Genomic DNA, 56,147 nt, shown 5'->3' with positions numbered 1-56,147 from the left:
CACAGCGTTGTTCTTGCTGCGCTGTGGCAGAAACGCTAGAGAGAATATCAGACCTAGAGAATTGAGGTTTATAATCATCGGATTTCTGCTGTACGTAGTTCCAGAGGATATCTCGAATCAAAGCTTGATATCCCTGATGACCTGCAAGTTCTTTGAGTTCTTCCTTCAGTTCTCTCTCCAAGCGTATGCTGGTGACTTCCATTTCAGTGGTTGAGGTACGAGGTAGGGTACGCATGATTTTTTCTCCTAAAATTTGTGGACAGATTAGTAATACAAGTGTAGTATATTGAAAGCCAGATTCAAGTTAAACCGTTCAAGAAGCCTTCCTGTGACACATATACCTGCTTTCTCCATCTCAGCCAGCCATTCCGACTCCTTAACGAGTTGGGAATCGGTCGGTGCGGGCGTGGAGTTTCTTTTTATGGCTGGATATGATTGCCAGGAGCGAGGTTGGTCAATTGATAAAAATTTGGATCGCAATAATAGTGGGAGTCTGCGGATTGCAGAACCCAAACTAAACAAACAAAGCGGGAGGTACAGGCTAAAAGTAGCCGTACCAACATAGGACGAGAAGACTTAAAAAGTTTTTCCAACCCCCGCTTCTATTTACCAGAGGCGGGGGTTAATTGTATGAGGAGCCAAGTCGTGACAAGCGCAACTGACGTGTTAGGTAGGTCGGTAGTCGTATTTTCCCAGAACTACTTGCCCATGAGCCGGGTCAATATTAAGCGAGCGATCGCTCTGTTGATCGGTGGTAAAGCCGAACCTTTGCAGTTTAGCGATGCACCGGGGTGGCAAGTGCGATCGCCCAGCGTGGTGATCGAGGTGCCAGAACAAATTCGCCTCACTGTCACGAGTGCAGAGCGAGTTTGGAAAGTTCCCCCGGTGAACCGTCGAGAATTGCTACGGAGAGACCATCACACCTGCCAATACTGCGGCAACACGAAACAGTTGACGATTGATCACGTCCTACCCTTATCAAAGGGCGGAAAACATACCTGGGACAACGTAGTTATTGCCTGCGAAAGGTGCAACCAGCGCAAGGGCGATCGCACCCCGACTCAAGCAGGAATGCCCCTTCGCACGCAGCCTAAAGCCCCTATGCACCCTGCTGTTGCCTTTGCCGAACAGTTCTGGCGCGAACAGCACGATCACCTGGATTTGTAAGGAGACACCAAGCAATGCTGAAACTAACTTACACCGAAAACGGCTTTTACTTGGAGTGTCTGGCTCAATCTCTAGAAGAGTGGGTGACACGGCGGGTGGTTTTGGCGCTGCGAGTGGGTACTCCCATTTCCGTCGAACCTAGCACCGCTTCCTTCTTGCTTCCTGCTAGCTTGCCAGAAATCGGACGGTTGGTAGAGGAAGCGCAGCAGGAAGGTTCTGAAATTATTGGCTTGTGTGCTTGCGATGCCGAGTACGTCGAAGTCTGCCTGCACGGTAGCTGGGTGGACGGAGGCTCGAAAAATGGAGAGGGTGTTTTTGTGACTGCAATGAGCGATCGCGCTGAATTCTTCCTCTACAAGCTTTGGCAAGATGCACAAGCTTGTACCTCCTCCTTGAGGTAGTCAAATCACTTTTGGGGTGGGTCGAAAAACCCACCCTTTTTCTTAGTATTTGTGTGGACATTTGCCGGATAATACATCAAACTATTGGTATGTCATAGCGGAATACCAACACTGAGATTGATTAAACATTAGTTATGTCAGCCAGCAGCAATACCAAAGAAAGCAGAATTGATTTGAGACTGAGCCAAGAGCAAAAAAAGACGCTTGAAAAGGCAGCTGCACTGATGGGACTCAGTGTAAGTTCTTATGTGCTTTGCCACTCACTTGATGCTGCCAGAAAGGACATTGCCTTTCATGAAACACTGGTTTTGTCAGATAGAGATCGGGATCTCTTTTTGTCGATACTAGAGAATCCGCCTGAACCGAACGAAGCTTTAAAATCGGCGATGTGTGAATATCAGGAGTACGAAAAGTAATACTTTGTGGAATGGATTTTTCACCCTCTCGATAGCAGTGTAAGGAAGGATGCTTTCGACTGCGGAGTTCCAAAGTTAAACGATTACCTAAAGCAATACGCTGGACAAAACGATAGAAAAGGCATTGCCAAAACCTTTGTTGCTATTCCCAAAGAAGATGGTAATGAAGTTGTTGGCTATTACACCATCAGTATGTCTAGCATTACGTTTGACTCGCTTCCAGAGCAGCTAAGAAAAAGATTACCCCGCTATCCTGTTCCCGCTATGTTAATCGGACAACTTGCCGTTGACACCTCAATGCAAGGGAGAGGATTGGGAAAAAGATTACTAATGGATGCTCTTAGTAAAGCAGTTCGCCTTGCAGATGAAGTAGGGATTTTTGCAGTTAGAGTTGATGCTCTGGATGATGAGTCAAAGCAATTTTATCTGAAATACGGTTTCGTTCCCTTAATTGATTATGAATTCTCGCTTTTCCTACCAATGGCAACAATATTAAAGAGTCGTAAATAGCAGGTAGTTTCGTCGCTGTGGTCAAGCAGATTTATTGTTAAATGGCGAACTAGGAGCTTCACCCACTTGATTCTTCCTCTTCAAGCTTTGGCAAGATGTACAAGCTTGTACCCTCTCCTTGAACTAACTGTAGGGGCGCACGGCTGTGCGCCCTTTCCTTGAGAAAAAGGGTTATGTCTTCTACTACCTGCATAGAACAGCGAACAGATAGTCTGGATCTATTCGGTTCTCCAGGTTAGGATTCTTACTCAAGATAAATGCTCCTCCTTCAAACACGATTAAAGGAGGTTTATTTCCACGAGGATTATAAGCACCAATAGTGGAATAAGAGCTACCATACTTGCCGTATTCATTCCATACACTTGTTGAAGAATAGGGGCTGCCATATTTTCCGTACTGGTTGCAAATTGACTCAGTGGCATACTGGTCGCTTGAAACCACACCAAGCTCCTGTTTATCTGCGCCTAAAATATATGCGTTTCCATCTAGATCGCGAATTATATCTTCAATACTGGCTTGAGCTACAAGCTGCTGTTGCAACGGAACTGTTGCTTGCGACTGTAAGGATAAAAAAATTCCACTTGTTAAAATTGCAATTGTAGACAAAACAGTTGTTTGAAGGGATTTCATGATTATTTTCCGTAAATAACCTATCAAACTAAGTATTCCCATTAGCAACTGAGTTCTAACGTTTGTAATTGTTAAATAGCAGCCTTGGCGATTAGAAATCGCGGCTATACAAACGAAGTCCGCCTGCGCGGACTTTTGAAACCTGCCTCCGCAGGTTTTGTGTGTTTAGGCGCGAATTCTATTCGCCAACTTCACTAGAACACCTGCCAAACGATGCAGTCAAATAAGAACGATCGTTAGCCTTGAATGAATTTAAGTGCAGCACCATTCATACAGTAGCGCTTGCCAGTCGGACGTGGCCCATCGTTAAATACATGACCTAAATGCCCACCACAACGATGGCAATGCACTTCAATTCTAGTCATAAAAAGCGACTTGTCTTCTGACGTGCCAATTCCTCCTTCAATGGGAGCATAAAAACTAGGCCAACCAGTATGGCTGTCGAATTTCGTTTCAGAGGTAAAAAGCGGTAAGTCACACGCCGCACACGCATAAATTCCTTTACCGTATTGCTTATCAAGCGGGCTAGTTCCAGCACGTTCGGTACCGTGTTTACGCAGGACATTGAACTGTTCGGGCGTCAAAACTTGACGCCATTCTTCCTCGGTTTTGTTGATTTCAAAATTGTTGTTTGAAACTGCCATAACTTCCGATTTCCCAATTAAATTGCGTGATAACCATGCCGCGCCTACAATTACTGCGCCAGCCTTTAAAAGATAACGTTTTTTCATGCTGCATCATTCAGTTGTCGGTGTAAACCAGCCAGTTCAACCTTGAGAAAGTTTATTTGGCTCTATCTCTAGGATGCGCGATTGCACTGAATTAAGTCTGATAGCCTGCTTAAAATTCCCTAAGAAGCTTGGATTCAGATAAAAAGGCATCGGCTCAAATTTGCTTGAGATAGAACTCAAACCGTTCCCGGAATTGTTCAACTGTCAGATTTTGAGTCCAATATTCCACTAAAGCGTGACCAAATGCCCAGGCGTTGCGTTCTGGTGAAGCGGGGTTTTCCAACAGCAGAGGCCAAAGGGATAGCAAGTCAAAGTTTATCGGGTTTTCGCCCGGATTCAAGAGGGAGAACAAATCATACGCCATCTGAAGTTTGCCAATGACAACTGGCAATTGTTCCACGGGAATTTGGTCTGCCAGCACATATGCTAGATTTGGGCGTCCGGTTGTCAGTGTCGCAATGAACTGGAGAACAGGACTTTTGAGTAGTGCAGCCAGTCCCTGTGTTGTTGTCATCTGAAAGGTGTAGCGGTCAATGATTTTGGCAGCAGCGACAGTGCGGGCATCCAAATTCCGCAAAAAACGGGCAAGGCGGAGTTGCTTGGTAGGCGCGATCGCATCCACGAGTGCCAATGAGAGTGCGTCCACTCCCCACGCAGTTCGACCCGTTTTTGTGTCACCTGTGACGACAGGTAGAACCAGATTGCAGAAATTCCCCAGAAGCTTCGCCCGATACTCGGTCGCTTCCCGAATCGCCTTTTCCTTTGGGCGATCGCCTGCTTGCCAGTTGTAGGGAGGTTCCCACTCGCGGATGGGACGCAGACGATCCACTTGAGTGACAATGGCGATCGCGCTCAAGTCTGCCACTTCCGCCTTCATATCTTTGAGAAAGTCTACATCCATTTGTAGTGCCGGATCGAGGGCTGGAGTCACTAAGAGCAGCAAATCTGCATTGGTGGCATAATCCAGCACAAGCTCTCGTAAATCCGCCCGGTTCACTTGTTCGTAACCCGGAGTATCCCAAAGCGTCAGGGTTTCCCCCAATTGGCTCTGCCAGCGGTAATTCTGAATCTTATCAGTGCTGGGCAACACATCCACGGCGGCTCGATCTGCTTGAAATAGTGTATTAATCAAGCTGCTTTTTCCAGATCCGGTTCGTCCCACCAGTAGAATATTGACGGGTTTTTGCTCAACCGCTGCGACGGGTTCTGCTTGCGCCAGGATGTCTCGGAGGGTTTGCGTCTTTGCCTTGGGTAGCGTCGGTGTGGAAGCTGAGGATTCTGACTTTGGCAGTGTAGTCGTTCCTCCATAGAGAGCGATCGCTTGCCGACATAAGTTCCTAAGAGCCGCTTCCCGCAACATCTGGCTCAAATTCCCCAGTAGTTCCTGAGTTGCCTGGTTGCTGGAACGCTTGCTGGCTACTCTTGCCACCGCCACCGCCGGATTTAAAAGCCACTGCGCCCAGTTCCAGACTTGCCCAAGTTTCCGAGCCGATGGCTCCAGCTTGCGGTAAACTCCGTATGCCTCGTAGGCTTGCCCAATCGTGACTTGAGCGAGGGCAGGAGATAACTGTTGTATCCATCGATCTAGATCGTTGACCGTTCCCCGAATCAGTCCGAAAGCTTGAGGAACGTAAATGTTCAGTAGGGGATACTTCACTTCCGGATTATAGACATGAGCGATCGCACTGACCAGATCCTGGCATCGCTGCCAAAAAGTTTGCCAGTCTTCCCAAATCGGGCGATCGCTCTGTGCTGCTTTTAGGATTTCTTGATAGGCGACTTCTGCTTGATTTACGGCATTATTTCCTGCTGGTAGCCCTACCGTGTCGCCTGCACCAGATTCTAGTTCGGCGCTGACCTCCGCCATAACAGATTCTATTTGCGCGATCGCGGGTCGAGTCCACTTCACCAGCAACCAACGCCAACCCACGAATACCAGGGTAAATACAGCCCAGATCCAATTAATCCGCCACTCGTGAATCTGCAACCCTGCCGATATCAGCAAGAAACCAACGATCGTTGCGATCGGCGTTGCCAACACCACCCACTGCCACACCTTTAATTGCACCATTGTTCCAAACCTGTCTCGATTCGACTTCTTATACCGTTATTGTCCCTAACCACTCCACCGTTAGTAGCTAGAACGTTGGTTCAGTAATCCAAGCGGCATTCACCTCACATGTAGAAGCGATAGTGCGTTTCAAGCGAATCGTTCTTTCCCAAATATTTCAAAATGCTGCCAACCTGACGTGCTGCCCGGATAGTAATTGGTTCTCCACGATCAAACTGCGTATTGTTCCAATTCATCTTAGTCAGTGCCAAAATCTCTTGAGCTAGAGCTTTTGGTGTTCCCTCTACACTCTCACACCGGAACTTGAGAGGACGGGGCACATACATTCCTGGGTAGGTTGAGAAAAAATCGATACTGCCCCTTGTGTACAAAACATGAGTGCGATCATCCAAAGTTAGTAACGTTCCCCGCAACGGTGGGTATTTGCCATACCGAAACAAACGGGTTCCACTTATGCGATCAAAACTAATAAATTCTGCGGAATTAATATCATGTTTGTCCAGCGCATCTTGAAAGCCTTCTAACTCCTCTGGAATAAATCGAGAACTCTTGTGCAATACAACTCTTGCAGGTAGGTTATGATGCTCTCGACGGTATAGAGCTAAAGCATTAGAAAGCAACTCAGCCGCATCCGCTGCTGGAAGGTAAGGTTGGCGGTCGTCTTTTGTCTGTTCTGCTTGACCTCCACGTAAAATAACCCCCTCCCCCCTCTCATTAAAAATTTGAGCAGTGCTGGTATAGACCTTGGAGCGATCGAGAGTTTTGTAGAAACTGATACCGATATAACAGGTGGTTAAATCCCGCGCATCTCGTACCAATCGCCACGGAGTTCCTAAAGCTTTGTAGTAAAGTGCGGTATAAAGATTCCAAGCACGAGTTGCTTCATCCTGAATAGAATGAGCTTTCTGCTTTCGAGGGCTTGCTTTTAGCTTCTTACCCGCGTTGTAAGTTTCTGGTAAAATAATTTGTGTTGGCTTCCGCAATACCATTGCTTTTGCCTTAAGCAAGTCATGGAAATCTAAATCTACTTCTGATTGACTATTGTGATTAGAAGATTGCTGGCTGGGATTCTCATTGTATTCTTCATCGATAAATATTCGTTCTAGTAAAGCTTCAGGTAATGCACAGATTAAAACATCTGGGCTTGTTTTTTTCATCGATGTATCGTAACTCTTCAATAAAGAACTTAACTGATTCTCGAAGGAATGTATTGGGGTCTTTGTTTTCTAGAAGAGTTTCAATATCCTTCTTTGAAATGGTTACATTTCTTCTGTCATCCAAGCTAATACCAGTAGGTAGGTTATCTTCTTCCCCAAAGCCTGGAAAGTCAGGAAAAAGATATTGTTGATTGCTTTTCTTTGCCTCAATTCCCTGCTTACATTTTTCCAGCCAAGCGGCTAATCTTTCGATCGTTTCCGAAGAGCCAATGATCCCCGCTTTAATTTCCTTAGGAGCAGAAGTGCTATCATAATCTAGCGGTTTATAATGCATCATTCCAAAACGAATGTCAATATGCCGTCCGCCATTGCCAAACTCTAGTTCAGGTTCTTGTAAAAATTCAATTTTCATTTTTTAATCGAAACAAAGGTAAATCATTCAGATTATCTTCGAGGATTTCAGTAGTTTCTTTATCCTCAGTCCCTAGCCAAATAGAGTCATTGATACCAACGTCGATTTCAAACTCTTCTAACCGATCAAACTCTAGAAATTGGTAAATAGGAGTGAATAATTCACCTTGGGCAGGCGTACTTAAATACTCAGCCCACATTACAAGTTGACCAAACACAGCAGAATTTTTCTCAAGACGTTTGATTCCTGAGAGCTTTTCCTGTTCAAATTTGTCTCTTGTATAGCCGTCTCTACTAAAGAAGTATGTTGGTGTAATTTCGAGAAACCAATTAGACTCGATTCGTAGAAATTGCCCTTGAAAAGCGGAGTGCCGATAGTAAGCAACTTCCTCAGAGTTTTTCTTTAAGTAGCGCTGAAAAACATCTCGATGAGTTTTCTTTGCAAGACTTCGGTAATCGTATTGACGTGCTGATTTATCAGCAGTTGGCTTAAAGTAGTAACACTTTTTCTTTGGGTCGAACGATAAATCAATTTTGACTTTTTCTCGAAGTGCCTTGTTCAGTAACCATACAAATTCCTGCTGCCGTTCAAGCCTGCTTGATAAAGACCATTCTTCTACGTCATGTTCCTCGATAGTTCCTGGATCGCAAATCTCTGTCCAAGGTGGTTCACGTAGGTTATGAAAACTCAGCACAAAATTTTCTTTCAACAACCACTCTTGTCCTAAATCTCGACCAATCTTCTGGAGTATTGAATATGCCTTAGATTCATCCTCTGTAATGGTGTAAGCCGTGTAGAGATGTTCTGCAAGCCGCGAAACTCGTAACAAATTGGAGTACAGCTTCTCTTGCTTTGGACGTGGTGCCAGATACAGTCCTGAATTTCGAGGGATAGCCAGATGCATTAAGGATAATCTGGCACCCACATCAAAGCGGTCACGTACTTTATCAAAAAGAACCTTTTTGGATTGCCGTCGCTTGAGGTCGCGGAAATAGTCTTTGGTAGAAACCCAGAAAGCTTCTTTGGTAGAGATTTTAATAATAATTAAAATGACCGGAGCATTGCCTTGCAGCCAGTAGTCAATATCTCTCTCGTCGCATCGATACTCGAAGCTAGTTTCAGTTTCTGCCTGAAGTTGAGTCTTTTGCCTAGCTTTGCTTTGAACCTGAATAATGCAGTTTGTAACCTCGCCAGTTTCAGAATCGCGGATTTCAATGACACCATCGATACCTGCTTCTACACCCCCAGACGGATACCAGAGAAAGCCCATTTCAAGGACGATCTCTTCAATAATGTTGATACCTTGTTGTCCGATAATATCGGAATGACTAATCTTCTTAGGCACAGAAGCAGTTAACTACATGTACAGAGAATACATATGTACTGTATTGTAGCTAAACGTATGAGCAAGCTAACACTTCATTGCTCCAGACAGAGAAAACCCCCTTTTGTAAATTCTGCGATATCTGCTGCTGTGAGTTAAGCCGTTAGCAGTCCAAGCTACGCGATCGCCAGCCAAAAAGCCAATAGCGATCGCGCTTTAACACCACGCTGCACTGGAAGCCCGCGATCGCGTAGCGTGCTGAAAGCATTTACTATTCATCGCCAGTCTTCATCGAGATAAAAATAGTGTTGCTCAACTTGCACAGCTAACTCAAAGTTTTTTTAAGATTTCAGGTAACGATTGCTATTTCGCATCTATCGCGGGGAATAATAGTAATTAGTAGATGACGCTACGTTTTTCTTTATGTAATGAGGAATTAGTTTTAGCCGAAGATGGAACTTCGAGAAGCTAGGTCGCTAAGGCTTGTGGATATGGAAATGACGATTGGACGATAGTCGTTAATGATTCAACGGTTGCAGGATGAGTGAAGGTTGTACAGCTTCATTCTTTACCTGCTGATTAAGCAACTCGGTCACAGTTTCATCTACAAAGTTCAGGAGATTCCATAAGCGCGAAACGTGGAACTTAGTGAACGATTGAACACCTGGTTAAGCAGTAATTACACGGAAGGTTTTGGGAGCAGCCAACCCGCTTCCTGAAACACTTTGCTCTTGTAAAGATAGATTTTACTTCAACTCTAACGCCCTGAATTGGAGCAGGAACAGCAACATGATTCAAACTACAGATACAGCTAAATTTACGACGACTGACCTAAATCGCTTTGCTGAAGAACTCAATCGAGATGGAATTTGTGTAATCCGGGGTCTATTTGACAGAGGATTGATCGAAGAGTGGGGAGATGCTTTTAATGAATTATTCCAAAAGCGCCAAAATCAACCGGGTGGTCTGGCACCTCGCGAACAAGCCCGCTTCTATCTAACCTTCCCTTGGGTTGCTCCCTTTGCCAATGTAGATGTGTTTGCGAATCCAGTAATTTTGGGGATTCTCAATCGCGTATTCTACCAAGAATATAAGATGGTGCAATTGGGGGCTGATATTCCAGTACAGGGTTCGGATTACCAAGAAATTCACCGGGACTTTCGCCCACTTTTCTCAGATCAGATAGTAACGCCACTCTACGCGCTAGCGGTTAACTTTCCGCTGGTAGAAGTAACGGCGGACAATGGGCCGTTTCAAATGGCGCGGGGAACTCATATCTTGCCTCGTGAGGAAGGGTTAGTGAAGGTCGCTGCTGGGGAAATTCCGATGGAGTCTTTTTATATGCAGCCGGGTGATGTGATGATTCGCTCGCCGTTGGCGCTACATCGAGGCTCACCGAACCGGACAAACACTCCCAGACCGATGGTTGTGATGGGCTATGTGATGCATTGGCTGCATACCGCGAAAGTGGACTTGACTGTGCAACGAGACTATTATGAAAGTCTGCCAGAGGAAATAAGGGAATTGCTGCGGTGCCAGGTGGTGGAGCAGTTGCCAGAGAACAAAGTTGAAACCTACGTGAATTTCAAGTATTAGGACGCTAATGTCTCAATTTGAGCCGACGCCTGAAGAATTCTCTAGCAAGCGCACCTACACTAATCCGGTGTACAACGGCTATTTTGCCGATCCGTTTGTTTGGGAACACGAGGGAGTATATTACGCAATCGGCACGGGTGCAGCAGAAGCAGAGGGAGAGGTGGACGAAATCGGCAAACAGCGCGTCTTTCCCCTCTTGCGCTCTGAGGACTTTGCAAACTGGGAGTTTGCGGGTAATGCACTGCTGCGCCCAGATGCTGCTCTGGGAGATAACTATTGGGCACCCGAAGTTGCTTATTGCGATCGCAAGTTCTATCTCTACTACTCCGTAGGACACGAAGACAAGCGGCATCAGTTACGGGTTGCAACGAGCGATCGCCCGTTGGGGCCTTATCAAGACATCGGTGAACCCCTCATAGACCCTGAATCGTGTCCTTTCGCCATCGATCCTCATGCCTTTCGGGATGACGATGGGCAATGGTATCTGTTCTACGCCCGCGATTTCTTGGATACAGAAGGTGGGGTAAGGGCTGGAACAGCGCTGATGGTAGACCGATTGATAGGGATGACAAAACTGGCTGGCGAGGGGAAAGTTGTTTTACGTGCCCGCTCTGACTGGCAGCGGTTTTTGGCAAACCGTTTGATGTATGGCGATCGCTATGATTGGCATACCTTAGAAGGTCCCAGTGTCCGCAAACATGGCGATCGCTACTACTGCTTTTACAGCGGTGGGCGCTGGGAAACGGAAAACTACGGCGTTGATTATGGCGTTGCAGATAGCGTCATGGGTCCCTACTCGGATGCAGGGAATGAAGCCGGACCCCGCGTCTTGAAAACTGTTGTCGATCGGGTTCTCGGTCCTGGTCATAACTCAATCGTTGTCGGGCCGGATGGTAAAACTGATTACATCGCTTACCATGCTTGGGATACGGGCAGGTCGGCGCGGCGGATGTGCTTAGATAAATTGATTTGGACGGCAGATGGCCCACGTTGCGAGGGTCCTACCTGGACATCGCAAACTATATAACAGTGCATAGCGATCGCGCTTGCCGAAACCGAAGCAATTCCAGCGACTGCTTGCGGCAAGATGTCAAGTGCGATCGCTGTTGAGGAGTGTCATGTATACGGGCAATTTTCTGGAAAGGTTTTTAGCCTAGAATCCAGGTTACAGAAATTGGCAAACGTCCTTCTTTTCACCAAAATCAGCAAAGAACCTTAGCCACTATGCCACCTGATCGGGAACTTTGGGTAACTTGATGATAAAGCTTGTTCCCTTGCCTTCAGCGCTTTCAACCTCAATCGTCCCTTGATGGGCTTCAGTAATACTCTTTACCAAAAATAATCCTAATCCCCATCCCGTTTGCTCCTCAGCAGAGATAGTTCGACGAAATTGTTGAAATAGGATTGATTGAGCGTCTCGGTCAATCGGATCTCCTTCATTATGGATAGTAAGGCTGATCTGCATTTCAGTTTGCTGAAGCGTGAGTGTAATCGGCGTGCCAGACGCACCATATTTCACAGCGTTAATTGCTAAATTTTCAATCACCCGCCGTATTTCTTTACGACTGCAATAACTCCTGATAGCAGAATCACAAACCACAACAAATCGCTCTCCATAAGCGAAGCTCAAATCCTCCACTACCTCCTGCACCAGGCTCTCTAAATCGCATTCTTCAAATTCAATCTTTAAGCTCTGCCCTGTCCGCAGCCGACTTGCATCGAGCAGATTTTGAATCATCGAATCCAGCCGATTGACCGCATTGATCATCCTCACCGCTACATCCACGTGGGTATCTCCTCGCTCCAGCCGACGCAGAGTCAGTTGAGTTCCCATTTTTACAACATTCAGGGGGCCTCTGAGGTCGTGAGTTAGCGTCACCATAAATAGCTCCTGAATATCTCGCAGCGTCTCGGAGAACTGAGTAGCAGCGTCATTAACGGCTTGCTCAATGGAGCCGATAATGATGTCTCGTTCCCTCACGTCTAAAGGCGCTTCTTCCTCTAAAACTTGAAAGATGACTTGACGAAGAATGTGGTACTCGAAAATGAGTTGACTCATGGAGTAGTCAGCATAGCCCGCCCGCTCATGCCCATGCTTCTTGCCAATTCGCGTGCTTTCTACCTCGTCGGATGCGATTCGGGCAGGTGTCCTGTCAATTCTGTTTGAGAGTTCATCTACCAGTTGGTTTAAGTACAGAGGTAGCGAATTTTGTAAGACAAGAGAAACCTGATGCATTGATGCTTTGACTTCATCACGCGCCCGCTTCTCCCACAGATGCATAATTCTTTCAACATTTTGCTGAAGGCGGTCAGAAGCTTGATTAGACATCGTTCTTGATTCTCTGCATGAGTGGAGGTAAGGGAAAGTTTCTAAGATGTGGGTTTGAGCGGGTTCAAGCAGGTTCGAGCAGCAAGCAACAGAAGTTGTAATGCATCTGTACACCCGGTCAAGTAGGAAACAAGGTTAAATTACCAAAGATTGTAAATAGTTTGGAAAAGCAGCAAAAAGATGTAATTGTAGCAAACTGCAAACCCAAACGCTTTAATCCGCCTTTTAAAACATAATTGAAACTACATTAAATTGCAAATAAAAGGTTAGTCTAAACCCCAATAGCTGCAAATAAAATTACGTTATCTGTAAACCAACTGCAAACATCATTTTGAAGCCACATCATCTGCCAATAGCTTTGGGGTAAGCGAAAAAAACTGCTCAAGGATTATTTTTAACCACTACAGTCCGATTTCTACCACTTCAGTCGATGCATATATGTCTGGTCAATAAGTCCTTTTAATTGGGATACTTTTGGTAATGTATTCTAAAAACTAGCGTTGGTCAATCAAACTGTTACTTGATGAAGAGGAAAGGCTTCATGCAAAAAAGAAACCAAGAAGGCAATTCTCTGATGGCTTTAGGGTGTATGTCGCAGGGTAAAATTATGTCAGTTTTGCTTTCTGACGATGAGATTTAACACGTCACTGCACTAAACGGCTGGATGAAGCGCTTTACCTATCAGAGTTGATAATTCTTAATAGGTCTCGGTCGTCATGGGTATACGAGCGATCGCTCTAGCCCAAAAACAGATTCCTGAATTCGGCTGTCATCCTCATCGCTAAGCCTAAACGTATCGCGAAATGGCATCCACTCCTCCATTTCCTGGAGAGGTACTGCGATTCTCACTACAATTCGCCCATAATCGGCGCTGTTGTTGCAGTAGCGACTTCATTTCTTGTCAAACCCAGCTCCCGGCTGATTTCGGTAGTTAGAAAGGTTTTATTTATACTTGGTATAAAAATTTCCTATATCTTTTTAGCGGCTCAATTGCCATACAGTGGTTCTACGCAACATCTGATGCGTAGAACCACTGTGTCACTTCAGTCATGATTAAAACCTTTTTCAAATTCTTGGTTATCCAGGATGGGGAGTAGATATGGATACAAGCCTGATCGTTTCTAATATCCTGAATCCACCAATCCTATTCTTCTTTCTAGGTATGCTGGCAGTTTTTGTTAAATCGGATCTTGAAATTCCGGCTCCTTTCCCCAAGTTACTGTCACTTTATCTGCTATTTTCTATTGGCTTTAAGGGAGGCGTAGAACTCATCAAAAGCGGCTTGACCCAGGAAGTCCTATTGACCATGCTGGCAGCCATAGTGATGGCGTGTGCTGTCCCGATCTATACCTTTTTTATCCTGAAGCTGAGGCTAGATACCTATGATGCCGCAGCGATCGCTGCGACTTATGGCTCCATCAGTGCCGTAACTTTTATCACGGCAGGGGCTTTTTTGACCGAGTTGGGGATTGATTATGATGGTTATATGGTTGCAGCCCTAGCGCTTATGGAATCTCCGGCTATCATCGTCGGGCTGATTCTGGTCAATCTATTCACAGCCAACCAGGGGGATCGAGATTTTTCTTGGTCAGAAGTGCTGCAAGAAGCCTTCCTGAATAGCTCCGTATTTCTGCTGGTTGGTAGCCTGATAATCGGAGTCCTAACTGGAGAACGCGGTTGGCACACTTTGGAACCCTTTACTCAGGGATTGTTCTACGGTATCCTGACCTTCTTTTTGCTCGACATGGGGTTGGTTGCGGCTAGAAGAATTAAGGACTTGCAAAAAACGGGCGTTTTTCTCATTTCTTTTGCAATACTAATCCCAATCCTCAATGCAGGTATTGGCCTTTTCATTGCAAAATTTATCGGAATGCCGAAGGGAGACGCACTTTTATTTGCGGTGCTTTGTGCAAGTGCTTCTTATATTGCTGTTCCCGCCGCTATGCGTTTAACGGTTCCTGAAGCGAACCCTAGCTTGTACGTTTCTACCGCGCTAGCTGTAACGTTTCCTTTCAACATCATTGTGGGAATTCCTTTATATCTGTACGGCATTGAGATGCTTTGGAGATAACATCATGCATTCAGTTAAACGAATAGAAATCATCGCAAATTCAGTTGAACTTGGCAAAATTTTAGACAGCTTGAAAAAATCAGGTGTAACGGGGCACCTAGTCATCCGAAATGTTGCCGGACAAGGGCTTAGAGGCGGTTCTGAGGATTTAGACATGACGATGCTGGATAATGTCTATGTCATCGCGTTTTGTGCGCCAGAAAAGCTTAAAGGTGCGGTGGAAATCATTCGACCAATTCTCAACAAGTTTGGAGGCAGCTGTTACATTTCTGATGCGATGGAAATTCGCTCGACGAGATGCGTTGCTTCGTTGTAGGGCGGCTAATTTTGCCTTTTGTGAAATCTGAAGAAACTAAAAAACAAAAGTAAAGTCTAGCTTCAGCTTTAAACTTTGAATCGTTTATTCTGCAACTTTTACTTCTTCAAAAGCGATGAATGAAAACAATGGGTTGATGGGGCGACGCAATTTCTTGAACTTAACGGGAACTGGCGGAATAGCGCTGATGGCTGCTGTGACAGGAAGTGCATTTTGGGGCGTGCAAGCAAATCGAGCGATCGCAGCGACCGTTGATCCTCCCAGCCCTGATGCCGCCCTAAAACGTTTGATGGAGGGCAATCAACGGTTTGTGCAACACAAGGCTAATCATCCCGATCAAACAGAGGCACGCATTAAAGAAATTGCCCAAGCACAACACCCGTTTGCAACTCTGCTAACCTGCGCGGATTCGCGGGTGTCTGGGGAAATTTTGTTTGACGAAGGACTCGGAGATTTATTTGATATCCGGGTTGCCGGAAATATCGTGACTCCGGAGGTGCTTGGCAGTCTGGAATATGCTGTAGCTATCCTCAGCACTCCTGTGATTATGGTTTTAGGTCACGAACGCTGTGGTGCTGTCACCGCCGCAGTCCAGGGGGAACGTCTCCCTGGAAGCATGAATTCTTTTGTCAAAGCGATTAAACCTGCGATCGCTAAGACAAAAGATGAATCGGGCGATCCGGTTGATAATGCTGTGATTGCAAATGTCCGGTATCAAATTGAGAAATTGAAGCAAAATTCAACGATCGTTTCCGAACGATTGCTGGATGACAAACTCAAAATTGTTGGAGGTCGTTACGATCTTGATACGGGAAAAGTCACGTTGATTTAGGATTGCGTACAACAGGCATCTCAATTTCCGTCAACGCTGATGCCATTGCCGCGAACATTCGCTCTGCTGACGGTGATACTAGATAAATATCGCCCCTACTGTCTCTGCTGAATTATGGTTGCAATAGATAGGTAGGGGCGAACTGCCTATCCAAATATGCAGACTTTGCCGACAGGCAGCACGAAGGGCTACAGGGTTAGGGCGATCGCGCTTACAAAAAGAGCGATCGCATCTTTTAAGATAGAGTTTGTGCCAGCATCACTTATTGTTAGAATTTTCTCAATCGCTAGGAAAGGTTTTGCTCTGATAATGTCATCAGATTGCAGAGCTTATAAACTGCTCTAGCCCCAACGTTACCATCCCACTCACTATTCCCCACTTCGCATACATCAAACCCAATAATCTGTCTGCCGCTATTGACAACTTCGCGGAACAAGAAAAAGGTTTGCTCTAGTTCTAGACCTCCAGGAACCGGAGTTCCTGTATTCGGGCACAGTTTGGGGTCTAATCCATCGACATCGAAACTGATGTAAACATTCTGTGGTAATTCTGCAACGATTTGTTTGCAAATTTCCAACCAGGAAATTCCAGCATAAAGCTTTTGTTTTAACTGAGGATCGTAGTAAGCAGAAACTCGCCCTCCTGACTGTTGAATCAGATTAACTTCATCTTGAGAAATATCGCGAATACCCACTTGAACTAACTTCGATATTTCGGGCAGTTTCAGCGCATTAAACATAATTGAGGCATGAGAAAACTCGAAACCCTCGTAAGCATCGCGTAAATCCGCGTGAGCATCAATGTGTAAAATTCCGAATTCCGGGTAACTTTCTGCCAATGCCTGAATAGCTCCCAGAGGTACGCTGTGATCTCCTCCGATTGCTGCAACTTTTTTACCCTGTTTTATAGCAGCTTGAGCCTGTTCAAACAGGCATTGATTGACAGCTTCACACTCTTGATTAACCGTTTTTAAGACTTGCGTGAGGTCGGGATCGTCTTCGACACGCTTCCCTTGTTCCATATGCTCAATAATTCGAGCCGCATCCTGCCTCAAAACCTCGTTTTTCTGCTGAATACCTTTGGGAATTTCTACCATGAAAATACCTTTTTTCCAGCCTTCTGGATTGTCAAAGTCATACAAATCCAGTTGACGAGAGGATTCTAAAACTGCATTTGGTCCAAAAGCTGTGCCGGAGCCATAGGAAACAGTCACTTCCCAGGGAATGCCAAACACAATAATATTGGCAGAGTCGTAATCAAATGGAAGTCCTAAGAGATTACCGTTATCGACACCAATACCGCTAGGATCAAAGTTTAGGAGGATTTCTTCTCTGGTAGCCATTGAGTATGTCCTGTATCAAAGTGGGTTAGCAAAAAGTGGCTTGATAAATGTTAGCGTTGATATTGCAAGTTTCGGGATGAGCCAAGCTGAGTCGGTTGCTATCCCAGTCTATCTTCCACAAGGACTTGTTAACATAACAAATTAGCGATCGCTGATGCCAAATAACATCAAGACAACTTGGAGTGGTTATCATGCCGATAAGGACAATCTGAGGGCTGATATTTGGTCTTTGCTGAAGCAGCAGGGGGTAGCCATCGGAGATCCGCAAGGTCACATTCCTAACTTTGTCGGTTCCCAAAAAGCAGCTGAACAGTTAGCAGATTTACCAATTTGGCAACAAGCAAAATTAATTAAGTGCAATCCGGATTCACCGCAAATTCCGGTGCGATCGCGTGCTTTAAAAGATGCGAAACGCTTATACATGGCTGTACCCCGTTTAACGAATACTCGCTGCTTTGTTGAATTGACGGCTGAGGATTTGCAGCAGCGCAACATCCCGCTTGAAGAAGCTGCGATCGCTAAAGCAAAAGATGAATCGGGCGATCCGGTTGATAATGCTGTGATTGCCAATGTTCGGTATCAAATTGAGAAATTGAAGCAAAATTCAACGATCGTTTCGGAACGATTGCTGGATGAAAAGCTCAAAATTGTCGGAGGTCGTTACGATCTTGATACTGGAAAAGTCACGTTGATTTAGGATCTGGCGATCGCTTCTATTGCCATTATTGCCACTTCTCCAATCTAGGAGTTGTTAGCAATAGAGCGATCGCTACTCCGTTTTCCCTTTACTCTCCTGAACATTCGCATTCGTTATACTTTGAATTAACTGTGCTGTATACGGAGCCATTGGAGAGGGTTGAGAACATTCTCCAAAGAGTAGATTATCTCCCCAAATTAGTAAGGTACTTTGCTGTTTTCCATAAAAATTGTTGTGTATCGATACAATCCGATTTTTCCCCACACGCTTGAATGAAGAAAGGTTGCCGCAAAGAGTTTTTTCGTCAGCTAGGCTGGGGAAAAGTTCGTTAGTTGGACGAGGTTCATAACCTGTCAATATTACCTCATCAATAACTTTCAGGCTATCTAAATTAACAATAAGAAGTCTACCATTCTCTGATTTGATGATGGCTCGTTCGTCAGACAGGTAACACATATAATATTGAAAATAATCTTCCTCCAGCTCTAATGTCGCAGTTCCCATCAAGTGACAATCAGGAAAACGATAGCAACGCAAATCAGATAAGTTGTCAACAACTAAAAACTCGCCTCCAGCGGGATGAAACTCAGGAGGGATTTTATTTTCAAGTTCTGGAATTTCAAGAACTTTAATTTCTCCCTTATCTTCCCATATCCAGTGTACCCACGATCCATCTTGACCTGCTGCTTCCCAGGCAGCTAAAACTTTGTTTTCTGGGTGAGGAATGAAGGAAAAATAACTAAATGAATCACCACTTTGTAAAACGGTACTTTTTAAAACGTTCCATTTTTCGGTTTCACGGTACTGGACTTGGACTTGGTAATTTTCAACTTCAACAATATTCCAAAGCTGAGTACCATCGTTTGAAAATAAACATCCATTACAGTACATTTTCGATCCAGTTGGATGTATTTCTTCAAACAGAACCTTCCCATCAATTTGAATAACTAAAAGCTGACCTTCTTCATTTGTAATTGCCAGCATTTGACCGTTAGGACTAATTGTTAAATTATCAATTGGATATCCGATATCATATTCAAATAAAGTCATTAGATTTTCATCAAGCACTAAAACTTTACTTTGTGAAGCAACTACGATTCGCTGTCCGTCAGGTGTTGCTACAAGAAGACTATTTCGATGTGATAGTTGTAACTCTGCTAATGGTGTAATCAACATATTTTTCCCACCACAATAACCTATTATTCCATCATTTCATCCGTCAGGTTCACCTGGATAGAAGTGATCGCTTATCCTGTCAGCTAGCAACCAGGGAATAACGGCTGTGAGTGAAGATGCTTCCGAGTGCTAGGGTTGGATGAAGCGATCTGCTCGTGCAGTAGGCGTGTCTATTAACTGAGTTTAGTAAAGCCGTATTGAACTAGACTAACTAACGATTTGTCAGCTGGTTCGCGGTGTCACTTTATTTGTCGCCTTCTCCAATAGTCTGGTCTGCGCTTACCGTGCGCTATTGCAACAATCCAGATGAACTCCTCCAACTCTGCATAGAAAATGAGAAAGGGAAAACGCTGCATGACATAACGACGCAACCCCGAAACTTTGTACAGCGCTCCCAGATTTGGATTTTGCTGGATTTTGCCAAGCTCTTGCTCTACTTCAGTTAGGAAGTCAAGACCAAACCCTACCTTGCGCTCTTCATAGTAGGCGATCGCACTATCTAGCTCGGCTCTGGCTTCACTATGAATAATTAACGGTTTCACGAATACTTCTCTCGCAACTCCGCAAACACCTTACTAGATGGTTCACTCGAAGCAGTGCCGTTGGTAATTCCCTGCATTCTTCGCTCCAACTCAGCGGCCCAGAGAATTTCCGCATCATCATCTACATCTTCATCCAGGGAATGGATTAAGAAGTAGGCAAGCTCTGCACGATCCTGCATGGAGAGCCGGGAAAGCTCAATCTTAAGTTTTTCGGCTGTTTCAGTCATGTTTGCATCTCCTTGCAGGTCATGCTTCGTCTTAAGCTTGATTATTAGTACGAATGTAACAGAAACAAGGAAAGCAACGTTGTAGTAGTTAGACAGTCAGAGGGCGATCGCTTGTCCTGTCAGCCAGCATTTTCTTTGCCAATTCGAGAGTGGCGCTCGCCTGCTCGTGGCTGACACCTGCTGTATGGCAGATAAAGTTAGGAGCTTGGCAATCGTTTGCTAAGAGCATTGCGAATTAAAATTATCAGAATTCCTAAACCTGTAAACACTAACGCCGCAATGTTACTTTTTGGCTCGGCGAAAGCAATGAGAAACAGGTTGGAGAACAGCGCTAAAGCCGGAATCGCAGAAGGAACCTGAAACCCTTCGGTTCGAGGTTCTCGGCGTTTGATGACTAGCAATGATATGTTGACAAGAGAGAACATTGCCAGAATCAATGTTGAGGTTGTTCCAGCCAAGAATGCAAGCGGAAATGCCAGCGCGAGAAAAATGACGAGCGGCAGAATGACAAGCAGCGTTCGATAGGGAGTTGCTCGGCGTGGATGTAATTTTCCTAACCAAGCTGGAAGCAATCCTTCGCGGGACATTCCGTAAAGCAGACGCGATGCCGTGACAAAATTCAGCAAAGCAGTATTTAGAACGGCGAATAAGGCGATGAGTGAAAAGACGACTGCTGGAAAATTTGGCTGCGATCGCTGAACGACATCGAGAAGAGGAGCGTTCGAGGCGGCAAGTTCCGCCGAACTGAGTACCTGAACGGCAAGCCAGGAGACGAGAACATAAACGACACCTGCAATTCCTAGGGAAAGCAGAATCGCTCTCGGAACATTGCGCTGGGGATTTTTTACTTCCTCGGAAACATTGACAATATCCTCAAATCCAATGAAGGCGTAGAAGGCGAGTGCGGCTCCCTGAACGACCGCTATCCAACCAGTCGATGATGCGTTGGGGACGGGAACGGGAACCGGATTCGCCGCGCCTGCTGGGTTCCCGATAAGGAAAAGAGTGGCGACAAATATAACAATCAGAAGACCTGAAACTTCAAGAGATGTGCAAAAAATATTTAAGGCTGAGGACTCCTGCATTCCCCTAAAATTGACAAATGCAAGACCCGCAAATAGCGCCAGGATAATCAACCAATATGGAATCGCTGGAGCAAAAGCGTTGAGATAGCCTGCAAACGCTTTTGAGAGAGTCGCCATCGAAACTAGGCAGGTACAAAACATCAACCAGCCTACCAAGATTGACAGCCAATCCTTGCGAAACGCTCTGTGGATGAAACTGGCGACTCCTCCGCTATGCGGAATTCGGTTGCCAAGTTCCGCATAGCTTAAAGCGGTAAGTGCAGCAACAGTCATGGATACCAGGAAAGAAACCCAAACCAAAGAGCCGGAAAGTCCGGCAATTTTTCCAACCACTGCATATATTCCGGCACCGAGAATATCACCAACCCCATAAATCACCAGCGTCGGCAATCCAAACACTCGCTTGAGTGAATCCGCTTCTGCATTCGGTTCCATAGAATTTTTCTTATCCTTGTATTTACCCAATCTTGCAATCTTTCTGCTCGTCAGTATAGGGGGTAGGGGGTGGAAGCGCGATCGTTAACCGAAAAGTATTTTGTACATAAAGTACATAAAGGTTTTACAACCGCTTGCGCGATCGCTTTGGCAACAAATCCTAGCGAGTTTACAATCCGGCGAGCGATCGCACTATCCGCTTCAACGACGAGCAAAAAGTAACGCTCTGGCTGGATGAACGGCACTATCGGAGATCGCAACCTAATCTCTGGAACATCGATTAATTAGCTTAGACCGTCAGGGATGTATATCCAGAGTGTCAAAACTCGATTCAGCTGTGTGAAGTTCATGCCCCGATTCTCTGAGTTCCTAATAGAAGGGTTTGAGCGTTGGATTCTGCGTGTACTTATTGTTACATTTTCTGCAACGAAGATAGCAATCGGCTAAATTTAGCTGAGATTAGCAGAAAATACTCGTTTACAAGGAAATTAGAAAAACTATGCAGAAACTAACTCGAATTTTATTCGCTACAGCCCTAACCTTGAGCATTTTGTGTTTTCCCACTAAAGCTTTTGCTAAAGCTAAAATTCAAATTGCCATCCTTTTAGATTCTAGTAATAGCATGGATGGACTCATAGATCAAACTCGTACTCAACTTTGGCAAATCGTCAACTCTTTAACTAAAGTAACCAAAGATGGCGAAGTCCCAGAATTAGAAGTTGCTTTATACCATTATGGGAATGATAGTTTACCCTCCGAAGAAGGTTATGTCAGACTTTTAACTGGATTTACTCCAGAATTAGATTTAGTTTCAGAAAAGTTATTTAGTATCCAAACCAACGGCGGTCAAGAATATGCTGGCTGGGTAATCCGCTCAGCTGTAAAAGAATTAAACTGGAGTAAAAATAAAGAAGATTTTCGGGTTATTTTTATTGCGGGTAATGAATCCTTCGATCAAGGCCCGATAGTTTGGAGGGAATCGGTCGATCTCGCTGCTAAGGGAAACACTTTAGTGAATACTATCTACTGTGGTTTATCAGAAGATCGGGAGCGACAACTTTGGGCTTCAGGAGCTGATTTAGCACAAGGTAGCCACTTCAATATTAATCAAGACGAAAAAACTGAATTTATTAAGTCTCCTTACGATGAGAAAATAGCTACTTGGAATGATAAGCTCAATCAAACTTACATTCCCTATGGTGCAGAAGGAGAAGTCGGACAACAACGTCAGACGATTGAAGATAGTAACTCCGGCATGAATTTGGCGATGCGCGGTAACTCCAAAGCTTCTGCCTATTACAACAATGCTTCTTGGGATTTGATTGATGCTCTCGATAAGGGAATCGTTAGCCTTGAGAAATTACCAAATAATGCTTTGCCGAAAGCTATGCAAGGGATGACTTTAGCTCAAAAGCAAGAATATGTAGTAACTAAGAAAGCCGAAAGAGAGACAATTCAAAAAACGATCCGCGACTTATATCAAAAACGTAGTGAATATGTTGAAAAACAGCGCCAAGTTAGTGATAGTGGAAGTAAAAATACTCTTGATTCTGTAATTATTCAAAGTCTTCGCAAGCAATTAGCAGCTAAAGGATTTAAACTTCAATAGTTCCTAGAGTACCCTAGAGTTAATTGAAACTTGGTATGAAACATACAGGACTTACGTGGAGTATCTGTAATTGGTTGGTGCGTAAGTCCTGTTGTATTAGCGATAGGGCGAGAGCGGGATACAATTTTCCTGTCCCAAAAACAGCTTGTAGGCGGGATTCTTGCTTTCATCCCAATAGCGATAGCCGAGGGTATCAAGAAATGCCTGCCACTCTTCCATCTCGCGGGGAGGCACTTGCATCCCTACGACAATTCGCCCGTAGTCTGCGCCATTGTTGCGATAGTGGAACATACTAATATTCCAGTTGGGACTCATAGAACCGACAAACTTCATTAATGCGCCGGGACGTTCGGGAAACTCGAAGCGATAAAGCAATTCATCGCAAGCGAGGGGAGAACGTCCGCCAACCATGTGACGTAAGTGCAATTTGGTCAGTTCGTCATCGGTTAAGTCAAGGGTTTTGAACCCGCAAGCTTCAAAACTTTCTGCCATCTTTGCAGCATCAGCACGGTTTTGAATTTGCACGCCGACAAAAATCTGAGCTTCTTTTTCATCGGCAATGCGATAGCTAAATTCAGTAAGATTGCGTCTGCCAAGACATTCGCAAAACTTACGGAGACTGCCCGGTTGTTCGGGAATTGTAACAGCATAAATGGCTTCGCGGCGTTCGCCAAACTCGGCGCGTTCTGCGACAAAGCGGAGGCGATCGAAGTTCATGTTAGCACCGCAGGCAACAGCAACTAGCGTTTGTCCTTCGATTTGCTCCCGTTCGGCGTAGGCTTTCGCACCTGCGATCGCTAATGCACCCGCTGGTTCTAGAATCGATCGCGTATCCTCAAATACATCTTTAATTGCAGCACAAGTGTCATCTGTACCCACCAGAATGATTTCATCGACATACTCTTGACACAGCCGGAAGGTTTCTTCCCCGACTTCCCGCACTGCAACCCCATCGGCAAATAAACCCACATTCGACAAGCGCACCCGTTTCCCGGCTTTCAAGGATTGATGCATCGCATCGGCATCGACGGGTTCAACGCCAATAATCTTAATATCGGGACGTAACCGTTTCACATACGCCGCAATCCCAGAAATCAATCCCCCTCCCCCAATCGCCACAAAAATAGCATGAATGGGTTGCTGACATTGCCGCAGAATTTCCATCCCAATTGTCCCCTGTCCGGCAATTACGTGCGGATCGTCAAAGGGGTGAATAAAAGTTAAGCCTTTTTCGGCTTCCATCTGACGGGCAAAAGCATAAGCATCGTCGTAGGTATCGCCATGCAATACAACTTCTCCCCCTCGCGCTTTAACGGCATCTACCTTGACTTGCGGCGTGGTGACAGGCATGACGATAAGCGATCGCGTTCCCAACTGACGTGCAGCTAGGGCGACGCCTTGGGCATGGTTCCCGGCGGATGCAGCAATCACACCCTGTGCCAGCATATCCGGCGACAGGTGCGCCATTTTGTTATAAGCACCCCGCAGCTTGAAGGAAAACACTGATTGCATATCCTCCCGCTTGAGCAGAAGTTTGTTATTCAGTCGTGTGGAGAGGTTTGGGGCGTATTCGAGGGGCGTTTCTTGGGCGACATCGTAGACACGAGCCGTCAGGATTTGTACCAGGTAGTCGCAAAGCATGGGGTGAAGGGGGTTGCAGATGGCGGATGGAAGACAATTTTACTTCACTGGCTTTACCATAATTACAATACAGACAGCCTTAGACTGCAAAAGCATGGAATAAATATGTAGAACATTACAATCTGGGTATGGAGTTTGAATGGGACGAAACCAAGGCAGCGATCAACTGCAAGAAGCATGGTGTGAGCTTTGAAGAAGCAAAGACAGTTTTTGACAATCCACTTGCCCTAATCTTTGATGATGAGAAACATTCAGTAGATGAGCATCGGGAAATTATCATTGGTCACTCTCGGAACAATCAATTGCTGCTAGTCAGCTATACTGAACGTCCAAATGCAATCCGTATCATTAGTGCCCGTCTCGTCACTCGCAGAGAGCGTGAAGATTATGAACAAAACGCCTTTTGATCAACCTTCAAAATCTGAAGATGAACTTTTGCCGGAGTACCAGTTTGATTATAAAAATGCAAAATATAACCGTTTTGCAAGTCGCATTGGGATGCAAATGTCTTCATCAGATCACGTCTCAGAATTGAGTATTGAATGGGCAAACATATCATCAGAGGATGAACTTCGCAAACTCAAAGACGTACTTGGTTCCTTTCAAGCTATAAAGCAAAAACTTTCAGAAGACTTAGACATCAAAATTAGAGCTAATGGATACAGCGAATTTTTTAAGATTCTTAAAAAAATTCAGATTGTTTTTGGGAGTAGCCATAAGAAAGAACATGGTGGCGATGAAAACACTAATTCTGGTGTTATATCAACTCGTCAACCTCTTCATGAAGATGCCCTGTTTTTTTCGTCAGAACAGCATCGCTTAATATATGCTCTTATTCGCCTTCAGGGCGCTCAGCGAATGGATATGTTAGGCATAACAGAGCAACACTGGAAAGATTTAGGATTAATCAAGCGATGGTTTAGAGCGTTATCAAAAATGATTCATCCTGACTGCAACAAAATACGGGGAGCCGATGTAGCGTGGCAGAATTTAGAAAAAATCAAAAATGATCTAGAGAAGCACGCAGAGAAATTTGGGCAACGTAATAAATAGAGGAATTGAGAGTTTTTATGGAAATTTATTACTGTTAAGAGCTTAATAGAACTATGAGTCAAGATTACACCGATCAGAGTAATTTAGTTCCCTCAGAATATTATCACTCACTCGATAGCCTTAAGGTTACACGCGAAAGTATCTGTATAAACGGTAAAACTATTGGATGGATTGAGACAAAGTTAAATCCACGCACCTTGGCTGAGATCGAGAATGCATGGATAAAAGGGATTAGAATCAATATAAATGACGGTAAAATATGGCTAGATTCGGAACGTGTACATTCAGTGCTGAGAACGGATAAGGCCTCTGCTAGTAAATGGGTTATTTTGCTACCCGATCACTTTAAGGTAGAGATTGAAAAACGCGAATATGTTAACGCAGTAGCTCTTGCAGCTAGCCTTCAACATAAAATGCCGTTATCACGAGATGATTACCATCGAGCTTATAGAGAAGTTTCTTGGGAGATGTTAACAGCTCTGCGTAGGGCACCTCAAGTAGAGAAAATTTATGGATTATTACGTCGAGACTTGGATAAAGCACTATCTAAGCTCAAAAACAAACGAATAAAAGACTATAAAATTGTTTGTGATGAATTAACAGGTGAAACTCTTAGAAAATACGCTGAGTTTTCTCATATTCGTTCTAAGGATATTTATCCTGAATATGCCTTGTTTATCTGGAATGGACTTGTTGTTAATAAGACTACGCATGGAATTATCACAGCGAATAATATAACGAATGAAGATGACTTGCTTGAACTGTGTGATCAGAATGGCTGGGACACTTCATGGCATCGAGAATTTATCTTTTACCTCGAAAACTGTAAAATTAATTATGATGGATTTTTTAAGGATTTTATGCTTTAACTATCCAAATACCTATTGCTAGACTCCTCTAGCAATAGTGAACTCGCCCCAGCGCAGTAAATTGAGTTTACGAAGCAAACCCAGCTATCATTATTCACTACCAACACAACCATCCGCATACAGTGGAGATGATCGGGTAAAACAGCGATCGCACTTTACCACTACCCGAAGGGCGATCGCATCATAGACAAAACCCTGTCCGCTATCTTTGAGGTATACTGCCAACTCTTTCATTTAAGTTGCTCAGCATGGACATCACAGCTAGGTTAAATGAAATTGCAGCCCTGAGCATTGAAGATAGAATTCTTCTTGTGCAAGCAATCTGGGACAGTATTGCAGCCGAGCAAGCTTACCCTGATTTGACAGCACCACAAAACCAGGAACTTGATGCTCGGATCAATGACTATGAAACGAATCCTGGCAATGTACTGATTTGGGAAGAAATCAAAGCATCGATTAAGAGACAGCAATAAAATAATGGTCTTATAGTATTTTCTGCAACAATGCAACGACTATAACCAAGGTACTTCAACAGGCGATCGCAAGAGTCATGCAGCTTCCTGAAACACAACAAGATGCGATTGCAGCATTTATCCTTGAAGAGCTTGAAGATGAAGCCTTGTCTTTGCTTCAAGCAAGTTCATCCCACACTTCGTCTAGATTTTGCTCGTGTTAGTAAAAGTTATCGTCCTGTCGGCGTGAGAAACGAGAATGGTGTTGTGTGGTTTTAGATTGGTACGCATACAGACTACGACAAGTTGCTTTCTCAGTTATAGCGATCGCTCACATTAATTTTGGCTGTATGTAGAAGTGCGATCGCCTTTGGTACGCTACGCGATCGCTTTTCATAAGTGAACACTCAACCTCCCATCTTATTGCCTAGTAAAGGCTGTAGGCGATATATCTGAGATATGTAGTGCAGGACACGATGAGTTTTAACCAAGACTGAACCATCTTTACTCTTGCCAGGTCTAAGGTAATACAACAATCAAATGCGTTGTTGCTGCACACTAACAACCTGGAATTCTCACACTTATGAAGATGAAACCTTTGTTCTTCTTGCCAGGAGCGATCGCGTTGATGCTTGCCGCTTCCCCAATGATTCCCGCTTTCACCAATGTTGCCTTTGCTGGTCCTGGTCGCGCTGGTGGCGCAGGAATGAAGTATAACCAGCTGAATTTGACTGATGCTCAAAAAGCCCAAATGCAGCAAATTAAAGAGTCTACGCGGCAGCAAATGGATGCTATTTTCACCGCAGAGCAAAAGGAACAAATGCGCCTTGCTAAAGAGCAACGGCAAAGACCGAATCTAAACCTGACTGAAGACCAAAAAACAAGACTTAAAGCGGTTCGCCAGAGTAGCAAGAGCCAAATGGAAGCAGTGTTGACTGCTGAGCAAAAACAACAACTTGAGCAATTGCGCCAGCAATGGCGTCAACGCCGTCAACAACCACAGTTTTAACGGGAGCATTGCGATTGCTTTGTAAGAAAATGTAGCTCGAAAAGAGTTTACCTAGCAAGTACATAGCATCAAGAGGGCATGGGAATAATCACTTCCCATGCCCTCTTATTTTCATCAAACACAGACTGCTTTTGATCAAGCAAAAAATCTGTTTCGATTTCCAAGAATATTGAACAATAATTTTATAAATATTCTTTCATAGCTATTAATTATAGGCTTGCTTTGCCTCTAAAAGTTAATTGCTCCAAAAGAGTTATGAAATATAAATAAATCCAAGGCTCAAAATTTTATCGAGTACAATTCAAAAAAAACCTTAGTTTTCAAGGAAGCAACGTATGGAAAAATCAATTATTCAGTTGGTTGATGAGCTACCAACTGATAATATCACGGTTAAAGTTTTAAAGGCTCTTGACTATGTAGTGCCAAGTCAGTGGAATAACTTAGTAGGGTTTGATAATAGTATCCGTAGTATTACTGGAGAAACTGATGCCAAGGTAATTCAAAAAATCCGCGATCGCGCTGTTGCTTTATATCACGATCCTCAACAAGGCTATCAGACCGCAATCAAACTTTATCAAACAATTGATAAAGCAGACACAGCGATGGCAGCAGCGGCTTTAGCTAATAAAGTTAGTGAAAAAATAAGCTTTCTCTCTTTTTTGGGCAACATCACTCCCAAAGCAGACGTAACTCAAAGTATTGACCTTGTTCTAAAAATCGCTATCGAAATTATCGCCTTCTGTAAACTGAATGGCATTCCCCAACCGAATCCACAAGAATTTTCTAATTCTCTCGCTAACAACTATAAAGATGCATCCCTAACGCGGATGATGGCTTTAGTTTGTATAGATGGAATTCTGCCATTGGGTCCTGACTTTCTCAGCAAAATTCAGGGAGTGATTAGTGGCGCTGATACTGGCGTATTAGCTCAAAATCCGGTTTTTTTAGCCGTCCAGAATTTTCTACCAGGAAATAATCCCTCTGATAAACTTGGTTTTCTCACTCAGGGTTTCAACTCTGTGCAAGGCTGGATGCAGAATTTAGTATCTAAGACAGGCGTCACGCCGCAATCTATTTCTAATAGTTTGGGTAATTTTATCCAGATTGCTGATGATAACTTAGACTTTGTCGCAGCTTTTTTGGATCAAACAACCAATTACTACGAGCATACAGGAGTTCAAAGTGTGGCTCGCAATCTAATTTTCAAAGCTCATACTTTGGTAAAAGAGGAAGTTATGGAAGAGGAGCCAAAGCTCCATCAAGATGTTTCCTCTACTGTAATATCAGATACCTATCAGTATGCAGTAGGTCAAACAGTAGAAGTCTGGGATAGTGAGGAAGAGGATTGGTATCAAGCAACGCTTCAGAAAATCAAAGATAACCAATGCTTTGTTCATTACATCGGTTACGGTTCATCCCATGATGAGTGGATTGACGAAGATGACATTCGTATTCCCAATAGTGGCTCATCCGATGACAACGGATATACGGTGGGTCAAAAGGTAAAAGGTTGGGATGATGAAGAAGAAGATTGGTATTCTGCAACAATTGAGAAGATCCAAGGCCAGCAATACTTTATTCATTACATTGGTTACGATTCATCCTATGACAAGTGGGTCGATCTGGACGAGATTTGCTAACTGCTGAATGAGCAAGGAGCCGAATCCGCGATCGCTCTCATGGTCAGTCGTCCACCATGAGAGCGATCGCTCTGTTTTTCAGGCAGGCAACAAAGGCGTAATCCTATAATGTAATTCAGAGATATTTCATCCACAAGCTTATTTGTAAATCAGAAATCATAAAAGTCTTAAAAGTCGATGGTTGAAACAATTATTGTTTTTCTGATCGTTGGACTGATTATCACTGGGATTTTAGTCAATCCGGTCCTAGTTAAACGACGACGGAACCGCCTGCAACAGCGTCCTTTTTTACCCCTATGGAATGCAATTGTTGAGAATAATCTTCCAATTTACCTTTTTCTTTCTCCCGCTGAACGAAAACGGCTTCAGGGACACATTCAAGTGTTTTTAGCAGAGAAACAATTTATTGGTTGTGGAGGATTAGAGGTAACAGAAGAAATGAAGGTAATTATTGCGGCTGTTGCCTGCTTACTCCTACTCAACCAGCGAGAAACCTACTTTCCTAAACTTCGTTCAATTCTGGTTTACCCTAGCACATATTTTGTTAATGAAACCGCTTACACCGGAAATTATATTGTTGAAGAAAGGCGTGTAGCTAGACTGGGAGAATCGTGGACAAATGACCAACTGGTACTGTCTTGGGAACAGGTGAAACAAGATACTTCCAATTGGCGGGATGGACATAACGTTGTGCTTCATGAATTTGCTCATCAGTTGGATCAAGAAGATGGTAAAGCTGAGGGTGTTCCTATTTTGCAGCGAGACTCAGACTATGACCTTTGGGCAAAAGTGATGACGGAAGAATATCAACAACTCTGCAATGATATTCAACGAGGCGCAAAGACAGTAATGAATAGCTACGGTGCAACGAATCCCGCAGAATTTTTTGCCGTAGCGACTGAGACATTCTTTGAAAAACCCCACCAATTACTGAAGAAGCATCCGGCACTTTACGAACAACTGCAACGCTACTATCAACTAGATCCAGTGCAGTGGGTTTAAATAGTTTCAATTTCATCTAAGGTGAGTGCGATCGCCTAACTATACCGACCGCAAGCGAGGCTACTTAATCGCCGACTGAAACGAAACCACGCAATTGCCCTAAAGGCTTAAGCTGCGATCGCTCTCATTTAAGCCTTTCTACTGAAACTTAAGCTCAAATGATATTTCTAAAGTAGATTCGGGAACTATAAGGTAAGATTCAATACCTTTGTCTACGTACTTGAAACTTTCTGCTGAGCGACCCCCTTGAATATCAAAACAGCTCGTCCTGCTAAGTCTACGCAACAGTTTCCCTTGCGTCTGATTCTTATCGTTCCCTTTGTATTACAAATATTTGCCGCGGTAGGGTTAGTTGGCTATCTCTCATTTATCAACGGGCAGAAAGCAGTCAATGACCTAGCCAGTCAACTGATTGACAAAGCCAGTCAGCAGGTTGACGAACACTTGGATACTTATTTGGCACTGCCACAGCAGTTGAACCAAATCAATGCAGATGCGATCGCTTCTGGACGATTGAATCTGAATGACCCCAGAACAAGCGAGCAGTATTTCTGGAGTCAAGCTAGAGCATTTGAAACACTTAGCTATATTGGCTATGCTCTACCGAATGGTGCCGAATCAGGCGCTGGGCGTTGGGTTAATGGCGTGAATCTCCTGGTTTATGAAAATCTCCCTGGAAACGGTGCAGCATCGGATTACACCGCCGATCAACGGGGAAACCGGAAAAGCCTTGTGCAGAGTTATCAGGCTGATCCTTTATTGCCACCCGGAGTGAAAGACATTATCAAAAAAGGTAAGCCAGCCTGGGCTGCTATCTATACCTACGCATTTGAAAACACGGTAGAGATTACTGAAGCAGGCAAGGCAATAAAAAGCCAAAGCGGCACTTCGGATATTGGTCTTAATTACTATGTTGCAGTTCCTGCTAGATATCCCATTTATGACCAGAAGGGCAAGTTACGCAGCCTTTTGATGGTAGATTTGCTGCTAACAAATGTGAGTGAATTTCTACGCAACCTGAAAGTTAGCCCTTCCGGACAAGTGTTTATCATGGAACGCGATGGCTTGCTGATTGGCAGTTCCAGCACTCAACCAGTTGTACACAAAGTCAATGGTGAAACAAAACGCCTGAGTACGCTAGAAACCCCAGATCCGTTGATTCGCGCTGTAGCAGAAAAATTAAAAAAACAATTTAATAATTTCACAACCCTTCAAAATACTCAAGAACTTGAGGTGACGTTCAACGGACAGCGTCAGTTTATTCAAGTTACGCCCTGGCGCGATCGCTTTGGGTTAGACTGGCTGGTGGTTGTCACCGTGCCGGAATCTGATTTCAATTCCCAAATTAATGCCAACACTCGCACAACTATCCTCCTGTGTCTGGGAGCATTGGCAGTAGCAACGATTTTAGGAATCTATACATCACGCTGGATTACTCGTCCGATCTTAAAGTTGAGCCAAGCATCCGAAGCGATCGCGACTGGACAGTTAGACCAAACGGTGGAAACGACCAACATCAAAGAGTTAGATGCGGTGGCACAATCCTTTAACCACATGGCGTCTCAGTTACAAGATTCCTTTAACGAACTCGCGCAGACGAACGCCGAATTGGAAAATCGAGTTGAAGCCAGAACCGCAGAACTCTCACAAACCCTGGTTGATTTGCGGCGCACTCAAGCACAAGTGATCCAAACAGAAAAGATGTCCAGTCTGGGACAATTAGTTGCGGGAGTAGCCCATGAAATTAATAATCCGGTTAACTTTATTCATGGCAATGTCACCTTTGTCGATGAATATGCTCAGAATCTTCTAGAGTTAGTGCAGCTTTACCAGCAAGAATATCCCCTTCCCACGCCTGGAATTCAAGCCAGAATTGATGAGATAGATTTAGAGTTTCTCAACCAAGATATGTTGAAGTTGCTCTCATCCATGAAATTGGGGACTGAACGCATACGAGAAATTGTTAAATCGCTAAGGACGTTCTCTCGATTGGATGAAGCGGACATGAAAGAAGTGGATATCCATGAAGGAATTGAAAGTACGCTGCTGATCTTGCAACATCGCCTAAAAGCAAAACCAGATCGCCCAGCGATCGCAGTGATTCGAGACTATGGAAAACTGCCCCTTGTGGAGTGTTATCCGGGACAACTCAACCAAGTCTTAATGAATATCGTAGTAAACGCGATTGATGCACTCGAAGAAACCAAAGCCAATTGCACCTATCAGGAGAAAAAAGACCATCCCGATCAAATCACTATCTCCACTTCAGTGATTGATTCGCAATGGGTGCAAATCGCGATCGCGGATAATGGAGTTGGTATTCCCAAAGACATTCAGCAACGGATATTCAATCCCTTCTTCACAACTAAACCGATTGGGAAGGGGACAGGGATGGGGATGTCCATCAGCTATCAAATTATTACGGAAAAACATGGTGGTAAATTAGAATGCTTCTCCACTCTTGGTGAGGGAAGCGAGTTTGCGATTCAGATTCCCATCCGTCAACAAGTTAGGGTTGCTGTCTAACCGCAAAGGTCTTGCACAAAGCTCTCAGAATGAAATCCTGGGACTATTGCATTCCAAGTTCGCCTGCGCTCAGAATCTTCTAGAGGAAGTAACTCTAGTCGGGTAATGCGAGTCCGGTTCGAGGATCGCGGATATAAAGTCCTAGAACTAACGATTCCATAACCGTATCCCACACGGGGATTAAGCGCTCTGCATCGTCCACCCAGTAGTCAAAAGTAATTAGACACTGAACACCAGAACCTAGCCCAATACAGATTCGGGAATAAGCTTCGCGGTGTTCTTCTGGGTCAATAAATTTGAATTGAGTCCAAACAATGCGGGCGGTTTGACGCTTGAGTTGAATAATTTCCCCTTGCTCGATCGGCTGACGTTCATCATCTTTAACTACCTTCTTTAATAACGGAACCAAGGGAAAATCTTTCCAGTTTCCAGGCGGCAGTAAATTAAAGGAAGCTTCTAAGCGAGCATCATCGTTGGGTGGCTTTTTGTCTAAAAACCGGAATGACTTCTCATCCGGTTCAAAATGCCAATCTTCAGGGACATCGAAGCGCAAGGCTCCTCGTCCTGCTACGAAGATCCGAGTTCCTGACTTTGATTTCCAGTTGTGGTCTTCTTTTAGCTCTAGGGTTTCTTTGAGCCATTTGAGATTGTGCTTTTTGCTTTTAGACATAGCCGCGACCGTGTTAACCTCCCTCTTATTTTGCCGTAGGTTGCTTTTAATAGTAGGTGTCTGTTAGTGCGATCGCCCATATTGATGCATTCATCACGCATCAGCCTACCCTAAGCCATCCAAAGACCCGAAACGATGAGGAATTTTGGGATTAGTGGCGATTCGCAATGATGAATAAAGATAGCGATCACTATCTTGGTGTGTGGCGTAATGAAGACTGATACTGCTAGCGAACGGGGAGTCAAAAACGCTGGGAATTCTCCACAAACTGTTTCCCGCATTCCTTACAGAGATAGCACTGCTTCCCCCTTCGATACCCGTTTTTAGATAACTGCTCCGATTGACAATGCGGACACTTCATTACTTTCATTACATTTTCCGACCGACCGTCCCCTACATACGGCTCTAAATATGACACCAATAAGTCCTCAATCTGCTGCACCAACTGTTGACGATGCTGTTGATCTGGGTTGCGAAGTGCCGACAGAATGACAGCATTACTGCTGTGGACGCAAACCTCTGCCAATAGACTACATTGCGCCTTACTTAATGCCGAATTTCTTTGCTTTAAGAGACCAGCCATAAAGTCAATTGCTTCCTGGGTCATGCTTTCATCGATCGACTGGAAAATCTCGCGGGATATAAAAAACTGCACAAACACCACCCGTGACACAGGCTGTTCAAACATCTCTGCGATCGCGCTGACCAATCCATGAATCATCTGTCGGAGTGGTAATCGAACCATCTCTGGTGTATCTGCGCTTGACCACAAGGCCTTAACCCGCTCGGTATGGCGCAATTCCATCGCCTTAAAAATGGCAGCTTTATCGGGAAAAAACTGATACAAAGACCCAATCGCTGTCCCCGCTTTGGCTGCAATCAGATGGGTGGTTGCCGCTTCATAGCCCACCTCGTCAAACACTGCCGCTGCTGCATCCAAGATTTTTTCGACCCGTTCTTTACCTCGCTGCTGTTTGGGTTGACGGCGCAGACTTCTTGACGAATGTGAATATTCTGTCATATCCTAAAAACACGACGAATTATTCACAATTTTATCTCTACTGGAGAACATTATGCAGTCTATGCTTTTCGGTGCGCCTTGGTTGTTGGCGCACAAGTCGATGTTGGTAGCGAATCAACCTCGGAAAATTTGTCTGTATGGTAATGATTATGTGATGTGGAAAGACGCTGCTGGAGCAATCCATGCCCTGCCTAATGCCTGTCCTCACATGGGAGCAATGTTGTCAGAAGGATGGTGCGAAGCACACATTGATGGTACGAGTACGGTCGTCTGTCCGTTTCATGCCTTGTCATTTGATTCAGAAGGATGCACCGTTTTGCCGGGATCGGAAAAGAAAACTTTGCCTCAACTGAAACCTTTAGAGTTAACAATTCAAGGAGATTTCATCTGGTCTTACGGCGGATACGAGCCGAAAGTGCCGATTCCCGCAGTCCTGAATGACATTGCAGATACCTACTACTTTGTCGGGAATACCGCAGATACAAGTGTAGAGACCGATTTGCTGACTATGTTGCTGAATATGCACGACTATAATCACCAAAACGGCACTCACCGGGAATTATTCCGAGTTACCAATGTGGAATTTCATCAATTTATTGACAATGGGCATCATTCCCATGCGTTTTATGATATGCCCACCGCCCCTTACAGCTTGGCAGAAAAGCTGAGAAAACCCGATTTATTCCTAGTCCCGACAACCATCAAAGCCCACCTGGAAAACTACTTCCCATCTCTGGTGATTTTTCATGGTGAAATGCCATTAGGTAAAGCAGTCCAGTGTCACATCTTTGTCCCAGAAGCCGAGAACCGCACAAGGACTTACATTTTGCTATTTGGTCAAGCCAAGCACCCTGCCTTTAAGCTATTTGGCAGGACATATCTCAAGTTTGGCAAGATAGTAGTCGATCAAGATGCTGATATTTTGGGTGAAATTTATCCGAATACGCCTCAGAAAATTAAACTCAATAATGAGGTGGGTATGGACTGGGTGCGGCGCAATTTTCAAAGTTTCCCAAATGTTGTAGAACCTAATCTTTCAAAGTAGACGGCGCATACTTCTTCAATATTATGGTAACTGTTCGTTTGAGCATCACCCCATTGCGATCGCAAGCGGAAGTGAAGACGCGATTGCCTCTTGTCAGCTACACGATCGCAACTATGAATAAAGATAGCAACCGCTCTTTTGGGTTGTGGAGTCAAGGTGGCAGATATTTTTTCACTTTAAATTGACAAATCACGTTCCGTCAGGTGCAGGCGGATTGTTAGACTGGTCGCAATTGAGAGCTAGCATACCATTCTTGGCAAATACACTGAAACCATCTAAAAATTCGATGGCTGCTTCATTCTCCGCATGAGGTCGATTTTGCTCATCAAGCAGCACTTTATGTGGACGTTGACAGGTGAAACAGAAATCTTGAAATAAAAATGTCCAACCACACTCAGAAACGTAGGTTCTGAGTGTGTGCCATAAGTCTTCTTCTATAAAGCATCCTAACTCAGAGGTGCAGAAGTCCAGCAATCCACAAATACTACATTCTGTGTCTGGTGAAACCAAACCCGGTGTCAAATATAGCCAAAATTGCTCTATTTGCCTTTGATGATTGGGTTTACCGGATTTCCAGATTAAAGATAATTTTTCACTATCGCGTAGGCTTCCAGGTATCAAACTATTGAGCGGGGACCAGAAGCTAAATTGTTTATGCAAACTGTTCCATAGCCCAATATCAAACTGCTTTCCAACAATTTCAATCAGCGGATAAACAATATGTCTACGAAAAGAATCACGAAAAAATCCATGTTTGATTAATTGATTTTTAAATTTTCTAATGATGTTGTTCAGCTTACGTCGATTGGACAAGTTTGCGGCCGGATAAATATGGCTTATAAAGCTGAGGTTAGTTATACTATGCGGACTGTCGAAATAGTAGATGTCAGGTATTTCTGCGTTTGAGATTTTCTGGTAAACTGCCTCAATTGCGGAAAAGGCTCTTGTTTTATCAACTGGCTGGGTTGAGATTGCCATTGAATACCACTTCATTCGATAGTCAGCAATCAGAGATTTTTGCTGTGCTGTCAATTCAAAAATCATTGATATCCCTTAGCGGACTTAAATGGTCTGAAAGCTTACTTTTACATACAAAATTATCACTCTAACTATTAACTATAGCCCCATTGCAGTATAAGATTTCTTATAGGTGTAAACTACCGCTCTAAATAGCGGAAATCTAAAGGCGATCGCAACCATGAATAAAGATAGCGATCGCTCTAGCTTCATCAAGAATGCGATCGCTTCCTACTATACTTCCAACACCATATTTTGCTAGGGATTTGCTGCTGCAAAGGTATTGCATTGTGCAGGTTCGCCTGTCTGAATCCCCCGCTTGAACCAGCGGACTCGCTGCGCTGAACTACCGTGAGTAAAAGAATCCGGGACAACACGCCCTCTGGACTGACTCTGCAAGCGATCGTCGCCAATACTGCTAGCAGCATTCAGCGCTTCCTCAACGTCGCCTTCCTCCAGAATTTGCCGGGAACGATTGGCATGATGCGCCCAGATGCCAGCAAAACAGTCTGCTTGTAACTCCAACCTAACTGAAAGTTGATTTGCCTCTGTCCGATCGGCTTGACGCTGTAATGTACGAACTTTACTAGAAATTCCCATTAAGTTCTGCACATGATGCCCAACCTCGTGAGCAATTACATACGCTTGGGCAAAGTCTCCGGGCGCGTTGAGCTTATACTTCAAATCTTGATAAAAACTTAAGTCAATATAGACTTTTTGATCGGCGGGGCAATAAAACGGCCCGACTGCCGCACTGGCAGAACCACAAGCCGACTGTACCGAATTTGAGAAGAGAACTAACTTAGGCTCGACATAGGTTTCTCCGTTTTGGCGAAACAGGGTACCCCATGTATCTTCTGTATCCGCCAAGACAACCGAAACGAAATCAGCCATGCGATCGTTCGTAGCAGATGATTGTGTTTGAGGAGACTGGGAAGAGGTGCGATCGCTCGGTACTTGTTCTTGTCCTTGCTGCAACACCGCACCCGGATCGCCCCCCAAGAGAGCAACAATCACCGCTAGAACAATTGTTCCAATCCCGCCCCCTACCACAGGACCGGAAACCCCACCCCCGCGCCTGTCCTCAACGTTGCTGCTTTTCCGACCGAATTCCCAGCGCATAGCTTCAAGTCTCCAAACTACTCAACCCAGCAGAAGTAAGTAAAATGCTATTTCAGCTAACCCAGACTTTCCACAACCCACTACAAATATTAGCGATCGCCTTCATCTAGATCCTCTGCCAGAGGGACGGCTCTAATTTATAGCTAGTCTTACTTAGGGAAGGCTGAATCATGGTCAAACTAGTAGGGGCATAGCACTGACGGGGTGACAACCCCGTCAGGTAATCAGCTTTATTGATACGTTGAGAACAAAAAGCGATCACTTGCTTCATTCACGCAAGCGATCGCTCGTATCGGTGGGTTTTGACTGCATGGAGGCGAAGCGTGCGATCGCTTCGCGCTGCCCCTTGGGGGCAATCGCCCTTGGCGCAAACGAAGCGAGCGCTTGCTTAAAAGATTGCCAGGTTATCTAATTGCAAAGCGGGAAGCCGGGAAGTTGAAGAGACTTTGAAAATTAGATTGCCGTTCCGCGATAGGTTCTGGTGCCTTGTCCCAAAGGCTTTCATAATAGAAGAAAGTTACACCTAAACCGCGATCGCGAGCTGCCCGTACTTTAGATTGAATCAGTCGCATCGAAACCGGCTTCTTTCTCAAGCCTGTGAGAACCCCAACTCCGGTTGGAATTTTTTGTTGCACTTCTTGAATTTCCGGGCGGGTAAGCTGGTCGAGAAAACTTTGCAGATCGGGACGATAAACTTGCACAATTAACTCATCCACGATATCTTTTCGCACCCAAGTCAGCCAATCTTGCAGATAAGTATTGTAAGCGGTGACGTAGGGATTAGGGGCAACAGAGAAAATTGCGTTGGGTTTTCTCTCTTTTACAGCTTTGTTGAGTTGTGTCATGAATGCCGTGATTTTATCTGCACGCCAGCGCACCCATGCAGGATCTTTGGGATTGGAAGGCGCATCTTTCTTGGTTTCCTGTTTGTACAAGGCAAGCGTGTAGCGATCGTAGCCAAATTCATTGGGCAAACTGGTGTGATCGTCAAACTGAATGCCATCGGCATCATATTTAGTGACGACTTCCAGCACAAGATCGGTGATGAACTGCTGCACCTCTGGATGGAAGGGATTAAGCCACACAACCTCACCCGCAGCGCCAATCCAAGTTTGGCTACCATCGCGCCGTTGCGTAATCCAATTAGGATGTTTTGACGTCAGTTCCGATATCGGGGGAGCCATGAAACCGAACTCAAACCAGGGAATCACTAGCAAGCCTTGGCGATGGGCTTGGGAAATCAAGTCAGCGATGATATCTTGTCCCTGTAAGCCTTTGCTGACAGAAGATTGAATGCCTTTTCGTTCTGCTATGGCACTCTCGAAAAGCGTATAGCCAGAATTCCACACTACAGGATAGATGGTGTTGAAGTTTAGCTGCGCCAGTTGACTTACAGCATTTTGCAGTTTGGGGCGATCTCTGAGGATTTTAGTGTCATTGTTGGTCATCCAAACCCCGCGAATTTCCTGAAAACGTTTCTGAGGGGTGGCTTCTGGTATTGGGCTTTGCTCGATTGCTTCTGGTTCTGGCATTGGGCTTTGCGCGATCGCAGAGATGGGGTTGCCAGCCAGCAATACTGCGGTCAATGATGCCAGAAACATTAACAAGAGATACTTGAGCGATCGCCACCAACCTCTAGGAATGAAATGTAATTTCATAAGTTTGAATGATAAGTTAGCTATCCGATCGCTTAGCCTGGTGATGAAATGAACGATTAATAGTTTACAGGTATTTATATCTACTGAAAAATTGATTGTTAACAGGAATCATTTAATCAGTAATCTTGAATTCTTGTATTAGAAAAGCTGAAGCGTCAGGGTATCCTAAGTAGAATTACGGGCTACGCTCTATCAAACATTATTAGCGATCGCCTTCATCTAAATCCTTTCCCAGAGGCAGATGGAGCTATCGTTTTTGTCCCAACTTGCTCTGTCCTCCCTTGCTTTCAACATGGTGAGGCTTCGTTCGATAACCCCATACCCAATATCAAAGGTAGTAAAGTTGAGTATTCAATCAATATAAGCGGCATAATAGACATCGAAGGCGTTCCACGTTTTTATGACTGGATTTGTATACATAATTGAGTCACCATCTGCTCGCGATCTCCTCGATGGACGTACAGAAGGACGTGCCCTTAGTGAAGTTCTAAGCCTTGCTGAAATACCTCATTGGTATAGTCTAGTTACAACTCAGGAAACATTTGATACAGCGCTAAACAAACGCCTCGTAGAAGCATGGGAGCATTTTAGACAACCTCCGATACTTCACCTCAGTATGCATGGCAACAATGTAGGAGTTGCGCTGACTAACGATACCTTTCTTTTGTGGGCTGAGCTTCGGGAACTGCTAATCCCTCTGACGAATTTTATGGAAGGCGGGCTTTTAATCTGTATGTCCTCTTGTTTTGGCAGTTTTGGTCGTCTAATGGCAATGCATGAGGATGCAGATTATCCATTTCGGGCTTTAGTTGGTAACAATAGTTCAGTCTCTTGGAGTGATGCAGCAGTTGCCTATGTGACTTTCTATCATTTGTTGTTTAAAGGTATGTCAATTGAGCAATGTGTTGAGCGAATGATACTGGCTTCTGGGAATGACAAATTTGATGTGTGGTCAGGACACGACTTAAAGGCAAGCTGGATTCAATACATGGCAAAAGCTCGTAAAGAGCAAGCAGCAGAATCTCTCCGAAGAGCTATACAAGCCTAGCGTTCTAAATAGAGGTAGAAATAGCAAAGGGCGATCGTTATTGTAAAAGGTACGCTCGCTTTTTTTGGGGTATGCTGTAAGAACAATCAATACTGCTACCGAATGACAGCCATCTTTAATTGGCAAGCGCTCGCAAACATTCTTTAACAGTGCGATCGGGTGTAAGTTAATTTTGACTGCACGTAGACATCAGCGCCCTTGCTTATTCCTAAAAGCCATCTGCAATTATTGATACGAGTGCTAGTCCGAACAAACAAAGCGATCGTGCTTGTCTGTGATTTTCTGTAAGTTTCTGTAGGAGCGATCGCTAACTTCCCAACACCTATCTGTAATTGCAAAATTGCTCAAAGATGCTCGAAACGAAGTGCCATTGGGTGCAAGTGAAAATCATTTTTAACCCAACAGCATCCATAAAGGCGATCGCTAATTTCCCTTGAATTCGCCCGTGAAGACATCAGTTGTAATACCTTCACGAGCGCTACGATCTCGTTAATTGATAACTGTATCTTCTGCGTGCAAGCAGTGGTTTTTCCGCTTGGCCTTCCGTAGAAATACCGCGCAGAATGTACCAAATGCAAACAAACTTATCGTAGCTGTCGGTTCTGGTACTGATGCAATCGATGTAATGCCAATTGGACGCTGAAGATTGCTGTTAGTTGAGACAAAAACTGCACCTTGATTACCTACTGAAGGTTGAGCATTCCCGGTTACAGTGTCATAACGTAGAATCGCTCCATAATCATTTTTGGTGAAGTCGAAACCAACCGTAAAGAGAGTATTTCCAATGAAAGTCAGATTGCCAATAAAGTTATTGCTAAAACCTCCAGGGGGTGAAGTATAGTCAGTTGGAATAGTTGCTTTTAAGGCACCTGAATTAATATCATAAGCCCGAAGTCCATTTGCAAAGTCAGTCGTGAACAAATCTCCCTTAGGGCTGAGTGCTAAACCCAAAAAACTGACGAAATTAAAACTGTTGGGAAGTGGAGTAGCTGAATCTACTAGAACAGTAGACTGTTTGGTTTTAATGTCATAACTCAATATTTGGCTGGGAAGTCCCTGACTAAAGTCAGGAACAAACTCTCCAGGTGAAATGATGCCATCTGTGTTAGCATCACCAGGAATGGCAACGCTACCCTGAGTAGAAACGAGCAACTTACCATCAGGTGTAAACAACAAATCATTTGGGCCGTTTAAACCACCAGCTAAGCCATTTCCTGAAGCGAATACATCTACAAATGCGCCTGTCGTAGCGTTATAGCGCAGGATTGTGTCTGTAAGAAAGCTACTCACATAAAGATAGCCATCAGGCCCAAATACCATACCATAGGGACGAGTTAGATTTCCCCCTGAAGCAAATACATCGATGAATGCACCTGTCTTGCCGTTGTAGCGTAATATCTGTCCTGTAGAACTACTACCACTGCTGATATAGAGATTTCCATCAGGACCAAACACTAAATCATCTGGGTTAGATAAGCCGCCACTACCAGCGGCAATAAAATCACCCAAAAACTTCCCTGTCTTATCGTCATAACGTACTACATTGTTGCTTTTAGTATTACCAATTAATAAGGCAGCATCTGCTCCAGAAGCTCCAAGGTCTAAAATGGCAGCGGTACTTAAAGTGATTAAAGCCGACAGGTTCAGTAGCTTGATGAATGGTTTAAATGTAAAAATTTTAATTTTCATAAGGCTCCTCCCATAGATTTAGACTTGTATCTGTTAGACAAAAAATATCCCATATTTGTCAGTGAAAGCGTAGCTTTACGCAATATTCACCGTATTTTCGCGTAATCTTCACAGAAAAAAGTTATTAATTAAACTTGGTATACTGGCGTGAAGTTGAGGAACACCCTTCAGTCCAGCAAACGCATTTAGGAGTGAGTAGGGATAAAGTAAAACTGAAATCAACGAGCTATCAGAAAGCTAGGAAGTGCTTAATGTTACCGCAAAACGTACTGGCAAGCGGACTGATGGTGAAGAGAAATTTGATTCGGTGACACTTGCGAGCGCATCCGGTACATGAATAAGTTTTCACAGGTCGTGTAGTCTGTAAAGTTGCTTCTCGATAACTCTCCTTGCGATCGCGCATTTCAAATACTATTTACAACCTAAGGCTCATGGATTTTGGCATAATTACTCTAATCTGGGGGTTATGTTAAGTTTATTCGCTAAATCTTACAGTTTCTTACACTGGCACCCTTATAAGCCTAAAGATTGATGCTACTACGAGGGTGGGGTCAAACAATGTTCTTATGGTGAGAAATAGATTTATCTTTTTCTGATAACCCAGTTTATCCCAGTTCTCACATTAAACACGGACTAGCCACCAAAGCAGAATTACAAAGATAAATCCGGTCATTATCTCCGTAGTTCATAAAAGTAGAAATTGCTGTAGTACATAAGCGATCGCGCACCGTACTGAAGGTGATTGCCAAGCGATAACAAGCTACCACGATAGGTTGCTGGCTATCGCTTGGCAGGCTTTGCGTTTTAAAGTTCGCATATCGCATAGATGATCGCATAGATGAGTAGATGAGCAAATCGAAATCAATTTAGCTTTGCATTTGCGTTTGACTTAGGAATTAACAAATGACTATTCACAACAAACCTGTTATGCCGAAAGCCAGCACATCGTATGTTCTGATGTTGGCACTGGTGGCTGCCATTGGTGGCTTTTTGTTTGGTTTTGATACTGCCGTAATTAATGGTGCAGTAGCCGCTTTAGGAAGAGAGTTTCAAGTGGGTAGTGTGGCAACGGGATTCGCCGTTTCCTCGGCACTACTGGGTTCAGCAGTGGGAGCGTTCTTTGCCGGACAGCTCGCCGATCGCTATGGGCGGGTAAAAACGATGATCGTCGCGGCTATTATGTTTTTGATCAGCGCCGTAGGTTCCGGTATTGCCTTTACTATTTGGGATTTCATGGTTTGGCGATTAGTGGGTGGAGTGGCTGTCGGTGCTGCGAGCGTTATCGCCCCCGCCTACATTGCCGAAGTCTCCCCTGCACACTTGCGCGGACGACTCGGTTCTCTCCAGCAACTTGCGATCGTTACCGGGATCTTCATCGCCTTGCTGTGTGACTACTTCATCGCGGTTGCTGCTGGTTCCGCCGAAGCGCCCTTCTGGTTCGGGATATCTGCTTGGCGTTGGATGTTCTGGACTGAAATCCCAGCTGCTATTGCCTACGCAGTAGGCGCACTGAGGATTCCAGAGTCACCCCGCTACTTGGTTGCCCAAGGACGGGAAGCAGAAGCGGCTTCCGTTTTGGCAAAGGTTTTGGGTGGAGATGTTGAGGCTAAAGTACAGGAGATTCGGCAGACGGTATTGCGGGAACGCAAACCTCAACTGTCCGATCTCATGGGTAGGCATGGCTTACTCACGATAGTCTGGGTTGGTATTGGGTTATCTATTCTGCAACAGTTGGTAGGAATTAACGTAATTTTCTATTACAGCAGCGTCCTGTGGCAGGCGGTAGGCTTTTCCGAGAAGGATTCGCTGTGGATTACGGTGATTACCAGTATCACCAATATTGTGACAACGCTAGTCGCGATCGCTTTTGTGGACAAGTTTGGACGCAAACCTCTGCTGATTCTGGGTTCTCTGGGCATGACGCTGACTCTGGGAACGCTGGCGGCAACCTTTGGCAGTGCGCCCCTAGATGCCGCCGGGAACCCCAGCTTAACCGGAAACTCTGGCATTATTGCCTTGCTAGCAGCTAACCTCTACGTCTTCTGCTTTGGCTTCTCTTGGGGACCCGTCGTTTGGGTGATGCTAGGGGAGATGTTTAACAATCGGATTCGTGGAGCAGCGCTATCCGTCGCTGCTGCGGCTCAGTGGATCGCTAACTTTGCGGTGTCCACTACCTTTCCCCCTCTCAAAGATGTGGGTTTAGGCTTTGCCTATGGCTTGTATGCGACTGCTGCGGCGATTTCCTTTTTCTTCGTTCTGCTGCTGATAAAAGAAACCAAAGGCAAAGAACTAGAGGAAATGGTGTAGTATCGACTTTCACCGCAGGTTCTTTGGTTATCAGCGGTAATTGAGCAGAGTGCGATCGCGCTAAGTTTTAACCAGCATCCTTGCACCACCCTATTGAGTAGAATTTGCACCCAGTTGAAGTGCATAGAGATTGGCATAGACACCTTGTTGAGCGATGAGTTCTGCGTGAGTACCTCGTTCCACAATTTGTCCTTGCTGAATCACTAACACTTGATCGGCTTGCGTTACTGTACTGAGGCGGTGGGCAATCACAAAGCTGGTGCGACTTTGGAGTAGACGCGCGATCGCATCCTGCACCAGAGCTTCTGTGCGAGTATCAATACTGCTGGTAGCTTCATCCAGAATCAAAATTCGAGGGTCAATTAATACAGCACGGGCAATACTTACCAGCTGGCGCTGTCCTTGGCTCAGAGGCGCACCCCGTTCTCCCAATTGAGTCGCGTATCCTTGCGGCAAGGAAATGATAAATTCATGCACATTGGCTAATTGCGCTGCTGCTTCAATGTCGGCTTGCGTAGCGTGGGGACAGCCGAAAGCAATATTTTCTGCAACTGTACCGCTGAACAAAATATTATCTTGTAAAACAATGCCAATTTGACGGCGCAAACTCGCCTGCGTCACGCTCCGCACATCAATCCCATCAATTTTAACTGCGCCGCCAGACACATCGTAGAAGCGCAGAATTAAGTTAATAATCGTACTTTTACCCGCTCCAGTTGGTCCCACCAATGCAATCATCTGTCCCGGTTGAGCGTGCAGATTCACCCCTTTGAGTACGAGTTGAGTAGGGGTATAGCCAAATGTCACCGCTTCAAATCGCACCTCACCCTGAATAGGCGGCATCTCAGTCGCATTCGGTGCATCGTTAAGTTGCGAAGGTTCATCTAACAGTAGAAAAATCCGCTCCAAACCTGCCATCGCTGATTGAGCTTGCGTATAAAATTGGCTGAGAATTTGGATAGGGCGAAAGAACTGCTGAACGTAGAGTAAAAAAGAAGTCACAACCCCCACAGTTGCGGCTCCTGTTACCGCCAGATAGCCTCCATACGCCAACACTGCGGCGGTGGCTAATGTGTTGAGAAAATCAATCGACGGCAAAAATGCAGCGGTAATTGCCACTGCTTGGACGTTCGCATCGCGATTGGCTGCGTTGACAACATCAAACTCTTCAATATTGAGTTGGATGCGATTGAATGCTTGTGCTTCTCGGACACTGCTGATACCTTCTTCGAGCTTGGCGGAAAGATCGCCGATTGTCTGCCGCGTGACGCGAAATCTTGCTCTTGCCCAGCGCGAAAACAAGCCAGTCGTGAAAATCATCACTGGCACCGCTAAATTGCTCAGCAAGCCCAGTTTCAGATCGATCGAGAGCATGGCAATAATAATGCCAATTAAGCTAAACGTGTTGCCCAACATTTGGGCAATCGTCTGTCCGAACGCTTGATTCACGGTATTCACATCATTCAGCAAGCGGCTCATCAAATCACCCGCTTCGCTGCGATCGAAAAAGCTGATTGGAAGGCTCTGGATTTTAATAAAAATATCTTGCCGCAGTTGAGCCAGTACGCGCTGTACGATAGAACCGACGCGCATAATCTGTCCTCGAATTGCCCAAACACCGAGGATGTAGATCAGTCCCAATACCCCCAACATCAATAACAATCCCCGCAGATTTCCCCGCGAAATCAGATTGTCAATAGACCAACCAATCAAAAAGGGGCCAATGGATTGCGTTGCAGCCCCAATCGCCACTAAGGTTAAGGCAATGGGAATTTCTTTCCGATAGGGTCGGAGATACCGTAAAAAGCGCCGCAGGGTCGAGAGTTGCTGACTCGCTTTTTGATCTGATGCGACAACGGGACCTGGGACTCTCATGCTTTTTTCCCGACTTATTTTTTCACTTCGCTATCGTATCGTTTGGAAGGACTCTCTCAAACCTACATCAGTCATAGCTCACTGTTTGTTATGGCATTTGTTATGGCATAATTTGACATTATGTAGGCTGTGAGGCTTGGAGAAATCCTTATGGCCCGGTGGCTATAGTACAGTCAGCGAGTATTTTCGCAAATTAATCCGTCGAATCGGGCACGAAAAGCGAAGGAACGGCTGGAATCACTGCTACTGGAAGGGTTAGAATTCGCTCCAGCAACACCAATGGCAGACCGAGACTGGGAGAATGTGTGTCAAGCAATACGCGATCGCATTTTTCAGCGAAATTAAGAGCTTACAGATGGTTGAAGTCACAAATGCAATACTGACGAAGGATTTGTGAGATCAAAGCACCCTTTTAGCTCATCGTATGACAGACCTTGCTTCAAAGGATAGCCCTGACTTACTTTCTGTAGCTCAAACAGCATTGCTGCTATGCGTAACTCGTCAGCGAGTTCACGACCTAATTAAGAAGGGTCAGATTGTAGCTCGCAAACTTGGGCGTTACTACTACATAGAAGCTGCTGAAGTAGAGAGATATAAGAATCAACCTATGGGGAAACCCTATCAGCCACGGAGTACAACTTCCGAACCAAACTCTATTGACAAAGGACAATAGAGTTTGTAGGCTCAAGCTATACTAATGTACTAAAGGTTTAGATAAATGCTTCCTTTTCAACTGATTGCAACTGATGTTGCAACTCAACAAGAATTACAACAGGTTTACATTAGTGAGCATGGCATCCTCTATCAAGGAGACTGCCTTAAACTTCTGTCAGCATTGCCTAATGAGTCTGTAAATCTTGTATTTGCCGATCCACCCTTTAATCTTGGCAAAAAATACGGTGAAGGAGTAAGCGATCGGATGGAGCTAGACAAATATCTAGTCTGGTCTCAACAGTGGCTGGGTGAGAGCATTCGAGTGCTTAAACCCGGTGGAAGTTTATTTGTATTCAACCTGCCTAAATGGTGCATAGAGTATGGTGCATACCTCAATCAGAAAGGAATGTGGTTTCGGCATTGGATTGCTTGCAGAATGCCGAAAGCTTTTCCTCGTGGTAAAAAGATGTCTCCCGCTCACTACGGATTACTCTATTACACTAAAGGAGAACCAGCAGTCTTCAACAAAGTCTACACACCTATTCAACTTTGTCGCCATTGTGGCGGAGAAATTCGTGACTATGGTGGACATCGAAAAAAGCTCAATGAAAAAGGAATCAATTTAATGGATGTCTGGGATATGCCAGAGGATGTTTGGGAGGATGCCCCTGAAGCTGATTCTAGTGAAGTTTTATGGACATTAACCGAGGAAATGTGGACTGATATTCCACCAGTTCGGCATCGTCGGCATAAAAAACGAGTCCCCAACGAACTGGCTCCCATTATGTTAGAACGGATTATTGCAATGGCATCTAATCCCGGTGAGATTGTGGTTGATCCATTTGGAGGTTCTGGTACTACATTTTACGCAGCAGAAAAACTACACCGTTACTGGATTGGTTCAGAAATTGGGGATACAGAGCCAGCAGTAGAACGATTGACTGATTTGGTTAATGGAATCATAGAGGAATGGGAATCAGCAAGGGGAAGCAAGAAATTGAAGCAGCGCAAAACCATTGCATCACATCTGCCAATTCCTTACTCTACGTAGCTTCCGTGTAGAACGATTCAGACTAATGCACGACCATCTGTTCCTTTGGTAATCGTTGGTACGTTATTATCTACTTGATCGTGTTCAATTACGAAGATTGCAAGAAAACCCTCTTCTATCCGGACTGCCCGCCAAACATCAAAGTATGGCTCCAACTCTTCATAGTTGCCAATCCGATCGGTTAGGTAAGGATAGAGTTTTCTACTTGGGAGTACCAAAACAGTTCCTAGAAAAACACCGCGTAGCAATCCAAGAACCATTTTATTGACTGCTCGATGGCTTGAGGAGATATTACCCGTTTCCCACTCAAGAGCAAAAAGATGGTTGTCAATGACTTTTGTGGCATCTACCTTTCCTGGGGATCGGGTTGCATAGTTAATCGAAGTTTCTAGCCTCCATCCGTATCTGTCCCTCAATGCGATCGTGCAAGCTTCTTTAATTGGCTTGACGCCATTACCGTGCTTAGTCGGATTGATTGTAAAGTTTGATGTCCCAGCAGGATGAACGATTAAAGAGACAGCATCACGAATTTCAGCGCGAATGATAGACCAATCGCTTGATTCTTCAAAACTGCCAACGCTGATTAAGGAAACCTCTTGGACAATCTTCATCCTGACTACTCATATAACTTCGTTACGCAAGAGTAGTACAGTTCTGCCTATTTGGTCGGAGAGTTAAGCTGAGTTCCTGCATTGTCCCACAGATAACCCGAACAAGGTGACATTCAAATTATCTTGAGACTAAATTGCTCAACTTTCAATCTTTCGCTTCATCTGCGACTCCAAAATTGCCCCATAAAGGGGACTATTTTGCATCAACTCTTCATGGGTTCCTTGTGCTACCAATCGTCCTTTATCCATCAACAAAATCCGATCGGCATTCCGCACGGTACTAATGCGTTGAGCGATCGCAAAGGTTGTGCAAGCCTTTTGGCGCATCAGGCGATCGAGTTCCTCCTGAATCTGGGCAGCGGTTCTAGCATCTACGGCAGAAGTGCTGTCATCTAGGATGAGAATGCTGTAATCGGTCAGTAATGTGCGGGCGATCGCGATCCGTTGCTTTTGTCCGCCAGATAAACCCACACCCCTTTCCCCGACAATCGTTTCATAACCATCGGGCAAGCTGGTAATAAAGTCGTGCATTTGCGTGGCTTTTGCGACTTCAATGACTTGCTCTAAGCTTGCACCAGGTTTAGCATAAGCAATATTCTCGCGGATGGTGCCAGAGAACAGTGTGGTTTCCTGAAATACGATGCCAATATGCGATCGCAAACTTGTCAGGGTGAAGTCCCGCACATCTCGTCCATCAATGCGAACTGACCCCGCCGTAACATCATAGAAGCGCGGAATCAGGTTGATAATGGTGCTTTTCCCGGAACCCGTCATCCCCAGAATGGCGATGAGTTCTTTCGGTTTAGTTTCAAAGGAAACGCCTTTCAGGGCTTCTGTGGTGGCTCCTGGATAGCGGAACGAGACATTTTCAAATGTAATTCGACCGCCGCAAGTTTCAAAGGGGACAGCACCAGGGCGATCGCGAATTTCAATCTCTGCATCCACTACTTCATAGACTCGTTCGGCAGATGCTGCCGCTTGCGCGATCGCGGGGGCCGCAAATCCTATTAATAAAACGGGTTGAAGAATCAACAGCAAGTAAGAATTAAACGCTACCAATTCCCCAATTGAAAACCGATTTTGAATAACCTCTGCACCCCCATATCCGATGACAACAACTGTCACCAAGTTACTTAGCAAGAAGATGAATGGAAAAGTGTTGCGGATGGCGCGAATGGTTTCCATGTTGGTCACGATTAACGCATCATTCAGCGTCGTGTAACGCTTTGCTTCTGCTGATTCTCGGACAAACGCTTTTACCACTCGCACCCCCAGCAGGTTCTCTTGCAATACAGTATTAAGATTGCCGAGTTGCTCCTGAACCTGCCCGAACAACCGGCTATTTTTGCGGAGAAATTGTGCCAACAACCATCCTGAGATGGGCACGACTGTTAGGGTAATCAGTGCTAGTTGCCAGTTCATTAACAGCAAAATTGCGGCAATGCTGATAAGTGTGATAACAGCACTGATCACCTGCATCAGACTTGTACTCAGGAACGTGCGGATTTGCTCAATGTCACTCGTGACGCGAGTTAGCAGTTGTGAAGTCTGGGATTGGTCGTGGTAGCTGAAACTGAGGTTTTGAATCTTGCTGAAAATCTTGTTCCGCAGATCGTAGGCAACCCCTTGAGATGCGGTTTCTGCCCAAAAGCTTTGTCCAAAGTTAAATAACCCACGCGCGATCGCAGCAACGACCATCCATCCAGCGCTGTAGAAGACAATTTGGAGGTTTCGCTGGGCAATCCCTCCATCGATTCCCCAGCGAAACAGTTGGGGAGTGACGGCATAAGCCGCCGTTAAGAGCAAAGAACTAAGCAACGCCCCTATCGAGATCCAACGGTAGGCGCTTAAACTTCCCAGCACGCGCTGAAGCGGCTGCATCGATGACTTGTTTTGGAGTTCTGATTGCTGAACCAATAGAATTCACCCTTCCGTATTTAGAAAAGTCTCTCCTGACTAAGATTAACGAAGATTTGATAGAAAAGAGCTACAATCCTTAAGGGCAAGCCGCTTTGCATAACAGTCGCCTCACGCCTCACTCAAGTCGCGATCGCATCTTGCACCAAGCCGTAAGCCGTCAGAATAGAATTCTGGGGTGATCGCATTCCCAGTCCTAAAAGCGCAGACTAACCAAAAATCAAGGATTTTATAACCTGCGTAGCCAGGTTTTGTTTGTGTGCTTGCGATCGCTGTACGGTTTCAACCACCAGGTTGCAAGATGCGGAGAAACCCATCCACAGCCATCCCTCGTCTACGCACCTCATCGAAGTCACCGGAAATCGATAGCAATTCTCGTTTGGGTGCTATACATCTGTAGTGGCATGGCAATCAAAAAGCCTCTATCGAACGTTAGAACCGCTATCTATTCTACCTAACTGAAAAACGCTGTATATGCGATCGCAATCTTTCCAATCAGCACACGCTCGAAACATTATACTAACTGATTTTAAATCTCGCAATCGCTTTCACTTTCCTCAATTTTTCGGATATGTAAATTTTATTTATTCTTAATGTATTCACAATTCAGTGATTTTACGGTAAACACTTGTAACTCAAAATTGTACTGTGGAGTTAGATGTGTAAACATCTTCAAATCTAGTTTGCATAATTAGCTATTTTGAAGGTTATAAATCAAACCTGTATTTGGTTGATTGAAAGAAAAAATTCTTCTGTATACCAAATTTCAGAGATTATTTTGCCATAATTTAATTTAAGTGTTTAGCCAACTTTCAACCCTTGTCCAGCATCCATGAAACTCAATCGCAAGCTTGCTCTATACTCCTTCCTAGCTCGGTTCGGATTGCTTAAGAAAAGCTATACCGCCAAAATTATGTTGGTAGCATTTTTAGGCACTCACGTACCACTTTTAACCTTATTGATAACTTTCGTTATATCAAACTCTTATTCCTGGGAAATGACAGTGCGAGTGCTGGTGATTGCTTTGTTAGCTACCTTGGCGGGTACAGCAGCTACTCTGTATGCAATACGCCACCTCCTTGCCCCAGTCATTTTGACATCTGCTGCATTGCAAGACTATTTGAATACCAAAAAATTACCCGAACTGCCTACAGAATTTGCCGATGAAGCAGGCACATTAATGGCAGATACCTCACAAACTCTTCATAAGTTAGATGAATTAATTCACTACATCAGTCACTACGATGGACTGACTGGATTACCCAATCGGGATTTATTCGGCGATCGCTTACATCAGATAGTATCCCAATCTGAAAACGACCAGCGGCTGGTAGCAGTGCTTTTGCTGGGTATCGACGATTTCACAGGCATGAGTCATACATTGGAGCGGGAAACCTCAAATGTGCTGTTAAGAGCAGTTGCTCAACGTTTGACAACTTGTATGGGTCAAACAGAGATTCTGGCTCATGTGAGTGGAGATGAATTTGCGATCGCGCTGACGGAACTTCCCTGCTTTGAGAGCGCGATCAAGCTATCCCAGCTGCTAGTAAGTACGCTGGCAAAACCCTTCTTTTTAGAGGGAAGCTCGATTCGGATTACCGCCAGTATTGGTATCGCCATTAATGACCTAAAAGATCGCAATGGCGGGGATAAACTGTTGCAACAGGCTCGTCTGGCGCTATATCAGGCAAAACAACAAGGACGCAGCCAATACCAGTTCTATTCGCCAGAAGTGAATGCTCAGTTGCAGGAACGACTAGCGTTAGAAAATGAATTACATGGAGCGGTTGAGCGCAACGAAATGGTGGTTTATTACCAACCCTTGATTGATTTGCGTACCAGACAAATCACGGCAATGGAAGCCCTGGTTCGCTGGCAGCATCCGACGCTAGGGTTGGTTTCTCCAGCTAAGTTTATTCCCATTGCAGAAGCCAATGGTTCGATCGTGCAAATTGGGGAATGGGTTTTGCAAACTGCCTGCGCCCAAACTCGTGCTTGGCAGCTTGCCGGATTCCCTCCTATTCGGATATCGGTGAATCTGTCAGCTCGACAGTTTGAACAACCAAATCTAGTTGAAGTCGTCAGCCAAACCCTTCAGGAAACCGGGCTAGAAGCATCCTATCTAGAACTGGAAGTGACTGAAAGCTTGCTTATGGGAGATGTTCAGCGATCTGTTAACACTTTAGAGCAATTACGAGACCTAGGTATCTTGCTGGCTTTGGATGATTTTGGCACCGGCTATTCTTCTCTAAACTACTTGAAGCGCTTTCCCGTTACCATGCTCAAGATCGATCGGTCCTTTGTGCAGGATGTGACATCTAATCCTGATAGCGCCGCTGTAACCGATGCCATCATTGCCCTCGCCAAGAGCCTGCGGTTGAATATTACAGCAGAAGGCATAGAAACCCAAGAACAGCTGGACTACCTGCAAAGACGGGGGTGTGAAGAAGGTCAGGGCTTCTACTTTAGCCGTCCTGTCCCTGCTGATGCGATCGCCCAAATGCTCCAAGAAACTTCTCAGCAAACGATCGCAGCCTAGAGAAAATCTAGCTAGCTATTAGACTGCTTCTCTTAATCTATAGCGATCGCACTTGTAGTATTGGGTGAGTGCGATCGCTATCGTCATAAAGGTGTCCTTGCTTCTAGATGACGAGTTTGTTGCGATCGCTTCCTCTGTTCGCTTTCTTCCCCTCAACTATTCAAAAACTGGGCCATTTGATAACTCATATCTTGCACCTGGAAATCTAGATGTCAAAACCGTGACTACGTACAAGAGGAAGTAAACGTTCAATATTAAGTAAAAGAAGAGACACAAGTATTTGAGGCAAGAGAGATTCGAGGGCAGTTTGTGCAGCGCCACCCCAGTCAGGTAAATTGGGGAACTGAGGAGATAAATAAGTCCAGTGAGCTATTAAGTAGGCAATCAGGGAAAGTATGAGCCAACGATACACCCCAAGCAAAGTGCTTTGACCGAAGCGATGCAAACCAAAACGATGCTTGGCAGTTTTAAACCAGCCTTCAATCTGCCATCTCCGCTTTCCCCACCATTTAATGGTGCTAGCTTTAAGAGGTTTAGTGGATAGGACAAATCGTTTTTCTAGCTTGCCGTTATCACGTTTGAGGTAGTACCAAGACACAGTAACAGAAAACTTTAAATCAACCAAGTGTACTTGTTGCCCCTGCTTATACAGATGCCTTAAAGCTCTGCCATCAGCTAATTTACGGTCAATAGGTATAGCTGTAACTGCATGATATTTGAGCTGACGTATACCGTGGAGAAAGTTCACACTGCTAAAGGCAGTATCGGCTAAGATGATTACCTGAAAACTTGATGTTAAGGATTTTGGTAAGCGTTGAACCAGTTTCAGACCCAACTGTGCGGGTGAGGGAGCGCCTTTACCTCGCCAAATGCAGAAGCTCCAAGGTATCCGCCACCGTCCGACAACTAAATAGAGTACGACCAAGTGTAATCCCCGCTTCCCGTTATAAACTGAGATTAAATGCTCAAATTCTTTGAACTTCCCGCATTTTTCCAGAGTCGTGAGGTCAATGATTACTTGAAGAAATGGTCTGCGTCCCAAGGGACGCTCAGATAACATTTGTTTGAGTAGAGACTGGCGAACGATACGAATCATTTCCCTGGTTGACCAAGGATTGACATTGAAAAATCGACTTAATGCGCTTGGAGATTTTGTTTGAGCGTGTTCAGGTAACGGATGCCCTTATGCCTGTAAGAATAATCCCAGCATCGTTTCTAGATTATCTTTTTGGTACTGTGTGGGCATCAATTCAGTTAAACTGTTGATTAGCTTAAGGGCGTGGGCAAGCATTGTTCTTGCTGATTGACGAAATACATTTCCCGCCCTTTTTCTCATATTTTGAGTAGATATTGCAAATCAATACTGTTTTGGCTTAACCGAAGCGAAAACGCTCTGCCGCACCGTCAGAGCGTCATGCCGCACCGTTATGTTTCCCAAACCCGGCTTGTGTGATATTCCGGTTACAGAAAGTTGCATTTGCAACTATGCTGTACTTAAATCTTCCCCTTCATCTACTGTCGCCCTTTTGCACTCTTTATTTATTGTTTCCGGGTTGATTCGGTAGGTGCAAGATATGAGATAACCCATAACGGCACAGCTCACCAACAAAACAACATTCCATAACACTAAACACAAAAGCTCCAACTAGACCAGATTGGCAGAAATAAGTGACCAGTGAAAAACATAGGCATTCATAGGGTAGACTAGACCTCTTGCGGAATTGAGTAAAATCAGCTGAACAAAGTTTAATGAATTGATAGTTATAGTTCCTAAATTGATGCGTTACAAAAAAGCACTTGCATTGTCTGGATCTGACTTTAAAAGAATGTACGGGGTGAAACCGGAAACATTCTGGATGATGGTGAAAGTAGTACGGGATGGGAAAGAGGGCAGCCGTGGCAGCCATGCATCTATCCCAATTCCCGACCAAATCTTGTTAACGGGACTTAGACAGATTTCAAGCCAAAATAAAGCCCAAAGCACCTTTATAAGCTGAGAATACGTCCCAATTTTGATTCAGCCACTGCACAAAACGGAAAGACATGGCTGTCCGAAACGCCTCTAATGCTTCAGTAAAGGTGTTTAAAGGTTTCGATGCCCAACGCCTTCTTAATCCTCCAGTTTTAGTGTGCCATAAAATAAATGTATAGGCGCAAAATACCAAAATGAAATGTCTCAGCAGGCTTCTATAATCTCTGACTTGATATTCAGATAGCCCTAACCATCATGAGAGCTTCCCGATAGAAAACTTCCACCACTATCCTTTGGACCTAGGTAGTCACTATCCAGTTGGCTGTAGCAATAGAGGGGTTAACATTAGTAAGAAAATAGTCAATCTCACTAGAAGAGTCGAAGGTTGAGGCATTCATGACGATAGCAATTGTTCTCGTTCCTTCCATCTGTGAGAGTTCAACTTCAACTGTTGCCACCCAAACGGTTTTCGCTTTATCCCTCTTCTGTCACTTTCCGGAATAAGCAAGTAGTAAATAACTGAAATTATCCCGAAGCCAAAAAAGGTTTAAATTGGTTCATAGTAGAAATTAGGTAATTAAATCCCAACAATAAATGAGAATTCGGAAAAACATCTAGCCAGGGATGAATCAACCAAAATAGCAAGAGAGGTTGGACAATTAAGCGAAGATTATTTAAAGTAT

The 56,147-nt window shown here is 44.7% G+C and carries 58 protein-coding genes and 5 pseudogenes (1 of these 63 running past the window's edge); 28 read left to right on the top strand and 35 right to left on the bottom strand.

Annotated features, from left to right (window positions below):
• Positions 1-235, bottom strand: the 5' portion of a protein-coding gene (locus H6H02_RS08330; protein ID WP_190678723.1) for a hypothetical protein. 104 nt of this gene lie to the left of the window's left edge; only the first 235 of its 339 coding nucleotides appear in the window; its start codon is at positions 233-235; the stop codon falls past the left edge of the window.
• 93 nt (positions 236-328) lie between these two features.
• On the opposite strand from H6H02_RS08330, the gene H6H02_RS08325 reads away from it, so the two are divergent.
• The 5 genes from H6H02_RS08325 to H6H02_RS27030 all read left to right on the top strand — a co-directional run bounded on the left by H6H02_RS08325 (position 329) and on the right by H6H02_RS27030 (position 2,494).
• The gene (locus H6H02_RS08325; RefSeq protein ID WP_190816511.1) at positions 329-565 is read left to right on the top strand and encodes a hypothetical protein; all 237 of its coding nucleotides are present in this window, start codon (positions 329-331) and stop codon (positions 563-565) included.
• An 80-nt stretch (positions 566-645) separates the two neighbouring features.
• On the top strand, positions 646-1,167 hold the full coding sequence (locus H6H02_RS08320) for an HNH endonuclease (RefSeq protein WP_190816509.1): 522 nt from the start codon (positions 646-648) through the stop codon (positions 1,165-1,167).
• A gap of 14 nt (positions 1,168-1,181) precedes the next feature.
• On the top strand, positions 1,182-1,568 hold the full coding sequence (locus H6H02_RS08315) for an alr0857 family protein (protein ID WP_190816507.1): 387 nt from the start codon (positions 1,182-1,184) through the stop codon (positions 1,566-1,568).
• A gap of 134 nt (positions 1,569-1,702) precedes the next feature.
• Positions 1,703-1,984 (top strand): DUF1778 domain-containing protein, encoded by a 282-nt coding sequence (locus tag H6H02_RS08310; protein WP_190430711.1) that lies wholly within the window; start codon positions 1,703-1,705, stop codon positions 1,982-1,984.
• A gap of 6 nt (positions 1,985-1,990) precedes the next feature.
• Positions 1,991-2,494, top strand: a complete 504-nt coding sequence (locus tag H6H02_RS27030) for a GNAT family N-acetyltransferase (protein ID WP_190430712.1) — start codon at positions 1,991-1,993, stop codon at positions 2,492-2,494.
• Between the two features lie 183 nt (positions 2,495-2,677).
• Here the strand turns inward: H6H02_RS27030 and H6H02_RS08300 are convergent, their stop codons facing one another.
• The 6 genes from H6H02_RS08300 to H6H02_RS08275 all read right to left on the bottom strand — a co-directional run bounded on the left by H6H02_RS08300 (position 2,678) and on the right by H6H02_RS08275 (position 8,840).
• The gene (locus H6H02_RS08300; RefSeq protein ID WP_190816505.1) at positions 2,678-3,124 is read right to left on the bottom strand and encodes a hypothetical protein; all 447 of its coding nucleotides are present in this window, start codon (positions 3,122-3,124) and stop codon (positions 2,678-2,680) included.
• 236 nt (positions 3,125-3,360) lie between these two features.
• A complete protein-coding gene (gene msrB / locus H6H02_RS08295) occupies positions 3,361-3,855 on the bottom strand; it encodes a peptide-methionine (R)-S-oxide reductase MsrB (RefSeq protein WP_190816503.1) in 495 nt (164 codons plus the stop codon).
• A 154-nt stretch (positions 3,856-4,009) separates the two neighbouring features.
• Positions 4,010-5,926 carry a GTPase family protein gene (locus tag H6H02_RS08290; RefSeq protein ID WP_190816501.1) on the bottom strand — a complete coding sequence of 639 codons (1,917 nt, stop codon included), beginning with the start codon at positions 5,924-5,926 and terminating at the stop codon, positions 4,010-4,012.
• 104 nt (positions 5,927-6,030) lie between these two features.
• Positions 6,031-7,083 (bottom strand): hypothetical protein, encoded by a 1,053-nt coding sequence (locus tag H6H02_RS08285; RefSeq protein ID WP_190816499.1) that lies wholly within the window; start codon positions 7,081-7,083, stop codon positions 6,031-6,033.
• Positions 7,040-7,495 carry a hypothetical protein gene (locus H6H02_RS08280; protein ID WP_190816497.1) on the bottom strand — a complete coding sequence of 152 codons (456 nt, stop codon included), beginning with the start codon at positions 7,493-7,495 and terminating at the stop codon, positions 7,040-7,042. The genes H6H02_RS08285 and H6H02_RS08280 overlap by 44 nt, the downstream gene beginning before the upstream one ends.
• Complete coding sequence (locus tag H6H02_RS08275; RefSeq protein ID WP_190816495.1) at positions 7,485-8,840, bottom strand: DUF4365 domain-containing protein; 1,356 nt, start codon at positions 8,838-8,840, stop codon at positions 7,485-7,487. The genes H6H02_RS08280 and H6H02_RS08275 overlap by 11 nt, the downstream gene beginning before the upstream one ends.
• 768 nt (positions 8,841-9,608) lie before the next feature.
• Between H6H02_RS08275 and H6H02_RS08270 the strand changes: the two genes are divergently transcribed.
• Both H6H02_RS08270 and H6H02_RS08265 read left to right on the top strand, forming a co-directional pair.
• On the top strand, positions 9,609-10,415 hold the full coding sequence (locus tag H6H02_RS08270; RefSeq protein WP_190816493.1) for a phytanoyl-CoA dioxygenase family protein: 807 nt from the start codon (positions 9,609-9,611) through the stop codon (positions 10,413-10,415).
• A 7-nt stretch (positions 10,416-10,422) separates the two neighbouring features.
• Positions 10,423-11,442, top strand: a complete 1,020-nt coding sequence (locus H6H02_RS08265; protein ID WP_190816490.1) for a glycoside hydrolase family 43 protein — start codon at positions 10,423-10,425, stop codon at positions 11,440-11,442.
• Between the two features lie 195 nt (positions 11,443-11,637).
• On the opposite strand, the gene H6H02_RS27025 is transcribed toward H6H02_RS08265, so the two are convergent.
• Together H6H02_RS27025 and H6H02_RS27570 are read right to left on the bottom strand one after the other, a co-directional pair.
• Positions 11,638-12,744, bottom strand: coding sequence for a HAMP domain-containing sensor histidine kinase (locus tag H6H02_RS27025; protein WP_242040622.1), 1,107 nt, complete (start codon positions 12,742-12,744; stop codon positions 11,638-11,640).
• Between the two features lie 714 nt (positions 12,745-13,458).
• Positions 13,459-13,593, bottom strand: coding sequence for a hypothetical protein (locus H6H02_RS27570; protein ID WP_277922532.1), 135 nt, complete (start codon positions 13,591-13,593; stop codon positions 13,459-13,461).
• A 250-nt stretch (positions 13,594-13,843) separates the two neighbouring features.
• Here H6H02_RS27570 and H6H02_RS08255 point away from each other — a divergent pair, with 250 nt between their 5' ends.
• The 3 genes from H6H02_RS08255 to H6H02_RS08245 all read left to right on the top strand — a co-directional run bounded on the left by H6H02_RS08255 (position 13,844) and on the right by H6H02_RS08245 (position 15,963).
• Positions 13,844-14,815 carry a sodium-dependent bicarbonate transport family permease gene (locus H6H02_RS08255; RefSeq protein WP_190816488.1) on the top strand — a complete coding sequence of 324 codons (972 nt, stop codon included), beginning with the start codon at positions 13,844-13,846 and terminating at the stop codon, positions 14,813-14,815.
• A gap of 4 nt (positions 14,816-14,819) precedes the next feature.
• A complete protein-coding gene (locus H6H02_RS08250; RefSeq protein ID WP_190456342.1) occupies positions 14,820-15,131 on the top strand; it encodes a P-II family nitrogen regulator in 312 nt (103 codons plus the stop codon).
• Between the two features lie 115 nt (positions 15,132-15,246).
• The gene (locus H6H02_RS08245) at positions 15,247-15,963 is read left to right on the top strand and encodes a carbonic anhydrase (RefSeq protein ID WP_190816486.1); all 717 of its coding nucleotides are present in this window, start codon (positions 15,247-15,249) and stop codon (positions 15,961-15,963) included.
• 286 nt (positions 15,964-16,249) lie between these two features.
• Here the strand turns inward: H6H02_RS08245 and H6H02_RS08240 are convergent, their stop codons facing one another.
• On the bottom strand, positions 16,250-17,305 hold the full coding sequence (locus tag H6H02_RS08240; protein WP_190816484.1) for an agmatinase family protein: 1,056 nt from the start codon (positions 17,303-17,305) through the stop codon (positions 16,250-16,252).
• A 154-nt stretch (positions 17,306-17,459) separates the two neighbouring features.
• On the opposite strand from H6H02_RS08240, the gene H6H02_RS08235 reads away from it, so the two are divergent.
• The gene (locus H6H02_RS08235; RefSeq protein WP_190816482.1) at positions 17,460-18,002 is read left to right on the top strand and encodes a carbonic anhydrase; all 543 of its coding nucleotides are present in this window, start codon (positions 17,460-17,462) and stop codon (positions 18,000-18,002) included.
• Positions 18,003-18,074: 72 nt separating this feature from the next.
• Here H6H02_RS08235 and H6H02_RS08230 read toward each other — a convergent pair whose 3' ends face one another.
• The 6 genes from H6H02_RS08230 to H6H02_RS08205 form a co-directional block, all read right to left on the bottom strand.
• A complete protein-coding gene (locus tag H6H02_RS08230) occupies positions 18,075-19,178 on the bottom strand; it encodes a hypothetical protein (protein WP_190816481.1) in 1,104 nt (367 codons plus the stop codon).
• Between the two features lie 239 nt (positions 19,179-19,417).
• The gene (locus H6H02_RS08225; RefSeq protein ID WP_190816479.1) at positions 19,418-19,720 is read right to left on the bottom strand and encodes a type II toxin-antitoxin system RelE/ParE family toxin; all 303 of its coding nucleotides are present in this window, start codon (positions 19,718-19,720) and stop codon (positions 19,418-19,420) included.
• Positions 19,717-19,947 carry an addiction module protein gene (locus tag H6H02_RS08220; RefSeq protein WP_190816477.1) on the bottom strand — a complete coding sequence of 77 codons (231 nt, stop codon included), beginning with the start codon at positions 19,945-19,947 and terminating at the stop codon, positions 19,717-19,719. Before H6H02_RS08220 ends, H6H02_RS08225 begins: the two co-directional genes overlap by 4 nt.
• A gap of 88 nt (positions 19,948-20,035) precedes the next feature.
• On the bottom strand, positions 20,036-20,176 hold the full coding sequence (locus H6H02_RS08215; protein ID WP_190816475.1) for a hypothetical protein: 141 nt from the start codon (positions 20,174-20,176) through the stop codon (positions 20,036-20,038).
• Positions 20,145-21,467 (bottom strand): amino acid permease, encoded by a 1,323-nt coding sequence (locus tag H6H02_RS08210; protein WP_190816473.1) that lies wholly within the window; start codon positions 21,465-21,467, stop codon positions 20,145-20,147. The genes H6H02_RS08215 and H6H02_RS08210 overlap by 32 nt, the downstream gene beginning before the upstream one ends.
• Before the next feature lie 50 nt (positions 21,468-21,517).
• The gene (locus H6H02_RS08205) at positions 21,518-21,727 is read right to left on the bottom strand and encodes a hypothetical protein (RefSeq protein ID WP_190816471.1); all 210 of its coding nucleotides are present in this window, start codon (positions 21,725-21,727) and stop codon (positions 21,518-21,520) included.
• Positions 21,728-21,966: 239 nt separating this feature from the next.
• Between H6H02_RS08205 and H6H02_RS08200 the strand changes: the two genes are divergently transcribed.
• Positions 21,967-23,076: a vWA domain-containing protein gene (locus tag H6H02_RS08200; RefSeq protein WP_190816469.1), complete on the top strand. Its 1,110-nt coding sequence runs from the start codon at positions 21,967-21,969 to the stop codon at positions 23,074-23,076.
• A gap of 96 nt (positions 23,077-23,172) precedes the next feature.
• Here the strand turns inward: H6H02_RS08200 and ilvA are convergent, their stop codons facing one another.
• The gene (ilvA, locus tag H6H02_RS08195) at positions 23,173-24,717 is read right to left on the bottom strand and encodes a threonine ammonia-lyase, biosynthetic (RefSeq protein ID WP_190816467.1); all 1,545 of its coding nucleotides are present in this window, start codon (positions 24,715-24,717) and stop codon (positions 23,173-23,175) included.
• A gap of 128 nt (positions 24,718-24,845) precedes the next feature.
• Between ilvA and H6H02_RS08190 the strand changes: the two genes are divergently transcribed.
• From H6H02_RS08190 to H6H02_RS08180, 3 genes are read left to right on the top strand one after another with little or no spacing between them, the layout of a single operon-like run.
• Complete coding sequence (locus H6H02_RS08190; protein WP_190816465.1) at positions 24,846-25,124, top strand: BrnT family toxin; 279 nt, start codon at positions 24,846-24,848, stop codon at positions 25,122-25,124.
• Complete coding sequence (locus tag H6H02_RS08185) at positions 25,105-25,770, top strand: hypothetical protein (RefSeq protein WP_190816463.1); 666 nt, start codon at positions 25,105-25,107, stop codon at positions 25,768-25,770. The genes H6H02_RS08190 and H6H02_RS08185 overlap by 20 nt, the downstream gene beginning before the upstream one ends.
• Positions 25,771-25,823: 53 nt before the next feature.
• Positions 25,824-26,639, top strand: coding sequence for a hypothetical protein (locus H6H02_RS08180; protein WP_190816461.1), 816 nt, complete (start codon positions 25,824-25,826; stop codon positions 26,637-26,639).
• A gap of 90 nt (positions 26,640-26,729) precedes the next feature.
• Here the strand turns inward: H6H02_RS08180 and H6H02_RS08175 are convergent, their stop codons facing one another.
• Complete coding sequence (locus tag H6H02_RS08175; RefSeq protein ID WP_190816459.1) at positions 26,730-26,873, bottom strand: hypothetical protein; 144 nt, start codon at positions 26,871-26,873, stop codon at positions 26,730-26,732.
• Between the two features lie 14 nt (positions 26,874-26,887).
• Here H6H02_RS08175 and H6H02_RS08170 point away from each other — a divergent pair, with 14 nt between their 5' ends.
• The 5 genes from H6H02_RS08170 to H6H02_RS08150 all read left to right on the top strand — a co-directional run bounded on the left by H6H02_RS08170 (position 26,888) and on the right by H6H02_RS08150 (position 33,268).
• Positions 26,888-27,112 carry an addiction module protein gene (locus tag H6H02_RS08170; RefSeq protein WP_190816457.1) on the top strand — a complete coding sequence of 75 codons (225 nt, stop codon included), beginning with the start codon at positions 26,888-26,890 and terminating at the stop codon, positions 27,110-27,112.
• A 562-nt stretch (positions 27,113-27,674) separates the two neighbouring features.
• The gene (locus H6H02_RS08165) at positions 27,675-28,100 is read left to right on the top strand and encodes a Spy/CpxP family protein refolding chaperone (protein WP_190816454.1); all 426 of its coding nucleotides are present in this window, start codon (positions 27,675-27,677) and stop codon (positions 28,098-28,100) included.
• A 335-nt stretch (positions 28,101-28,435) separates the two neighbouring features.
• A complete protein-coding gene (locus tag H6H02_RS08160) occupies positions 28,436-29,740 on the top strand; it encodes a hypothetical protein (RefSeq protein ID WP_190816452.1) in 1,305 nt (434 codons plus the stop codon).
• A gap of 177 nt (positions 29,741-29,917) precedes the next feature.
• Positions 29,918-30,742, top strand: a complete 825-nt coding sequence (locus H6H02_RS08155) for a M90 family metallopeptidase (protein ID WP_190816450.1) — start codon at positions 29,918-29,920, stop codon at positions 30,740-30,742.
• Positions 30,743-30,988: 246 nt separating this feature from the next.
• On the top strand, positions 30,989-33,268 hold the full coding sequence (locus H6H02_RS08150; RefSeq protein WP_199329066.1) for an ATP-binding protein: 2,280 nt from the start codon (positions 30,989-30,991) through the stop codon (positions 33,266-33,268).
• Between the two features lie 94 nt (positions 33,269-33,362).
• On the opposite strand, the gene H6H02_RS08145 is transcribed toward H6H02_RS08150, so the two are convergent.
• The 3 genes and pseudogenes from H6H02_RS08145 to H6H02_RS08140 form a co-directional block, all read right to left on the bottom strand.
• Positions 33,363-33,938 carry a hypothetical protein gene (locus H6H02_RS08145; protein WP_190816448.1) on the bottom strand — a complete coding sequence of 192 codons (576 nt, stop codon included), beginning with the start codon at positions 33,936-33,938 and terminating at the stop codon, positions 33,363-33,365.
• A gap of 256 nt (positions 33,939-34,194) precedes the next feature.
• Positions 34,195-34,299 (bottom strand): annotated as a pseudogene (locus H6H02_RS27020) (TetR/AcrR family transcriptional regulator); the annotation flags it as partial.
• Positions 34,300-34,356: 57 nt separating this feature from the next.
• Positions 34,357-34,959, bottom strand: a pseudogene (locus tag H6H02_RS08140) (TetR/AcrR family transcriptional regulator); the annotation flags it as partial.
• A gap of 52 nt (positions 34,960-35,011) precedes the next feature.
• Between H6H02_RS08140 and H6H02_RS08135 the strand changes: the two are divergent.
• On the top strand, positions 35,012-36,004 hold the full coding sequence (locus H6H02_RS08135; RefSeq protein WP_190816445.1) for a Rieske 2Fe-2S domain-containing protein: 993 nt from the start codon (positions 35,012-35,014) through the stop codon (positions 36,002-36,004).
• A 23-nt stretch (positions 36,005-36,027) separates the two neighbouring features.
• A complete protein-coding gene (locus tag H6H02_RS08130) occupies positions 36,028-36,189 on the top strand; it encodes a hypothetical protein (RefSeq protein ID WP_190816443.1) in 162 nt (53 codons plus the stop codon).
• Positions 36,190-36,193: 4 nt separating this feature from the next.
• On the opposite strand, the gene H6H02_RS08125 is transcribed toward H6H02_RS08130, so the two are convergent.
• The 4 genes from H6H02_RS08125 to H6H02_RS08110 all read right to left on the bottom strand — a co-directional run bounded on the left by H6H02_RS08125 (position 36,194) and on the right by H6H02_RS08110 (position 39,801).
• Entirely contained in the window at positions 36,194-37,048 is an 855-nt protein-coding gene (locus H6H02_RS08125; RefSeq protein ID WP_190816441.1) for a DUF6745 domain-containing protein, read from the bottom strand.
• Between the two features lie 136 nt (positions 37,049-37,184).
• The gene (locus H6H02_RS27565) at positions 37,185-37,310 is read right to left on the bottom strand and encodes a hypothetical protein (RefSeq protein WP_277922531.1); all 126 of its coding nucleotides are present in this window, start codon (positions 37,308-37,310) and stop codon (positions 37,185-37,187) included.
• A complete protein-coding gene (locus H6H02_RS08120) occupies positions 37,280-38,143 on the bottom strand; it encodes a neutral zinc metallopeptidase (RefSeq protein ID WP_190816439.1) in 864 nt (287 codons plus the stop codon). Before H6H02_RS08120 ends, H6H02_RS27565 begins: the two co-directional genes overlap by 31 nt.
• 404 nt (positions 38,144-38,547) lie before the next feature.
• Positions 38,548-39,801 carry a glycoside hydrolase family 10 protein gene (locus H6H02_RS08110; RefSeq protein WP_190816436.1) on the bottom strand — a complete coding sequence of 418 codons (1,254 nt, stop codon included), beginning with the start codon at positions 39,799-39,801 and terminating at the stop codon, positions 38,548-38,550.
• A gap of 400 nt (positions 39,802-40,201) precedes the next feature.
• Between H6H02_RS08110 and H6H02_RS08105 the strand changes: the two genes are divergently transcribed.
• Positions 40,202-40,849, top strand: coding sequence for a hypothetical protein (locus tag H6H02_RS08105; RefSeq protein ID WP_190816434.1), 648 nt, complete (start codon positions 40,202-40,204; stop codon positions 40,847-40,849).
• 489 nt (positions 40,850-41,338) lie between these two features.
• Here H6H02_RS08105 and H6H02_RS08095 read toward each other — a convergent pair whose 3' ends face one another.
• Both H6H02_RS08095 and H6H02_RS08090 read right to left on the bottom strand, forming a co-directional pair.
• A complete protein-coding gene (locus tag H6H02_RS08095; RefSeq protein WP_190816430.1) occupies positions 41,339-42,538 on the bottom strand; it encodes a PEP-CTERM sorting domain-containing protein in 1,200 nt (399 codons plus the stop codon).
• Positions 42,539-43,155: 617 nt separating this feature from the next.
• Positions 43,156-43,374 carry a hypothetical protein gene (locus tag H6H02_RS08090; protein WP_190816428.1) on the bottom strand — a complete coding sequence of 73 codons (219 nt, stop codon included), beginning with the start codon at positions 43,372-43,374 and terminating at the stop codon, positions 43,156-43,158.
• Between the two features lie 67 nt (positions 43,375-43,441).
• On the opposite strand from H6H02_RS08090, the gene H6H02_RS08085 reads away from it, so the two are divergent.
• Positions 43,442-44,845 (top strand): sugar porter family MFS transporter, encoded by a 1,404-nt coding sequence (locus H6H02_RS08085; protein WP_190816426.1) that lies wholly within the window; start codon positions 43,442-43,444, stop codon positions 44,843-44,845.
• 90 nt (positions 44,846-44,935) lie between these two features.
• Here the strand turns inward: H6H02_RS08085 and H6H02_RS08080 are convergent, their stop codons facing one another.
• Positions 44,936-46,720 carry an ABC transporter ATP-binding protein gene (locus H6H02_RS08080; RefSeq protein WP_190816424.1) on the bottom strand — a complete coding sequence of 595 codons (1,785 nt, stop codon included), beginning with the start codon at positions 46,718-46,720 and terminating at the stop codon, positions 44,936-44,938.
• Between the two features lie 424 nt (positions 46,721-47,144).
• Here H6H02_RS08080 and H6H02_RS08075 point away from each other — a divergent pair, with 424 nt between their 5' ends.
• Both H6H02_RS08075 and H6H02_RS08070 read left to right on the top strand, forming a co-directional pair.
• Complete coding sequence (locus H6H02_RS08075) at positions 47,145-47,393, top strand: helix-turn-helix domain-containing protein (protein WP_190816422.1); 249 nt, start codon at positions 47,145-47,147, stop codon at positions 47,391-47,393.
• 45 nt (positions 47,394-47,438) lie between these two features.
• Complete coding sequence (locus H6H02_RS08070) at positions 47,439-48,425, top strand: site-specific DNA-methyltransferase (RefSeq protein ID WP_190816420.1); 987 nt, start codon at positions 47,439-47,441, stop codon at positions 48,423-48,425.
• 17 nt (positions 48,426-48,442) lie between these two features.
• Here the strand turns inward: H6H02_RS08070 and H6H02_RS08065 are convergent, their stop codons facing one another.
• From H6H02_RS08065 to H6H02_RS08055, 3 genes are all read right to left on the bottom strand, one after another.
• The gene (locus tag H6H02_RS08065; protein WP_190816418.1) at positions 48,443-49,036 is read right to left on the bottom strand and encodes a restriction endonuclease; all 594 of its coding nucleotides are present in this window, start codon (positions 49,034-49,036) and stop codon (positions 48,443-48,445) included.
• 138 nt (positions 49,037-49,174) lie between these two features.
• On the bottom strand, positions 49,175-50,917 hold the full coding sequence (locus tag H6H02_RS08060; protein WP_190816760.1) for an ABC transporter transmembrane domain-containing protein: 1,743 nt from the start codon (positions 50,915-50,917) through the stop codon (positions 49,175-49,177).
• Positions 50,918-51,162: 245 nt separating this feature from the next.
• Complete coding sequence (locus H6H02_RS08055; RefSeq protein ID WP_190816416.1) at positions 51,163-51,300, bottom strand: hypothetical protein; 138 nt, start codon at positions 51,298-51,300, stop codon at positions 51,163-51,165.
• Positions 51,301-51,785: 485 nt separating this feature from the next.
• On the opposite strand from H6H02_RS08055, the gene H6H02_RS08050 reads away from it, so the two are divergent.
• On the top strand, positions 51,786-53,492 hold the full coding sequence (locus H6H02_RS08050; protein ID WP_190816415.1) for a bifunctional diguanylate cyclase/phosphodiesterase: 1,707 nt from the start codon (positions 51,786-51,788) through the stop codon (positions 53,490-53,492).
• A gap of 18 nt (positions 53,493-53,510) precedes the next feature.
• Here H6H02_RS08050 and H6H02_RS08045 read toward each other — a convergent pair whose 3' ends face one another.
• The gene (locus H6H02_RS08045; RefSeq protein ID WP_190816413.1) at positions 53,511-53,648 is read right to left on the bottom strand and encodes a hypothetical protein; all 138 of its coding nucleotides are present in this window, start codon (positions 53,646-53,648) and stop codon (positions 53,511-53,513) included.
• Between the two features lie 49 nt (positions 53,649-53,697).
• Positions 53,698-54,636: pseudogene (locus H6H02_RS08040) on the bottom strand (transposase); the annotation flags it as partial.
• A 658-nt stretch (positions 54,637-55,294) separates the two neighbouring features.
• On the opposite strand from H6H02_RS08040, the gene H6H02_RS26855 reads away from it, so the two are divergent.
• Complete coding sequence (locus H6H02_RS26855; RefSeq protein WP_206757269.1) at positions 55,295-55,489, top strand: hypothetical protein; 195 nt, start codon at positions 55,295-55,297, stop codon at positions 55,487-55,489.
• Here the strand turns inward: H6H02_RS26855 and H6H02_RS08035 are convergent.
• A pseudogene (locus tag H6H02_RS08035) lies at positions 55,451-55,943 on the bottom strand (IS701 family transposase); the annotation flags it as partial. The gene H6H02_RS26855 and the pseudogene H6H02_RS08035 overlap by 39 nt on opposite strands.
• Before the next feature lie 46 nt (positions 55,944-55,989).
• Positions 55,990-56,147, bottom strand: a pseudogene (locus H6H02_RS08030) (IS701 family transposase); the annotation flags it as partial.

This window comes from Coleofasciculus sp. FACHB-1120 (assembly GCF_014698845.1).
Classification (GTDB): domain Bacteria; phylum Cyanobacteriota; class Cyanobacteriia; order Cyanobacteriales; family FACHB-T130; genus FACHB-T130.
This window is presented reverse-complemented; position numbering and strand designations above follow the sequence as displayed.

Bases quoted from the DNA above. Each gene is read 5' to 3' on its own strand.
- H6H02_RS08290 (WP_190816501.1), bottom strand. From the start codon at position 5,926: ATGGTGCAATTAAAGGTGTGGCAGTGGGTGGTGTTGGCAACGCCGATC.
- H6H02_RS08285 (WP_190816499.1), bottom strand. From the start codon at position 7,083: ATGAAAAAAACAAGCCCAGATGTTTTAATCTGTGCATTACCTGAAGCT.
- H6H02_RS08235 (WP_190816482.1), top strand. From the start codon at position 17,460: ATGCCAAATAACATCAAGACAACTTGGAGTGGTTATCATGCCGATAAG.
- H6H02_RS08080 (WP_190816424.1), bottom strand. From the start codon at position 46,720: ATGAGAGTCCCAGGTCCCGTTGTCGCATCAGATCAAAAAGCGAGTCAG.
- H6H02_RS08095 (WP_190816430.1), bottom strand. From the start codon at position 42,538: ATGAAAATTAAAATTTTTACATTTAAACCATTCATCAAGCTACTGAAC.
- H6H02_RS08240 (WP_190816484.1), bottom strand. From the start codon at position 17,305: ATGGCTACCAGAGAAGAAATCCTCCTAAACTTTGATCCTAGCGGTATT.
- H6H02_RS08315 (WP_190816507.1), top strand. From the start codon at position 1,182: ATGCTGAAACTAACTTACACCGAAAACGGCTTTTACTTGGAGTGTCTG.
- H6H02_RS08280 (WP_190816497.1), bottom strand. From the start codon at position 7,495: ATGAAAATTGAATTTTTACAAGAACCTGAACTAGAGTTTGGCAATGGC.
- msrB (WP_190816503.1), bottom strand. From the start codon at position 3,855: ATGAAAAAACGTTATCTTTTAAAGGCTGGCGCAGTAATTGTAGGCGCG.
- H6H02_RS08130 (WP_190816443.1), top strand. From the start codon at position 36,028: ATGGTAACTGTTCGTTTGAGCATCACCCCATTGCGATCGCAAGCGGAA.
- H6H02_RS08065 (WP_190816418.1), bottom strand. From the start codon at position 49,036: ATGAAGATTGTCCAAGAGGTTTCCTTAATCAGCGTTGGCAGTTTTGAA.
- H6H02_RS08155 (WP_190816450.1), top strand. From the start codon at position 29,918: ATGGTTGAAACAATTATTGTTTTTCTGATCGTTGGACTGATTATCACT.
- H6H02_RS08120 (WP_190816439.1), bottom strand. From the start codon at position 38,143: ATGCGCTGGGAATTCGGTCGGAAAAGCAGCAACGTTGAGGACAGGCGC.
- H6H02_RS08070 (WP_190816420.1), top strand. From the start codon at position 47,439: ATGCTTCCTTTTCAACTGATTGCAACTGATGTTGCAACTCAACAAGAA.
- H6H02_RS08055 (WP_190816416.1), bottom strand. From the start codon at position 51,300: ATGAGGTGCGTAGACGAGGGATGGCTGTGGATGGGTTTCTCCGCATCT.
- H6H02_RS08255 (WP_190816488.1), top strand. From the start codon at position 13,844: ATGGATACAAGCCTGATCGTTTCTAATATCCTGAATCCACCAATCCTA.
- H6H02_RS27025 (WP_242040622.1), bottom strand. From the start codon at position 12,744: ATGTCTAATCAAGCTTCTGACCGCCTTCAGCAAAATGTTGAAAGAATT.
- H6H02_RS08185 (WP_190816463.1), top strand. From the start codon at position 25,105: ATGAACAAAACGCCTTTTGATCAACCTTCAAAATCTGAAGATGAACTT.
- H6H02_RS08050 (WP_190816415.1), top strand. From the start codon at position 51,786: ATGAAACTCAATCGCAAGCTTGCTCTATACTCCTTCCTAGCTCGGTTC.
- H6H02_RS27565 (WP_277922531.1), bottom strand. From the start codon at position 37,310: ATGCAATACCTTTGCAGCAGCAAATCCCTAGCAAAATATGGTGTTGGA.
- H6H02_RS08090 (WP_190816428.1), bottom strand. From the start codon at position 43,374: ATGCGATCATCTATGCGATATGCGAACTTTAAAACGCAAAGCCTGCCA.
- H6H02_RS08105 (WP_190816434.1), top strand. From the start codon at position 40,202: ATGACTGGATTTGTATACATAATTGAGTCACCATCTGCTCGCGATCTC.
- H6H02_RS08245 (WP_190816486.1), top strand. From the start codon at position 15,247: ATGAATGAAAACAATGGGTTGATGGGGCGACGCAATTTCTTGAACTTA.
- H6H02_RS08170 (WP_190816457.1), top strand. From the start codon at position 26,888: ATGGACATCACAGCTAGGTTAAATGAAATTGCAGCCCTGAGCATTGAA.
- H6H02_RS08230 (WP_190816481.1), bottom strand. From the start codon at position 19,178: ATGTTGATTACACCATTAGCAGAGTTACAACTATCACATCGAAATAGT.
- H6H02_RS08250 (WP_190456342.1), top strand. From the start codon at position 14,820: ATGCATTCAGTTAAACGAATAGAAATCATCGCAAATTCAGTTGAACTT.
- H6H02_RS08175 (WP_190816459.1), bottom strand. From the start codon at position 26,873: ATGAAAGAGTTGGCAGTATACCTCAAAGATAGCGGACAGGGTTTTGTC.
- H6H02_RS08125 (WP_190816441.1), bottom strand. From the start codon at position 37,048: ATGATTTTTGAATTGACAGCACAGCAAAAATCTCTGATTGCTGACTAT.
- H6H02_RS08075 (WP_190816422.1), top strand. From the start codon at position 47,145: ATGACAGACCTTGCTTCAAAGGATAGCCCTGACTTACTTTCTGTAGCT.
- H6H02_RS08085 (WP_190816426.1), top strand. From the start codon at position 43,442: ATGACTATTCACAACAAACCTGTTATGCCGAAAGCCAGCACATCGTAT.
- H6H02_RS08300 (WP_190816505.1), bottom strand. From the start codon at position 3,124: ATGAAATCCCTTCAAACAACTGTTTTGTCTACAATTGCAATTTTAACA.
- H6H02_RS08135 (WP_190816445.1), top strand. From the start codon at position 35,012: ATGCAGTCTATGCTTTTCGGTGCGCCTTGGTTGTTGGCGCACAAGTCG.
- H6H02_RS08220 (WP_190816477.1), bottom strand. From the start codon at position 19,947: ATGACTGAAACAGCCGAAAAACTTAAGATTGAGCTTTCCCGGCTCTCC.
- H6H02_RS08180 (WP_190816461.1), top strand. From the start codon at position 25,824: ATGAGTCAAGATTACACCGATCAGAGTAATTTAGTTCCCTCAGAATAT.
- H6H02_RS08190 (WP_190816465.1), top strand. From the start codon at position 24,846: ATGGAGTTTGAATGGGACGAAACCAAGGCAGCGATCAACTGCAAGAAG.
- H6H02_RS08145 (WP_190816448.1), bottom strand. From the start codon at position 33,938: ATGTCTAAAAGCAAAAAGCACAATCTCAAATGGCTCAAAGAAACCCTA.
- H6H02_RS08215 (WP_190816475.1), bottom strand. From the start codon at position 20,176: ATGCTCTTAGCAAACGATTGCCAAGCTCCTAACTTTATCTGCCATACA.
- H6H02_RS08110 (WP_190816436.1), bottom strand. From the start codon at position 39,801: ATGAAATTACATTTCATTCCTAGAGGTTGGTGGCGATCGCTCAAGTAT.
- H6H02_RS08310 (WP_190430711.1), top strand. From the start codon at position 1,703: ATGTCAGCCAGCAGCAATACCAAAGAAAGCAGAATTGATTTGAGACTG.
- H6H02_RS08060 (WP_190816760.1), bottom strand. From the start codon at position 50,917: ATGCAGCCGCTTCAGCGCGTGCTGGGAAGTTTAAGCGCCTACCGTTGG.
- H6H02_RS08265 (WP_190816490.1), top strand. From the start codon at position 10,423: ATGTCTCAATTTGAGCCGACGCCTGAAGAATTCTCTAGCAAGCGCACC.
- H6H02_RS08165 (WP_190816454.1), top strand. From the start codon at position 27,675: ATGAAGATGAAACCTTTGTTCTTCTTGCCAGGAGCGATCGCGTTGATG.
- H6H02_RS08160 (WP_190816452.1), top strand. From the start codon at position 28,436: ATGGAAAAATCAATTATTCAGTTGGTTGATGAGCTACCAACTGATAAT.
- ilvA (WP_190816467.1), bottom strand. From the start codon at position 24,717: ATGCTTTGCGACTACCTGGTACAAATCCTGACGGCTCGTGTCTACGAT.
- H6H02_RS08270 (WP_190816493.1), top strand. From the start codon at position 9,609: ATGATTCAAACTACAGATACAGCTAAATTTACGACGACTGACCTAAAT.
- H6H02_RS08200 (WP_190816469.1), top strand. From the start codon at position 21,967: ATGCAGAAACTAACTCGAATTTTATTCGCTACAGCCCTAACCTTGAGC.
- H6H02_RS08210 (WP_190816473.1), bottom strand. From the start codon at position 21,467: ATGGAACCGAATGCAGAAGCGGATTCACTCAAGCGAGTGTTTGGATTG.